Annotated in this window: 44 protein-coding genes, 4 tRNA genes, 3 rRNA genes and 1 pseudogene (2 of these 52 only partly in view); 24 read left to right on the top strand and 28 right to left on the bottom strand. The window is 51.5% G+C overall.

Annotated features, from left to right (window positions below):
* Window positions 1–376 (top strand): annotated as a pseudogene (locus tag UM181_04035) (arginine deiminase family protein) (it extends 143 nt beyond the left edge of the window).
* Window positions 377–801: 425 nt separating this feature from the next.
* Here the strand turns inward: UM181_04035 and UM181_04030 are convergent.
* Together UM181_04030 and secA are read right to left on the bottom strand one after the other, a co-directional pair.
* A tRNA-Arg gene (locus UM181_04030) sits at window positions 802–878 on the bottom strand.
* Window positions 879–976: 98 nt separating this feature from the next.
* The gene (gene secA, locus UM181_04025; protein WQC63786.1) at window positions 977–3,661 is read right to left on the bottom strand and encodes a preprotein translocase subunit SecA; all 2,685 of its coding nucleotides are present in this window, start codon (window positions 3,659–3,661) and stop codon (window positions 977–979) included.
* A gap of 171 nt (window positions 3,662–3,832) precedes the next feature.
* On the opposite strand from secA, the gene UM181_04020 reads away from it, so the two are divergent.
* The 3 genes from UM181_04020 to mutT are packed head-to-tail and all read left to right on the top strand — an operon-like array spanning window position 3,833 to window position 6,306.
* Window positions 3,833–4,681 carry a peptidylprolyl isomerase gene (locus UM181_04020; protein ID WQC63785.1) on the top strand — a complete coding sequence of 283 codons (849 nt, stop codon included), beginning with the start codon at window positions 3,833–3,835 and terminating at the stop codon, window positions 4,679–4,681.
* 12 nt (window positions 4,682–4,693) lie between these two features.
* Window positions 4,694–5,911 (top strand): bifunctional glutamate N-acetyltransferase/amino-acid acetyltransferase ArgJ, encoded by a 1,218-nt coding sequence (gene argJ, locus UM181_04015; GenBank protein ID WQC63784.1) that lies wholly within the window; start codon window positions 4,694–4,696, stop codon window positions 5,909–5,911.
* Window positions 5,908–6,306 (top strand): 8-oxo-dGTP diphosphatase MutT, encoded by a 399-nt coding sequence (gene mutT / locus UM181_04010; protein WQC63783.1) that lies wholly within the window; start codon window positions 5,908–5,910, stop codon window positions 6,304–6,306. The genes argJ and mutT overlap by 4 nt, the downstream gene beginning before the upstream one ends.
* Window positions 6,307–6,414: 108 nt before the next feature.
* Here the strand turns inward: mutT and infB are convergent, their stop codons facing one another.
* The 4 genes from infB to rimP are packed head-to-tail and all read right to left on the bottom strand — an operon-like array spanning window position 6,415 to window position 11,745.
* Entirely contained in the window at window positions 6,415–8,910 is a 2,496-nt protein-coding gene (gene infB / locus UM181_04005) for a translation initiation factor IF-2 (protein WQC63782.1), read from the bottom strand.
* The gene (locus tag UM181_04000) at window positions 8,907–9,542 is read right to left on the bottom strand and encodes an RNA-binding protein (protein WQC63781.1); all 636 of its coding nucleotides are present in this window, start codon (window positions 9,540–9,542) and stop codon (window positions 8,907–8,909) included. Before UM181_04000 ends, infB begins: the two co-directional genes overlap by 4 nt.
* An 11-nt stretch (window positions 9,543–9,553) precedes the next feature.
* The gene (gene nusA / locus UM181_03995; GenBank protein WQC63780.1) at window positions 9,554–11,170 is read right to left on the bottom strand and encodes a transcription termination factor NusA; all 1,617 of its coding nucleotides are present in this window, start codon (window positions 11,168–11,170) and stop codon (window positions 9,554–9,556) included.
* A 2-nt stretch (window positions 11,171–11,172) separates the two neighbouring features.
* Window positions 11,173–11,745 carry a ribosome maturation factor RimP gene (gene rimP, locus UM181_03990; GenBank protein WQC63779.1) on the bottom strand — a complete coding sequence of 191 codons (573 nt, stop codon included), beginning with the start codon at window positions 11,743–11,745 and terminating at the stop codon, window positions 11,173–11,175.
* Between the two features lie 361 nt (window positions 11,746–12,106).
* Here rimP and modB point away from each other — a divergent pair, with 361 nt between their 5' ends.
* Complete coding sequence (gene modB / locus UM181_03985; GenBank protein WQC63778.1) at window positions 12,107–12,805, top strand: molybdate ABC transporter permease subunit; 699 nt, start codon at window positions 12,107–12,109, stop codon at window positions 12,803–12,805.
* Entirely contained in the window at window positions 12,802–13,881 is a 1,080-nt protein-coding gene (gene modC / locus UM181_03980) for a molybdenum ABC transporter ATP-binding protein (GenBank protein WQC63777.1), read from the top strand. Before modB ends, modC begins: the two co-directional genes overlap by 4 nt.
* Before the next feature lie 13 nt (window positions 13,882–13,894).
* Here the strand turns inward: modC and UM181_03975 are convergent, their stop codons facing one another.
* The gene (locus UM181_03975; GenBank protein ID WQC63776.1) at window positions 13,895–14,134 is read right to left on the bottom strand and encodes a hypothetical protein; all 240 of its coding nucleotides are present in this window, start codon (window positions 14,132–14,134) and stop codon (window positions 13,895–13,897) included.
* Between the two features lie 78 nt (window positions 14,135–14,212).
* Here UM181_03975 and UM181_03970 point away from each other — a divergent pair, with 78 nt between their 5' ends.
* Window positions 14,213–14,944, top strand: a complete 732-nt coding sequence (locus tag UM181_03970; protein ID WQC63775.1) for a M48 family metallopeptidase — start codon at window positions 14,213–14,215, stop codon at window positions 14,942–14,944.
* 43 nt (window positions 14,945–14,987) lie between these two features.
* On the opposite strand, the gene UM181_03965 is transcribed toward UM181_03970, so the two are convergent.
* The 14 genes from UM181_03965 to xdhA form a co-directional block, all read right to left on the bottom strand.
* On the bottom strand, window positions 14,988–16,073 hold the full coding sequence (locus UM181_03965) for an FAD-binding oxidoreductase (protein ID WQC63774.1): 1,086 nt from the start codon (window positions 16,071–16,073) through the stop codon (window positions 14,988–14,990).
* Between the two features lie 344 nt (window positions 16,074–16,417).
* Entirely contained in the window at window positions 16,418–16,888 is a 471-nt protein-coding gene (locus UM181_03960) for a hypothetical protein (GenBank protein WQC63773.1), read from the bottom strand.
* Window positions 16,889–16,960: 72 nt separating this feature from the next.
* A complete protein-coding gene (locus UM181_03955; GenBank protein ID WQC63772.1) occupies window positions 16,961–17,386 on the bottom strand; it encodes a hypothetical protein in 426 nt (141 codons plus the stop codon).
* Window positions 17,387–17,934: 548 nt separating this feature from the next.
* On the bottom strand, window positions 17,935–18,204 hold the full coding sequence (locus UM181_03950; GenBank protein WQC63771.1) for a hypothetical protein: 270 nt from the start codon (window positions 18,202–18,204) through the stop codon (window positions 17,935–17,937).
* A gap of 138 nt (window positions 18,205–18,342) precedes the next feature.
* The gene (locus tag UM181_03945; GenBank protein ID WQC63770.1) at window positions 18,343–18,972 is read right to left on the bottom strand and encodes a glutathione S-transferase family protein; all 630 of its coding nucleotides are present in this window, start codon (window positions 18,970–18,972) and stop codon (window positions 18,343–18,345) included.
* Complete coding sequence (locus tag UM181_03940) at window positions 18,973–19,857, bottom strand: aromatic ring-hydroxylating dioxygenase subunit alpha (GenBank protein WQC63769.1); 885 nt, start codon at window positions 19,855–19,857, stop codon at window positions 18,973–18,975.
* A complete protein-coding gene (locus UM181_03935) occupies window positions 19,854–20,498 on the bottom strand; it encodes a Rieske (2Fe-2S) protein (GenBank protein WQC63768.1) in 645 nt (214 codons plus the stop codon). Before UM181_03935 ends, UM181_03940 begins: the two co-directional genes overlap by 4 nt.
* Before the next feature lie 290 nt (window positions 20,499–20,788).
* Window positions 20,789–21,853, bottom strand: coding sequence for a BMP family ABC transporter substrate-binding protein (locus UM181_03930; protein WQC63767.1), 1,065 nt, complete (start codon window positions 21,851–21,853; stop codon window positions 20,789–20,791).
* Between the two features lie 29 nt (window positions 21,854–21,882).
* Window positions 21,883–22,806: an ABC transporter permease gene (locus tag UM181_03925; GenBank protein WQC63766.1), complete on the bottom strand. Its 924-nt coding sequence runs from the start codon at window positions 22,804–22,806 to the stop codon at window positions 21,883–21,885.
* Complete coding sequence (locus UM181_03920) at window positions 22,806–23,885, bottom strand: ABC transporter permease (protein ID WQC63765.1); 1,080 nt, start codon at window positions 23,883–23,885, stop codon at window positions 22,806–22,808. The genes UM181_03925 and UM181_03920 overlap by 1 nt, the downstream gene beginning before the upstream one ends.
* Window positions 23,882–25,393: an ABC transporter ATP-binding protein gene (locus UM181_03915; GenBank protein ID WQC63764.1), complete on the bottom strand. Its 1,512-nt coding sequence runs from the start codon at window positions 25,391–25,393 to the stop codon at window positions 23,882–23,884. The genes UM181_03920 and UM181_03915 overlap by 4 nt, the downstream gene beginning before the upstream one ends.
* Entirely contained in the window at window positions 25,390–26,340 is a 951-nt protein-coding gene (xdhC, locus tag UM181_03910) for a xanthine dehydrogenase accessory protein XdhC (protein ID WQC63763.1), read from the bottom strand. Before xdhC ends, UM181_03915 begins: the two co-directional genes overlap by 4 nt.
* Window positions 26,330–28,648, bottom strand: coding sequence for a xanthine dehydrogenase molybdopterin binding subunit (gene xdhB / locus UM181_03905; GenBank protein WQC63762.1), 2,319 nt, complete (start codon window positions 28,646–28,648; stop codon window positions 26,330–26,332). The genes xdhC and xdhB overlap by 11 nt, the downstream gene beginning before the upstream one ends.
* A complete protein-coding gene (gene xdhA / locus UM181_03900; GenBank protein WQC63761.1) occupies window positions 28,645–30,018 on the bottom strand; it encodes a xanthine dehydrogenase small subunit in 1,374 nt (457 codons plus the stop codon). The genes xdhB and xdhA overlap by 4 nt, the downstream gene beginning before the upstream one ends.
* Window positions 30,019–30,246: 228 nt before the next feature.
* On the opposite strand from xdhA, the gene dnaE reads away from it, so the two are divergent.
* The 3 genes from dnaE to UM181_03885 all read left to right on the top strand — a co-directional run bounded on the left by dnaE (window position 30,247) and on the right by UM181_03885 (window position 36,912).
* On the top strand, window positions 30,247–33,759 hold the full coding sequence (gene dnaE / locus UM181_03895; protein ID WQC63760.1) for a DNA polymerase III subunit alpha: 3,513 nt from the start codon (window positions 30,247–30,249) through the stop codon (window positions 33,757–33,759).
* Between the two features lie 93 nt (window positions 33,760–33,852).
* Window positions 33,853–35,511 carry an NAD+ synthase gene (locus UM181_03890; GenBank protein ID WQC63759.1) on the top strand — a complete coding sequence of 553 codons (1,659 nt, stop codon included), beginning with the start codon at window positions 33,853–33,855 and terminating at the stop codon, window positions 35,509–35,511.
* Window positions 35,512–35,658: 147 nt separating this feature from the next.
* Entirely contained in the window at window positions 35,659–36,912 is a 1,254-nt protein-coding gene (locus UM181_03885; GenBank protein WQC63758.1) for a DNA polymerase IV, read from the top strand.
* A gap of 3 nt (window positions 36,913–36,915) precedes the next feature.
* On the opposite strand, the gene UM181_03880 is transcribed toward UM181_03885, so the two are convergent.
* Window positions 36,916–37,788, bottom strand: a complete 873-nt coding sequence (locus UM181_03880) for an N-formylglutamate amidohydrolase (GenBank protein ID WQC63757.1) — start codon at window positions 37,786–37,788, stop codon at window positions 36,916–36,918.
* A gap of 128 nt (window positions 37,789–37,916) precedes the next feature.
* Here UM181_03880 and UM181_03875 point away from each other — a divergent pair.
* A tRNA-Val gene (locus tag UM181_03875) sits at window positions 37,917–37,991 on the top strand.
* A 252-nt stretch (window positions 37,992–38,243) separates the two neighbouring features.
* Here the strand turns inward: UM181_03875 and pyrF are convergent.
* Window positions 38,244–38,942: an orotidine-5'-phosphate decarboxylase gene (gene pyrF / locus UM181_03870; GenBank protein ID WQC63756.1), complete on the bottom strand. Its 699-nt coding sequence runs from the start codon at window positions 38,940–38,942 to the stop codon at window positions 38,244–38,246.
* A 228-nt stretch (window positions 38,943–39,170) separates the two neighbouring features.
* Between pyrF and clpB the strand changes: the two genes are divergently transcribed.
* The 8 genes from clpB (at window position 39,171) to rrf (ending at window position 49,198) form a co-directional block, all read left to right on the top strand.
* Complete coding sequence (gene clpB, locus UM181_03865) at window positions 39,171–41,789, top strand: ATP-dependent chaperone ClpB (protein ID WQC63755.1); 2,619 nt, start codon at window positions 39,171–39,173, stop codon at window positions 41,787–41,789.
* A gap of 90 nt (window positions 41,790–41,879) precedes the next feature.
* Window positions 41,880–42,794 (top strand): protein-methionine-sulfoxide reductase catalytic subunit MsrP, encoded by a 915-nt coding sequence (gene msrP / locus UM181_03860; GenBank protein ID WQC63754.1) that lies wholly within the window; start codon window positions 41,880–41,882, stop codon window positions 42,792–42,794.
* A 30-nt stretch (window positions 42,795–42,824) separates the two neighbouring features.
* Window positions 42,825–43,454 carry a protein-methionine-sulfoxide reductase heme-binding subunit MsrQ gene (msrQ, locus tag UM181_03855; GenBank protein ID WQC64693.1) on the top strand — a complete coding sequence of 210 codons (630 nt, stop codon included), beginning with the start codon at window positions 42,825–42,827 and terminating at the stop codon, window positions 43,452–43,454.
* Window positions 43,455–44,002: 548 nt separating this feature from the next.
* Window positions 44,003–45,464, top strand: a 16S ribosomal RNA gene (locus UM181_03850).
* A 136-nt stretch (window positions 45,465–45,600) separates the two neighbouring features.
* A tRNA-Ile gene (locus tag UM181_03845) sits at window positions 45,601–45,677 on the top strand.
* Window positions 45,678–45,709: 32 nt separating this feature from the next.
* Window positions 45,710–45,785, top strand: a tRNA-Ala gene (locus UM181_03840).
* Between the two features lie 387 nt (window positions 45,786–46,172).
* Window positions 46,173–49,004, top strand: a 23S ribosomal RNA gene (locus tag UM181_03835).
* A 79-nt stretch (window positions 49,005–49,083) separates the two neighbouring features.
* Window positions 49,084–49,198 (top strand): 5S ribosomal RNA (gene rrf / locus UM181_03830).
* Together the 16S, 23S and 5S rRNA genes with 2 tRNA genes alongside form the textbook arrangement of a ribosomal RNA operon.
* A 520-nt stretch (window positions 49,199–49,718) precedes the next feature.
* Here rrf and UM181_03825 read toward each other — a convergent pair.
* On the bottom strand, window positions 49,719–51,008 hold the full coding sequence (locus tag UM181_03825; protein ID WQC63753.1) for an adenylate/guanylate cyclase domain-containing protein: 1,290 nt from the start codon (window positions 51,006–51,008) through the stop codon (window positions 49,719–49,721).
* A 227-nt stretch (window positions 51,009–51,235) separates the two neighbouring features.
* Here UM181_03825 and UM181_03820 point away from each other — a divergent pair, with 227 nt between their 5' ends.
* The 4 genes from UM181_03820 to UM181_03805 all read left to right on the top strand — a co-directional run bounded on the left by UM181_03820 (window position 51,236) and on the right by UM181_03805 (window position 53,504).
* Complete coding sequence (locus UM181_03820; GenBank protein ID WQC63752.1) at window positions 51,236–52,024, top strand: MBL fold metallo-hydrolase; 789 nt, start codon at window positions 51,236–51,238, stop codon at window positions 52,022–52,024.
* On the top strand, window positions 52,025–52,366 hold the full coding sequence (locus UM181_03815; GenBank protein WQC63751.1) for a cyclic nucleotide-binding domain-containing protein: 342 nt from the start codon (window positions 52,025–52,027) through the stop codon (window positions 52,364–52,366).
* Between the two features lie 263 nt (window positions 52,367–52,629).
* Complete coding sequence (locus UM181_03810) at window positions 52,630–52,905, top strand: hypothetical protein (GenBank protein ID WQC63750.1); 276 nt, start codon at window positions 52,630–52,632, stop codon at window positions 52,903–52,905.
* 176 nt (window positions 52,906–53,081) lie between these two features.
* Entirely contained in the window at window positions 53,082–53,504 is a 423-nt protein-coding gene (locus tag UM181_03805; GenBank protein ID WQC63749.1) for a recombinase family protein, read from the top strand.
* 9 nt (window positions 53,505–53,513) lie between these two features.
* On the opposite strand, the gene UM181_03800 is transcribed toward UM181_03805, so the two are convergent.
* Window positions 53,514–53,969, bottom strand: coding sequence for a hypothetical protein (locus UM181_03800; protein WQC63748.1), 456 nt, complete (start codon window positions 53,967–53,969; stop codon window positions 53,514–53,516).
* A 211-nt stretch (window positions 53,970–54,180) separates the two neighbouring features.
* Here UM181_03800 and nrtS point away from each other — a divergent pair, with 211 nt between their 5' ends.
* Window positions 54,181–54,450, top strand: a complete 270-nt coding sequence (gene nrtS / locus UM181_03795) for a nitrate/nitrite transporter NrtS (protein WQC63747.1) — start codon at window positions 54,181–54,183, stop codon at window positions 54,448–54,450.
* Between the two features lie 3 nt (window positions 54,451–54,453).
* On the opposite strand, the gene UM181_03790 is transcribed toward nrtS, so the two are convergent.
* The 3 genes from UM181_03790 to UM181_03780 form a co-directional block, all read right to left on the bottom strand.
* Window positions 54,454–54,624 carry a hypothetical protein gene (locus tag UM181_03790; protein WQC63746.1) on the bottom strand — a complete coding sequence of 57 codons (171 nt, stop codon included), beginning with the start codon at window positions 54,622–54,624 and terminating at the stop codon, window positions 54,454–54,456.
* Window positions 54,625–55,216: 592 nt separating this feature from the next.
* The gene (locus UM181_03785; GenBank protein WQC63745.1) at window positions 55,217–56,869 is read right to left on the bottom strand and encodes a hypothetical protein; all 1,653 of its coding nucleotides are present in this window, start codon (window positions 56,867–56,869) and stop codon (window positions 55,217–55,219) included.
* Window positions 56,870–56,905: 36 nt separating this feature from the next.
* Window positions 56,906–57,671, bottom strand: the 3' portion of a protein-coding gene (locus UM181_03780) for a mandelate racemase/muconate lactonizing enzyme family protein (GenBank protein WQC63744.1). Its footprint extends 335 nt past the window's final position; 766 of the gene's 1,101 nt are visible here — the last part of the coding sequence; its start codon lies beyond the right edge, outside the window — the gene reads right to left on this strand; the stop codon is at window positions 56,906–56,908.

The raw sequence follows: 57,671 nt of genomic DNA, 5'->3' as shown, positions 1-57,671 counted from the left end.
GCTGAAGCGGACAGGGGCCGAGGTGATCGAATTGCCGCCACTGGAGGAATACCCTGACGGCGTGTTTGTCGAGGACACAGCGCTTTGCCTGCCGCAGGGCGCGGTACTGATGCGCCCGAGCGCAGCTTCGCGCCTGGGCGAAGTGGATGAAATGGCGCCGACCCTGCATCAGGTCTATGATGATGTCCGCCGCATCGAAGGCCCCGGCCATATCGAGGGCGGCGATATCCTAGTGACCGGCCGCGAGATCCTGGTGGGCCGGTCGGCACGTACCGATGCGGAAGGGGTTTCGGAATTGGACGCCATCGTCTCGGAGTGGGGCCACAGCCTGCGCGAGGTTTTCACGCCTTCAGGGGTATTGCACTTCAAAACCGACTCCCACCCACCAATCTGATCAATCAGATCCATTGGGCATTCCACAGCTCTCAGACGGTCTCTGAAGGTATGCCTAAGGCAATGCGCAGTAAGACCATCAAAGTCCGTTGCAATTTCAGAAAGTTTAAAAGATCTTGGTTTGAAGCTGAATAAAATAGTTGGAATATCAACAGGCTGTATTGAGGTCGTATTACTCCAAGATCCCTCCAATACATTACCCAGACGTTTTACATAAGCCTCAGCCTCTTCCGGGCATTTGGATAAGGCTTGCCTGATGAACGCACCGTAAGCTTCCACTGCGTGTTTAGGTACATGGCGGTTATAATAATAGGTGCCTGAACGGCATATTGTGTACGGAATGTGCAACACCACGGTCTCCCTCGATGATCAAATTCGAAGGAATTCCAATAAGTTGCGCTGAAAATATGGCGATCCCTGCAGGACTCGAACCTGCAACCTACTGCTTAGAAGGCAGTTGCTCTATCCAGTTGAGCTAAGGGACCCGCGACGTGAGCATCGACTCTCACATCGTCTTATTTTGCCGCTGGCGTCATGTCAAACGCTCAACGGCTTTGAGCAGCTTCTAGTTGGTGAACTGCGCTTAGCTCAAACGGCCATGGCAATGTTTAAATTTCTTTTCAGAGCCGCAGGGGCAGGGATCATTGCGCCCTGGATTTCCCCAAGTTGAGGGATCGTCTTCAACAAATCCATTTTCTGCCGGGGCTGTTTGCGATGTTTGCATTTCTGCTTGGGATTGCTTTTGCTGCGCAACCATCTGCTGCATCATCGCTTGCTGTTCGGCCTCTGTCATTGGCCGCACCAATGATAATTGTTTGCTTACATCGGTGCGTAAGCTGGCCAACAGGCTTTCAAACAATTGAAAAGCCTCAGATTTATATTCATTCAATGGGTCGCGCTGGGCATATCCGCGAAAGCCAACCACGCTGCGTAAATGCTCAAGCGTTATCAGATGCTCGCGCCATTTGCTGTCAATCGTTTGCAAAAGTACCTGCTTTTCGACTTGCCGCATCGTTGTGGGCCCAAAAGCTATGGCTTTCTCCGCCATCATTTTATCTGAAGCATCCTCAAGGCGCTCACGAATGCTTTCGTCATCCACGCCTTCCTCATCTGCCCAATCTGTGATCGGCAAATCCATATTCAGCTGCTCTGCAACAGCCGTCTGTAAGGCTTCGCTTTCCCATTGTTCGGCATAGGATTTTGGTGGCATATAGGTGGTGACAAGATCGTCAATCACATCATGACGCATATCTTGCGTCACATCCGACAAGTCTTCTGATTGCAAAATATCCAAGCGTTGCTCAAAAATTGCGCGGCGTTGATCATTCATCACATCGTCGAATTTAAGCAATTGTTTTCGTATATCAAAATTGCGGCCCTCAACCTTTGACTGAGCGCGTTCTAAAGATTTGTTAACCCAAGAATGGGTAATGGCTTCGCCTTTTTCCATTCCGAATTTTGACAAGACTTTATCCAAGCGCTCAGAGCCGAAGATCCGCATCAAGTCATCATCAAGGCTGAGAAAAAACGAAGATCGACCCGGGTCGCCTTGGCGGCCCGAACGGCCACGCAATTGGTTGTCAATCCGCCGGCTTTCATGACGCTCGGTGGCCAAAACGAATAAACCGCCCGCCTCCAGAACCCGCTGCTTTTCTGCGCTGGTTTCTGCTTCAATCGTACGGCGCAAATCCTCTGGATTTGCTTCAGGGGTTTCGGCCAAGGCGGTGAACATTTTCATCTCAACATTGCCGCCCAGTTGAATGTCCGTTCCCCGACCAGCCATATTGGTGGCAATCGTCACCGCGCCAAATTTTCCGGCATCTCCGACGATTTGCGCCTCTTGCTCATGTTGACGCGCATTCAACACATTATGTTGGATTTTGGCTTTTTTCAGCATTTGAGACAGGGCTTCAGATTTCTCAATCGAAGTGGTGCCAACCAAAATTGGCTGACCTTTATCATGCGCTGTTTGGATTTCTTCGACGATCGCGGTATATTTTTCATCTGCCGTCCGATACACGCGGTCATCTTCATCAATGCGCGAGATCGGGCGGTTCGTTGGCACTTCTACGACGCCCAGCTTATAGATTTCCATGAATTCTTCAGCCTCGGTATTGGCGGTACCGGTCATGCCTGCCAATTTATCATAAAGCCGGAAATAATTTTGAAACGTCACGCTGGCCAAGGTAACGTTTTCTGCCTGAATCGTACAATTCTCTTTGGCTTCGATGGCTTGGTGTAGCCCGTCCGACAGGCGCCGCCCCGCCATCATACGCCCGGTGAACTCATCGATTAACACAACTTCACTGTTGCGCACGATATAATCCTTATCGCGGGTGAAAAGCTTGTGCGCGCGCAGGCCTTGATTGACGTGATGTACAAGCGTTGTGCTTTCCGGATCATACAGACTTTGGGTTTCGGGCAGGATCTCTTTTTGCCGCAATAGGTCTTCTAAGAAATCATTGCCTTCATCCGTAAAGTTCGCGTTTCTGGATTTTTCATCCAGCGTGTAATGCTCTTCGGTCAGCTCTGGGATCACAGCGTCGATCGCTTGATATAAGTCCGAGCGGTCCTGCGCTTGCCCTGAGATGATCAGGGGCGTGCGGGCTTCATCGATCAGGATGCTATCAACCTCATCCACAATCGCAAAATGATGTTGCTTTTGATACATTTGCGAGAGTTCTGTTTTCATATTATCGCGTAGATAATCGAATCCGAGTTCATTGTTGGTGGCATAAGTTATATCGCAGGCATAGGCTTTTTGTTTTTCACCTTCATCTTGATTGGGATAGACCACGCCCGTGGTAAGACCCAGCGCCCCATAAACGTTTGACATCCATTCGCTGTCACGTTTGGCAAGATAGTCATTTACGGTAACAACATGAACGCCCTTGCCCGTCAGCGCGTTCAAATAGGCGGGAAATGTCGCCACCAAGGTTTTGCCTTCACCGGTTTTCATTTCTGAAATATTACCTTGATGCAGAAAAATCCCCCCCAGCAATTGCACGTCAAACGCGCGCAAACCCAAAGTGCGCTTGGCGGCTTCTCGGCAATTGGCAAACGCTTCGGGCAACAACTCATCCAAAGTTGTGCCGCTGTTTAAGCGGGTTTTGAACTCTTGGGTTTTGGCAATGATAGCCTCATCAGAGAGGGCCTGATAATCAGCCTCTAAGGCATTGATTTTTTCAACCATCGGCATGGTTGATTTCATCACGCGGTCATTCGGGGAACCGAATACTTTTTTCGCCAGTTTTCCGAACCCTAACATGGTCTCTCCAATCAATAATCACGCAACTATCTGCATGTCGGCCTTGCTCTGATGGGCAAGTCTGAATAGGTGTAAAGCAGGCAGCCTTAACACCATAAGCGATGTAAGGGCCCCGATAGTGAGTGTCAACGCCAGCCAGAGGCGGCGGGTTATAAATAAAGGAAAAAGGCGATGGGTTTTCATAAATTGGTTCTGCTCGCAGCGACGTGCTGCGCATTTGGCAGTGGTGCTTGGGCGCAAGAGGCGGTTTCGGCTGAAACGGTTGTGGCCCGCGTGAATGGCGAAGCAATCACGCTTGGGCATATGCTCTTGGTGCGGGAAAGCTTGCCGAATGAATATAAATCTTTGCCCGATCGCCAATTGTTTGATGGGATCTTAGAGCAATTGGTGCAGCAGACTATTCTGTCGCAAAAAAGTTCGGCTCCCGATTCTTTGCAAATCAGGTTAACGCTTGAAAATGATCGTCGTTTGATGCGGGCTGCGCGGATGATTGAACAATGGTCAGAACAGCCGATCAGTGAAGGCGCTATACAAGACGCTTATGAAGCAGCCTATTCAGGCGTTGATCAAGGCTTGGAATATAAAGCCGCGCATATTTTGGTGGAAACGGAAGCGGCAGCGCTTGAGTTGATCGAGAAGGTGAACGCCGGAGAAGAGTTTGCGGCTTTGGCCCGTGACTTCTCGACTGGGCCATCTGGCCCGGGGGGCGGCGACCTTGGCTGGTTTGGTAAGGGTATGATGGTGCCACCATTTGAGCAGGCGGTTATAGAACTTGAAGTGGGCGAAGTGTCAAAGCCGGTGAAAACAGATTTTGGATGGCATGTTATTCTTTTGAATGAAACGCGCGCCGTGGAAAGCCCCGCCCTAGAGGATGTGCGCGAGATGCTCGTTGAGGATCTGCGCCGCGCCGCGGTTGAGGCTGAGATGGCTATTTTAAGAAGCCAAGCCGATATTAAACTGATTGAAGATCCACAAATCGATCCTGGCGCCGTGAAAAACTTTGAGCTGTTATCCCAGTAAAGGAGCCTGAATATGGCAAAGTCCCCCTTGGCTCCAGCGCAGTTTCCCACGCTGCCCAATGTGGCAGGGGTGCGCTTTGGCACCCTGGCGGCTGGCATTAAATACCAAAACCGCTCGGATGTGATGTTGGCAGAATTGGCGCCTGGCACCAGCATCGCGGGCGTGTTTACACAATCGGCCACCCGCTCTGCAGCGGTATTGGATTGCCAAAAAAAGCTGGGCCTGCCAGCGGCTGAGGGCGCTGCTATTTTGGTGAATTCTGGCAACGCGAATGCCTTTACCGGCCATCGTGGTATGGCCTCTGTTGAGGCTTTGACAAAGGCGCTTGCTGATCAGCTTAAGCTGTCTGAAACGCGGATTTTTACCGCCTCGACTGGCGTGATCGGTGAGCCTCTGAAGCATGAAAAAATTTCAACACGGATGCCAGAGTTGATTGCCGATCTTGACGCAGAAGGCATCGCCATGGCCGCGCAAGCGATTATGACCACGGATACCTATCCCAAGGGCGCAAGCGCGCAGGTGGAAACCCCGTCTGGACCGGTCAATATTGTTGGCATTGCAAAGGGGTCCGGCATGATCGCACCCGATATGGCCACAATGCTGGCCTATATTTTTACCGATGCGCAGATAGAACAGGCTGAGTTGCAGGGTCTTTTATCGTTGTTAAACGAGGTGACGTTTAACGCCATCACCGTCGATAGCGATACCTCAACCTCAGACACGTTGATTTTGGCAGCCACCGGAGCTTCGGGGCACTGCGTGTCTGCGCAGAATACGGCCTTTGCGGAAGGCTTACATCAGGTGATGCGCGATCTTGCGCATCAGGTGGTCCGCGATGGCGAAGGCGCGCGTAAATTTGTTGAAGTAAGGCTGACGGGCGCCGCCAGCGATCAGGATGCCAAACAACATGCTAAAGCGATCGCAAACTCGCCTTTAGTGAAAACCGCGCTGGCGGGTGAGGATCCCAATTGGGGGCGGATTGTTATGGCTCTTGGAAAATCCGGAGCTGCTGCTGAGCGGGATTTGATCAAGATTTGGTTGGGCGATATCTTGGTTGCCGAGCAGGGCTGGGTGGCTGCCAGCTATAGCGAGGAACGGGGCGCGGCCTATATGAAAAACGCGGAATTGGTAATCGCGGTTGATTTGGGTTTGGGCAATGGTGCGGCCACCGTTTGGACCTGTGATTTGACCCATGATTATATTTCAATTAACGCGGATTATCGCTCGTGAAAACGGTTTTGGTTTCAGCGGTTGCGCTGGTTGATGCCGATGGGCGCGTGCTGATTGCACAGCGCCCTGAGGGCAAAGCCATGGCTGGGTTGTGGGAATTTCCCGGTGGTAAGATTGAGCCAGGTGAAACGCCCGAAGTGGCGCTTGTGCGCGAATTGAAAGAAGAGTTGGGCATAGAAACCTGGGATAGTTGTTTGGCGCCCCTGACCTTTGCCAGCCACAGTTATGAAGATTTCCATTTGCTCATGCCCTTGTTTATTTGCCGGAAATGGCAGGGCATTGTGGCGCCCAAAGAGGGGCAGAAATTGCAATGGGTATACGCCAAAGAGCTGCGCGATTATCCAATGCCGGCTGCGGATATACCGCTGATTTCCATCTTGCGCGATTGGCTATAGCAGCCTGCGTATCACCTGGCCTGCGATACACACCAAGCTCAAGCAGTTCCGCATAAAAAAGCCGCCCCAGCGTGGGGCGGCTTTTTTTATTCGTCTAGATGTCGCGGTTTAGCTGAGAACCCGCTCAATCTCTTGACGCTCAAAGATTTCGATCACATCATTAGCGCGAATATCTTCATAATTTTCAAACGCCATGCCGCATTCTTGACCAGATTGAACCTCTGGTACTTCGTCTTTGAAGCGCTTAAGCGTTTTCAACGTGCCTTCATGGATCACCACGTTGTCACGCAGCAGGCGCACGCCAGCGCTGCGCCGCGCCACACCTTCGGTGATCAAACAGCCGGCAACCCGACCAACCCCAGAGACTTTAAACACTTCTTTGATCTGCGCATAGCCGATGAAGTTTTCTCGAATTTCGGCGCTGAGCAAGCCGCTGGCTGCGGCTTTTACATCATCAACAAGATCATAAATCACCGAGTAATAACGGATTTCAACGCCTTTTTGATTGGCTGAATTGCGCGCAGGCGCGTTGGCTCGCACGTTAAAGCCGATCACGGGCGCGCCGGATGCTTCGGCCAGCCCAATATCGCTTTCGGTGATCGCACCAACACCCGAATGCAGAACGCGCACGCGCACTTCCTCATTGCCAATTTTATCCATCGCCTGAACGATAGCTTCGGCAGAGCCTTGCACATCAGCTTTCACCAAAACGGGCAGTTCCGAGATATTTTCATCCTCTTTGGCTTTTGCCATCAATTGTTCAAGGGTTGTGGCTGCCCCCGCTGCCGCGCGCTTTTCTTTGGCTAAATTGGCGCGGTAATCCGCAATTTCGCGGGCTTGAGCTTCTGTTTCCACCACGTTTAGAACATCGCCTGCTTCGGGCGTTCCATTGATGCCGAGCACCTCAACCGGTACTGATGGGCCCGCGGTTTTGATGCGCTCGCCCTTATCATTTATCAAGGCGCGCACTTTTCCCCACTGCTCACCAACGACGAAAATATCGCCTTGGTTCAAGGTGCCTTTTTGCACCAAAACCGTCGCAACGGGCCCGCGGCCCACATCCAGCTGCGCTTCAATCACAGCGCCTTGCGCGGCGCGGTCAGGGTTGGCGGTCAATTCTAAAATCTCGGCTTGCAGCGCGATGGCTTCCAGCAAATCATCCAGCCCCATCCCGCTGATCGCGGAGACTTCAACATCTTGGACCTCGCCCGACATTTTTTCAACAATCACTTCATGCTGAAGCAAGTCAGTGCGCACCTTATCCGGGGTGGCATCAGGTTTGTCCATTTTGTTGATCGCAACGATCATGGGTACTTTGGCCGCTTGGGCATGGTTAATGGCTTCGATTGTTTGCGGCATGACCGCATCATCTGCCGCCACAACCAGAACCACAATATCGGTGACTTGCGCCCCGCGTGATCGCATTGAGGTAAAGGCCGCGTGACCGGGCGTGTCTAAGAAGCTTAGCACCGCGCCGCTATCGGTTGACACTTGATAGGCCCCGATATGCTGCGTGATTCCGCCCGCTTCCCCTGACACCACTTTGGTTTTGCGAATAGCATCCAGCAGCGACGTTTTACCATGATCGACATGGCCCATGATCGTAATCACTGGCGGCCGCGGTTTTAATGTTTCCGTATCATCTTCGATTTCGTTGATCACATCTTCAACATCCGAATCAGAAACCCGAACAACTTTATGCCCGAATTCTTCGATGATCAGTTCCGCCGTATCGGCATCAATCGTTTGGTTTTGCGTGACCATCATTCCCATTTTCATCAGGGATTTCACGACTTCGGCCGAGCGTTCGGCCATGCGGTTGGCCAATTCAGACACTGTGATCGCTTCGGGAAGTTGCACTTCGCGCACAATTTTTTCCCGCTCGGCGCTGGTGCCCATAGCTTTTTGCCGCGCCCGCTCTTGTTTGCGGCGCATTGCGGCCATTGATTTTTGCCGGCCGCCTTCGCCTTCCAAAGCTTGTGATAGGGTAAGCTTACCAGAGCGCCGGCCATCATCACGGCCTTTATTGTTGCGTCGGTCTTGTTCGGTTTCGCGTTCTTTCTTGCGCGAGGTCGGCGCGGCCGATTTCAACGTGGGGCGTTTGACCTCGCCTTCATTCTTGACCGCGGGCGCTGCCACGGCTGATTTTGCATCAGCGGCGGCTTTCTTCGCAGAGTCTTCGCGTTCTTTGCGCAGACGGGTCTCTTCTTCAGTTTTCTTACGCGCGATTTCTTCAGCTTCGCGTTGCTCGCGCTCTTTCTCTGCTTGCTCTGCGCGACGGCGCTCGCGTTCTTTTTGGCGGTTCTCTTCTTCCGCGGCGCGGGTTGCCGTATCTTCGGCTTCGCGGGCTTTGGCGGCTTGCACAGCTTTTAAGCGGCGCGCCATTTCTGTATCTGAGATGCCCGCGGGCCGATTGCTGGATTGTGTCTTCGCAGGGTTTGTGCCCGGCTGCACTGGTGTACCCGCCTTTGGCACAACCACGCGCTTGCGCTTGGTTTCAACCAAAACATTTTTGGTTCTGCCATGGCTAAAGCTTTGTTTCACGTTTCCCGAACGGGGCGTGCCGCGTAAGCCCAAAGTTTTTTTGCCGTCACTATCGCTCATCTAGCTGTCTTTTCCTTCTGGAGGGGTGATTTTGCACCCTCCGTTATGCGCAGGCCTTTCAGCCGATGCGCTTCCTCTACTACACGTTGCGTAATTCCGCTAGACGCAAGTGCGCAATGAATTACAGTCTGTCGCCCAAATGCCATCCCTAGCTCATCTGAGCGCAGCCAGCCTATGAAGCGCCCTCCATAGGGCGTACTCAGCTTTGATTTGCCACGTTCTGATCCATCGCTGGATTGCACCAACACTTTGGCCTGCTCTTTACTTAGCCAATCTTTCACTTTCTCATACCCGGCGATCGCACGCCCTGACTTGCGCGCTAAGCTTAACAAATCAATAACCCGCCGCAATAGCTGGGCCTCAAGATCCTGCAAAAGCGTTTCAGAAACCTGAACAGGCTGCTTTGCACTATGCGCAAACAAGCGTTTTTTCACCGCTTTTTGCAAGGCCTGCTGATTGCTAGACACCCAGATGCCGCGCCCCGGCAGTTTGCCCAAGACATCGGCAACCAGATGACCATCGGGGCTGACCACAAAGCGCATCATGTCATGCGTTGGGCATAGCGCGCCCGTTGCGATGCATTTTCGCTCTTGGGCCTGGCCGGCTATGTCATATGATCGGTTGCGCGACATAAATCAGATGCTTAGCTTTCTTCTTCTGTTTCGGTAGCGTCATCCTCATCATCACCTTCGGTGATAAGGTCGTTCGGATCCACCCAGCCTAGAACGATCCGCGCGGTCATTACGAGGTCTTGTGCCTCTTCCAGACTCACGTCAAAACTTTCCAGTAAGCCATCGTCTTTCACCCGCTCGCCATCAACGGTTGTCCAGCCGCCGGCCAATTCCCAATCCGCACAAGTGGCAAAATCTTCCAACGTTTTGATGCCATCTTCGGCCAATGCCTCGATCATTTTAGGCGTCAAACCCTCAAAAGAGACAAGGCTGTCTTCCACGCCCAATTCGCGGGCCCGCTCAAGCGCTTTGCGCGCCGTTTCTTCAAGATACTCCTGCGCGCGCACCTGCAGCTCTTTTGCGGTATCTTCGTCAACGCCGTCGATCACGAGCAATTCGTCAACTTCGACATAGGCCACTTCTTCAAGCGAGGTGAAGCCCTCAGATACCAAGAGCTGTGCGAAGAATTCATCCAGATCGAGCGTTTCCATGAACAGTTGCGTGCGTTCTTCAAACTCTTTTTGACGACGCGCGCTTTCTTCCTCTTCCGTCATGATATCAATATCAAGATTGGTCAGCTGGCTTGCCAAGCGTACGTTTTGGCCGCGGCGGCCAATCGCCAAGCTCAGCTGCTCTTCTGGCACAACCACTTCGATGCGTTCTGCTTCTTCATCAAGCACCACTTTGCTAACTTCGGCCGGTTGCAGGGCATTCACCAAGAAGGTGGGTTGGTCTTCGTTCCACGGGATTATATCGATTTTCTCGCCCTGAAGCTCATTCACGACGGCTTGAACGCGGCTGCCGCGCATCCCAACGCATGCGCCAACCGGATCAATAGATCCATCATTGCTGAGCACTGCTATTTTGGCGCGTGATCCGGGATCACGGGCGACAGCTTTGATTTCGATAATGCCTTCATAAATTTCCGGCACTTCCATTTTAAACAATTCGGCCATGAATTGTGGATCTGTGCGGCTTAAGAAAATCTGCGGACCGCGGCTTTCGCGGCGCACCTCCTTGATATAACAGCGTATGCGATCATTGGGGCGATAGCTTTCGCGGCCAATTTTTTCATTGCGCCGCAAAACAGCCTCTCCACGACCGACATCAACGATCACATTGCCGTATTCTTCGCGTTTAACTTGGCCGTTGATAATGGTTCCGGCACGATCTTGGAATTCTTCGAATTGTCTGTCGCGCTCGGCCTCGCGCACTTTTTGAAGAATCACTTGTTTGGCGGATTGCGCAGCGATTCGTCCCATATCCACCGGTGGGATTTCTTCGATAAATTGATCACCAACGCTTGGATTTTCAAGATATTGCTTGCCTTGTTCAACGGTCATTTCCGCCTGATAATTTTCAAGCTCGGCCTCTTCCACAACCGTACGCACACGGGTGAATTTTGCGCGGCCGGTTTTGCGATCGATAGCAACGCGAATATCCATTTCGCTGCCATAGCGGGATTTGGCAGCCCGCGCCAAACTTTCTTCCATAGCTTCAATCACCAGAGTGGGATCGATCATTTTTTCGCGTGCCACGGCTTCGGCGGTTTGCAACAGCTCAAGCTGATTTGCAGAGGTAATAGCCATTGTTAGTCCTCCTGCGACCCTTCGGTCTCGATATCGTCAAATTTATCTTCACTTAATGCGCCAGAGGCTTTGCGTTGGCGCAGCATTTCTTTAATCAACTCATCCGTTAGGACCAGTTTTGCGTCAGACATCCATTCAAAATTAAGCCCAATTGTGCCCTCTTCGATGTTAATCAGCACATCATCGCCCTCAATTCCGGCCAAAACGCCCTTGAAGCGCCGCCGACCATCGATCAAGTCATGGGTCTCAATTTTTGCTTCATAGCCTTCGAAGAGCTCGAAATCTTTTAGCCTGGTCAATGGGCGGTCAATGCCCGGGCTCGACACTTCCAGCGTATACATATCTAGAATCGGATCTTCCACGTCTAAAACCGCGCTAATCGCCGTTGAGATTTCGGCCAAATTATCCACATCAATGCCGCCATCTGCGTTGTCCGCCATCACCTGCAAAGTGGTCTCTTTGCCGCTCATCAAGCGCACGCGCACCAATTCAAAGCCCAGATCCTCAATCACCGGGGTGATGATTTCAGCCAAACGTTGGTCAATGGCAGCTTTTGCTATCAAATCGTTGATCATGGATCCAAACATAAAAAAACGGGCCCGCGGCCCGTATGAACTTCCGGTGGAACATTGAAACCAACGCGCCGCTGTTGATCAGGCTTTTAAGAGGTTTTTCGATTTGCTGCAAGCCCTCTTTTTATTTGGGGCTACCGCTGAATGGTGATAGCGGATTACGCGATTTGGTCCACCCGCAAACATCTTTTATTGGGGTGAATTTCTCTCGTTTATGCGCATAGCTGACAAGGGTAATGATCTGATAAAACGGTTCTCAGCTGAAAACAGGCGCGGCCGATGAGGGTTTGAACGGGCTTGCCTTTTGCCCTCAGTGTGAAAAAACAGAAAAGATGATACTTTTGATTATTTCAAAACAGATGGTATGCCTTTGTTTGGGTTAGCCCCTACAGAATGGCAGGCCGTGCAGCTGTCGCTTCTGGTTGCGTTTTGGGCCAGTTTGCTCAGCCTGCCCCTGGCTATTTTGGTGGCATATGCTTTGGCACGCTGGCAATTTTGGGGCCGTCAGCTGCTGAATATTTGCGTTCACTTGCCACTCATTCTGCCACCGGTTGTCACCGGGTATGTTTTGCTGCTTGTCTTCGGGCAGACGGCCCCTGTGGGACGTTTCCTAAGTGATACTTTTGGTATCGTTTTGGCGTTTCGTTGGACGGGCGCTGTGCTGGCGGCTGCGGTCATGGCGTTTCCGCTTATGGTGCGCGCGATCCGTTTGGCGATCGAGGCGGTGGATCCCAAATTAGAACAGGCGGCCACCACGCTTGGCGCCGGACCAATCCGGGTTTTCCTGACCATTACGGTGCCCATGATGGCGCCCGGCTTGGTGGCAGGGGTGGTTTTGGCCTTCGCCAAAGCGATGGGAGAATTTGGGGCAACAATCACCTTTGTGGCAAATATACCGGGCCAGACGCAAACGCTGCCATCGGCGATTTACGCTTTCTTACAGGTGCCAGGGGGGGATACTTCTGCGGTTCGGCTTTTGGTCCTGTCTGTTTTTATCTCTGTTCTTGCGCTGGCGCTGTCCGAATGGATGGCGCGGCGCGTTGTGCATGGCACAGGCCAATGACGCTTTTTTTAGATCTCAATCATTCCGTCGGCGATTTCAATCTTGCGCTCAAATTTCAGGTTCCCAACGGCGTTAGTGCTCTATTCGGCCGCTCGGGTGCGGGTAAAACCACGCTTGTGAATGCGGTTGCAGGTTTGATTACTCCGCAGAAAGGGCGCATTGAAATCGCGGGTCGCGCGGTTTTTGATGCTGGGCGGGGTCTAAACATTCCCCCGCATCAGCGTGGCATCGGCTATGTTTTTCAAGACCCCCGATTATTTCCTCATATGAGCGTGCAGCGCAATTTGAATTATGGGCGCCGCCCGGCGCGCTCTTTTGAGATAGATGCAAATTTAATTATAGATATTTTGGGCCTTGAAAAATTGTTAGACCGACGCCCGGATACATTATCTGGCGGAGAAAAACAGCGGGTCGCGATTGCCCGTGCTTTGTTATCAAACCCTGATTTGCTGCTGCTTGATGAACCATTGGCAGCCTTAGATAGGGCGCGTAAGTTAGAAATTTTAAGCTATCTTGAGCGGTTGCGCGATAAATTGCGCTTGCCGATGCTCTATGTCAGCCACTCGGTGCCCGAACTTGCCCGCTTGGCAACTGATATTGTGGTTATGGATGCGGGCAAACTGGTTGCCTGCGGGCCAGCCTCTGATCTTTTGTCTGATCCGAGTTTGGTGCCACAATTGGGGCTGGCGGCGGCGGGTGCAAGCGTACTTGCGCGTTTAACGGCGCAGTCAGAGGATGGGCTGAGCACCTTGAACACCACAGCCGGCCAGCTTTTTTTGCCCCGAATAGAAGCGCCATTGGGCAGCCGCGTGCGGGTACGGATCTTGGCACAAGACGTGATGATTTCGGTGCAAAAGCCAGAACAAATTTCGGCGTTGAATATCTTGCCCTGTCATATCATATCCTTGCGCCCTGGGGATGGGCCCGGAATGATTGTTGAACTAAACTCGGGCAATGATCGATTGCTCGCGCGCATCACAGCACGCTCTGCAAAGCGCTTGTGCTTGCAGCCCGATCTTGCCTGTTATGCAATCGTAAAAACCTTATCGATCAGACCTGCAGAAGTGGCCATTTAAATGCGCAATTGCGTTATTTCTGATGATGAACCCGGGAATAGGCCCCTTCTGGCAGCGAAATTGCCGCGGCAAGATCGCGCATTTGCGTGATCGAAAGCGTGATTTTTTGAAGTCGATCGGTTCTGGGATCATATTGCTCTACCGTAATACATTCCGCAAAGTTATTGACGATCACATCCTCTTGAAGGGGTGTTTGTCCTTCATCAACCAAAGTGACGACAGTTGCATCGAAATCGTGTTCAATAGTAAACATAGGCACAGTGTAAACGGCTTGCGCTGTAATGCAATTCGCTGCGGTCGGTTTATTTCTGATAAAAAGGGGGAGTTGGCTTTGAACGGGGGGAAACTGGTGGGTTTGCTATGCGTTCTGCTGCTTTCTGCCTGTGCAAGCGCCCCCGCAATTAAAGATTTTGACCGCGCATCAGCAGAAACCTCGAATGAGCCCCAGAAGATGGAGCCAAATTTTATTCCACCAAGCGGGGCCTTTGCCTCTGTTGTCGCTGAGGTCGAGCCGGTGGGAGAAGATTTATGCCGCCGTTTTAGACCCCAATTGAACTGCGATTTTGAAGTGGTTGTTTACAAGAAAAACCCAAATTTGGTGAATGCGTTTCAAACGATAAGATCTAATGGGCGCCCATTGGTTGTGTTTTCGCAGGGATTGATTGAGCATGCCCGCAATGAGGATGAATTGGCCTTTGTTTTAGGGCATGAGATGGCGCATCATCTTGAGGGGCATTTGTATCAGCAATATCATACCGCTCGCAGCGGCGCCGAGAGGTTTGGTGGGCTAATTTCGCTTATCGGTGCCTCGGATCGTTTGGTTCGGAATGCAGAGCGCCTTGGCGCGCGCTTGGGGGGGCGTAAATTTTCTAAAAAGTATGAGCTGGAAGCGGATCGGCTGGGCACTTGGATTGCTACGATCGCGGGGTATGATGCTTTGCGCGGCGCTGCCTTTTTTATGCGCATGTCGGATCCGGCTGACCAGCTTTTGGGCACCCATCCGCCCAATCAGGCGCGGGTTGAGACCGTGCGGAAAGCCATAGCGGATCTTCCCTCCTCGTGACGGCAATCTGCATTAAAAGTTTCTATGTTCTACAATCTTTGTTTTATGCCTTTTGGTGAAACCGGCTTGGACTAAGCTGATTTTGAATATCCTTTGGCAAATCTGACCTCTGATCAAGCACCAGATCCGCGATTAATTGGCTAGAGGCCGCAGCTGTTTGAAACCCATATCCCCCTTGACCGGCAAGCCAGAAAAAACTTGGAAGCTTTGGATCAGAGCCGATCACTAAGGCGCGATCTGGCGCGAAGGTGCGTAAACCTGCCCAGTTTGCGCTGGGCCGCGTTATGGGATGCTTGATCATGGTTTCGAAACGGGCCAAGCCCTGGGCCAGTATCATATCATCCGCCCAAGCATCTTGTGCAGGCAATGGATCTTCATCCGCAGGCGAAACGATCAACTGCCCTGCGTCTGGTTTTGCATACCATGCTTCGCCAATTTCATCGATAACGGGCCAATAGGTCGGATCGTAGCCCCCTGGCACGGGCAGTCTTGCTATTGAACGTCTATACCCAATCAGATCTAGGGGCGGCACTGATGCCATTTTTGCAATATGATCAGCCCAGGCCCCCGCTGCATTGATCAAAATATTGGCTTGAAAATCGCCTTTTTGGGTTTTGACTTGCCATTTCCCGCCACAGAAATTCAGCGCCTTAACAGGGTGAGAAACATGAATCTTTGTGCCCTGATTGCGTGCTTTACGCAGAAAATCTTGCAGCAATCTATCTGTATCAATGTCGTAAACATCTGAGCGGTATGCAGCATATCCCAGCATAGATTGGTTAATTAGGGGAACTTTTTCTATCGCTTCAGAAACAGAAATGGGTTGAAGCCCAAACTCAACCGCCTCATCGCTGAAGGCGGCCCGATCGTCAGGTTTTGCCAAGAGCATCATACCTCTTGGGCTTAAAAAACCTCCGTTTTCGGCCCTTAGGTACGGTAAGCTGGCGATGTTTAAGGCCCGGATTGTGGGGTTGCCGTAATCTTTGATAAAAACCGCTGCGGATCGCCCAGAGGCATGGTAGGCAAGCTGGTCTTCTGCCTCAAGCACCGTTACATCTGCTTGTTTTGACAGACGTGCGGCTGCGGAAATACCGGCAATACCGCCACCGATGATGATTATATCGCTCATGTTTGGAAGGCTGAAAAAGGCGGGCTTGTTGGAAAGGCGAGGTTTAAGAAAACAGCGCAAAATTGCCAATGCGACGCATAGGGTAATTCTCTGAATGCGGCACATGCATAGATAAAATCAGTAAAACGGCGGATGATTATGATGCGCGTTTTAATCTGCCAGATGGGTAGGGCAGGCGCTTTAGATTTGAGCGTTTGCTCGGGCCCAAAAAAGAAAATATGCCGGAAGTCTGTGACCCGCGGCGATAATTTTAAATCATACTCCATTGTGGAATACTGGCAAAATATACCGGGGCGGTACAGTTCTTTTCGATTTTTCCCGGCGGGTCTTTCCGTGTGGTGCGTTTAAGCCAGATGCTCGAGGGCGTCCCCCCGCGCCATAGCCGCCGCCTGGTCTGAGATAGGCAGGGGTTTGCGCCAACTGATATCGGGGTCGCGCTTTACCGTTGAATCTATAAATTGGTTATCAAAGGTAATGTTTACGTTTTGCCAAACATTCGAAAACTCTTCTGGGAGAAAACGCTTCACTACAAAAATTGTGGGGCGTCGATCCCCAAACGCGGACCTTTGGATAAGAATGTTCTTGGGCCGTTTAATACCGCGGGCAGCTAAGGCGTCATCACTTAGCAACACGTCAAAAACGAATTTGGGGCGATGGCTTGGATGCAAGGCCCCTAGGTCGTCCATCAGGGTTTTGAATGCGTCGGTGGTAATGAAATCAATCAAGCTGTTATAGGCATTTCGCATCGCCGCTTGTAGCGCTGGGCGTTCATAGCTTAAGCCTTGGTATCCGTGTGGTTTTTTGGCAGGCTGCATTTTCTTCTCCTGAATTTGCAAAGAAGTTTTCAGAGGTTTTTTAACGGGTGGTAGGCTGCAACTACCCACCTGTTAGGTTGAAAAGCCACCGCAGCCACAGATGGTAGCGGCTCCCCCGCCAGCGCAGGCGCCCCATCCTAATGGGTCATATGGCTGAAGCGGGCCATCGGGATCATTGATCGGAGAAATCTCAAAGCGTTCGCCCCTTACTTTATCTTCGAAGATACGGCTGGTCAGCCTGAAATCTTCTGGAATTTTTGCGCCTGCGGCGCGAAGCCCTTCCAGGCTCAGTATCTTCGCAACGGCTTCGTAACCTCCATCTTTTTCGGCTTCCTCCCGAGCTTGGCGCATTTTTTCTACAAACTCTGGAGAGGTAATGGTTTCAATCACAGTGTTTGTTGCGGCCATTAAGCGATCGCGATCAAGCTGACCCTTCAGTTCAGCCTTTTCTAAATCAAGCTTTTCTAAGCGGTCTTTAATTTTATCCGTTGAGGGCATTGGTCTCCCTTTCTCTATAATCTGTTGTTCAAATAAAATTGTTCATCCGCGCCTACTTGCGGCGCTGTGTAATAATGACCAGAATAATCTGCTATGCGCTTTAAGCCACAGTTAGCTTGTGTCAGGTTTGGTGCAAAATCGGTAAAAAATACAATTTCTGACACATTTTCTGCGTTTTAGTCAGGGCGAATTTTCAAGCGCGTTTGCATGCAGCGCAGTATACAGGGCGCAATTTAAACCAGTGATGTATTAGATATTAGGAAAGAGCCTAAATGGTTGAGGCGCTCGCACCAAAAGAGTTTAAGCCAAGAGGCGCAGGCATAAGCTTCATGCCGGCCCCTTTCTCGCAGCCAGTTATTCCTTCATTGCATTGAGAAAATAGGGAATAATATCAGGGCTGATACAGGCCGTTACCGGCCCGTTTTGGCTGGCTTTGGGATCCTAAAAAGCGTTTTAAGACAGTATGTGTACCGGTTTAATAGCTGTTTTTTTAATATTATTCAGTCTGGTGGGTTTTTCAGAAGGGCTTTTAAAAAAATTGCCTTTTTCTAGTCAAGTTCCCAGCTGTCCACCCGGCAATCATCCGGGGCAATGCAAGCAGCCATTTCCAGTGCTCCGATCAATGCGGAGCAGCCCTGCGCCTCCACCGTTGCCTGCGCCGCGTTTAGGGTCACGGTCACGCTGATTGAAAGCTGAGCAGCTTTATCTTCAATGAAGGCTATGAACGAACGCGAGAACTGCCCATGGAAGGTCATTTTGACATGCATAAAATCATTGCCGCCGCGGCCAAACCCACCGGATTGAACGGACCTATGCACCGTCTAAGTTCGATTTGCTGTGGTCAAACCGGCTGCCGCCTGCGCAGATCTTAAAAACGGCCTTTTGAACGCAGAGATTGGTGGATCGCTCGCGCCGAACCTGCGGGTAAGCCGCGCGTGATTTATGCCGCAAAGGCATCATGCAAACTCTGGAATGCCAGACATGGCATGAAACCTTGGCAGTTTGCGAAAGGCCCGCATCCAATTGCGCAAATATGGGTAGGGCTCATGCCCGATACCGCCATCACCCGAGAGCGCAATATAGGGAAAACAGGCGATATCTGCGATCGTTGGTGCATCTCCAACGATCCATGTTTTTCCAAGGATTGCCCGTTCTGCCAGATGATCATCAAGGATGGCAAAGGCGCTTTGCGCCTCCGCGCGAGCACTCGCAACATTCAACGCATAGCCCAACACATCATGCAACCGCGCAGCCGAGGCGGCCATCAACTCATTTCCGGCAAAGGCAAGCCACATCATGACTTGCCCAAATACGGCCGGATCATCCGGTAAATATTGCGCCGAGGGATCATATTTGCGCGCCAGATAACATAGGATGGCTTGCGCATCGCGCAGCTGCAGCGCGCCATCTTCAAGCACTGGTATTTGGCCCAGTGGATTAAGCGCTAGAAACTCGGGTGTTTTATGTTCTTTTCCCGGGAAGAAATCTACCGATATTGTGTGATAATCGATTTGCAGGAATTCAAGCAACAGCCGCACTTTATAGCAGCTTCCGGATAAGGTATAATTATGCAGCGTCAGGGCCATTTATGCGGCCTCTTCATGCAACAAACCAAATCTCATACCGCTGTCTTTGAGCCAGCGGCGGAAGGCAACCGAACTGAGATCCGCTCTTGTTGGCATTTCCGAGCGCGGGGTCAGAGGCAGCAATTTAGGGCGTTGATTTTCAAGAATTATTCGGTCTTGTAAAAAAATGGTTTGTTGAAAATCGATCATGCCAGTGTTGGATGACGTATCATCAAGCAGCGCCATCGGCATATATCCTATGCACTCTGTCTCTGTCTTAGGTTGGATGAAGAGGCAAATCGCATCCAAACGATCCGCATAGCCAAGGGCCGATTTATACAGCATCACCCCGAATGGCGATAAAACGCGATAGGTGTAATCGGTCATTTGACCTTCACCGGCCTCTGCCGCGGCGGGCGAGGCGGCGGGTTGAAAGAACTGGCACCCTGTTGCCCAGATTTCATCAACATCTTGGCGATGTTCGGTTTTATAACTGAGCACTTCAGTTTCGTTTTCCGCACCTAAGATATCGGTATGCACAAAGCAGAAATGGGCCATATCTAAAAAATTTTCAACAATTCGAAACGGGCTTGCATGCACACCCACTGACCCACAATTGACAATCCGGCGATCGGGTTCGTCGAAGGCCTGAATGATCGGCATTGGCCTTGGATTGTCTCCAAGGGTTGTGAAGATAACTGCGAATTGCTCGATAATTGGCAGATCACGCTCTGGCGCGCCGCTTGCGTTCAGGGCAACCGCAGTCACGGTTCCATCGCTTGCCGCTGTCAGGCGAATGAGCTGCCCCAAAAGCAATGTTTCATGGGGTTTTGTGGGGGTCACTTGCCCCGGATATGCAACTGGCAGCCATTGATTTAAGGCGACTATATCTGAAGTTACTGTCATGCGCGTAGTCCTTGATTGATCTTTCGGCGCAAGGCAACCATCCGTTTGGCCAAGGCAAGCCTTTCCGTTGGATCTGTCGATCTTGTGCTCAGATGAATGGCGCAGCTTTTGCGGCTGCAGGTTTGCACCGCAACGGCTACCGTGTTGCTTTTGTTCAAATAGACTTGGTTTTCTTGTGCCTCTGCAATCTCTACAAACTCGGCAATCTCCATAAGCGCCTGAGCTCCATCGCATTCTAAAAATATGCTGCGTACCGAAACCCATTCAGTATTTGGTTTGGCGGTATTTTTGCCAGCACTAACAAACACCATCCCATAACATTCGCTTACGTTCAAAATATCGGCGCATAATGTCTTTGGCGGGGTGACCTCTGGATGCGCTGGTATTTTTCGGCAGCCTCCATCAGAGCCATATTCCCAGCCATGATACAGACATGTCAGGCGGTTTTCTTTTACGAAACCAAAACTCAAACGCATGCCGCGATGGGGGCAGCGGTCATGCCAAACATGCGCCTGACCGGCATAGTCACGCCACAAAACCAGTTCGACATCTTGCAGCTGTATTGGATGAACGCCGCCGGGCTGGATACTATCACAAAGAGCGATGGCATGTGGTTCTGTAAGCTCTAAAATTGGTTCCATCGGGTCTCCGCATTGTCTTAAGAGCCGCATATCCGAAGAGATTGCGTATCGCTTTCTTATAACCAAAAGCCGCTTCGGTTTCAAAGCGTGTTTTGATCATGCGGCTTGGCGCAGGGAAGCGTTTTTGCCAAATGGGCTGGCTGTCACCCTGCTTCTTATAAGGTGCATTGTCCAGACTGTTAAACATGGGTATTTTAAGGGTCATAAAATAATGGGGCCTGCATATTTGCAGGCCCCATCAGCTTATCATAAAGCGCTAAGCGCCTTGTGAGATTATGCAGTCGTTTTTCTTAATTCGGAACGGTTGCGTCGATTCCTTCAACGTAATACATCATTGTATCAAGATGCTGACGGTCCGCGACTTCTCCGTCAGCTAAGACTTGGTTGCCTTCATTGTCATTCAGCGGGCCGGTGAACGCAAAGTATTTGCCATCACGGATCGCATCCTTGACCTCTTGGGCTTTGGCGGCAACATCGGCCGGCATGTTTGTGAAAGGCGCCATTTCCACGGATCCATCATCCATATGGCCAAAGTAATCGCCTGTGGTCCAGGTGCCATCCAGAACCTGACCGACTTTTTTGATGTAATATGGCCCCCAGTTATCGATCGTTGCAGTCAATTGCGCCTTAGGTGCAAATTTGATTTGATCTGAGGCTTGCCCAAACCCAAACCGGCCTTCTTTCTCAGCGGCTTGTAAAGGTGCAGGCGAATCTGTGTGCTGGGCGATTACGTCACAGCCTTGCTGCATCAGCGCCACAGCAGCGTCCTGTTCTTTTTGTGGATTATACCAAGTATACACCCATACGATATCGATTGTTACGTCTGGGTTTGTAGTTTTTGCACCCAGATAATAGGTGTTAATTTCACGAATAACTTCTGGGATCGGATAAGCTGCGACGTAACAAATTTTATTTGTTTTGGTCATCATGCCCGCGATCACGCCCTGCACGTGCCGAGCTTGGTACAAGCGGAGACCATAATTGGCAAAGTTGGGCCCTTGCTTAAAACCTGTTGCATGCTCGAATTTCACGTCTGGAAATTTCTTTGCAACGTTTTCCATTGGGTCCATATAGCCAAAGGATGTGCCGAAAATAATATCGTGGCCTTGCAGCGCCATCTGCGTAAACACGCGCTCTGCATCGGCGCCTTCGCCCACTGATTCTATAAACGTGGTTTCGACGCGATCGCCAAAGGCCTCTTCAACCTGCTGACGGCCAATATCATGGCGATAGGTCCAACCATGATCGCCGGTTGGCCCAACATAGACGAAGCCAACTTTTACATCGGCCGCGAAGGCGGCTGTGGATAGGCCAAGAGCCACCGCGGCCCCTGCTAAGATAGATTTTATCGTCATAAACTACTCCTTTTCAGATTATGAGTGCCTCAAGATGAGGCATGGAACGCCCGGCCCAAAGATCCAGGTGCCCCTTGGTTGCCTTTGGCCGAAATGAAAACCAATACAGCAATAGTTATCAGATATGGTGACATGGACAAGTACTCGACCGGAATCGCGGCCCCGGCAGCTTGCAAGTTAAGCTGCAAAACGGTTACGCCGCCAAATAAATAGGCACCAATCAACACCCGCCAGGGGCGCCAACTGCCAAAGACCACAATGGCCAAGGCGATCCATCCGGCGCCGGCTGTCATGCCCTCGGTCCATTGCGGCACCCGCACCAAGCTCAGATAAGCGCCGCCCAACCCGCTGCAGGCGCCACCAAACATGATGGCCAAAATTCGAATCCGGATCACCTTATAGCCAAGCGCGTGGGCGGCGTGGTGGTTTTCACCCACCGCCCGTAAAATCAAGCCAACCCGCGTGCGTTTTAATGTGTAGGCCACCAGGATCACGATAATCACTGAAACATATACCATCGCGTCATGTGAAAATAATAAGGGCCCCAAAACCGGTAAATCAGACAGCAAAGGGAAATCCAGTTTATCAAGGCTGGGGGATTTCATGCCTTCATACGGCTTGCCAATCAGCGCGGATAATCCAAGCCCAACCAAGGTTAAGCCCAAGCCCGTTGCCACCTGATTGGACAGGAAAATCTGGGTTAACACGGCAAAGCTTAGTGATAAGAGGGCCGCTGCGAGGGCGGCGCATATAAACCCTATTCCCGGGCTCGACGTGTTGATCGCAACTGCAAAGCCAATCACAGCCCCCGTGATCATAAGGCCTTCAACGCCCAAATTGAGCACGCCGGAGCGTTCCACCACAACTTCGCCAATGGCGGCCAATAAAATAGGCGTGGCCGATACCATAAGGGAGGCCAAAAGCAAAATTGGGTTAATGGATGAAAGGTCCATTACTTTCCCCTTCCAAAACGAATGCGGTAATTGATAAATAAATCAGTCGCGAGCAAAAAGAATAATAACATGCCTTGAAATAACTGGATCGAGGCCCCCGGAACCCCCAGCATCAACTGCGCCAACTCGCCACCGATATAGGTCAGCGCCATCAACAGCCCTGCTGCCAGAATTCCCCAAGGGTTCAGCCGCCCCAAAAAGGCGACAATAATCGCGGTAAACCCATAGCCCGAATTGAAATCAGTGGTGATCTGCCCAGCTGGACCACTGACTTCAAATAGTCCGGCCATACCTGCCAAAATACCTGAAAAACCAAGGCAAAATAACACCAGTCTTGAGGGTTTAATCCCCGCAAATTCTGCCGCCTTCGGCGCTTCGCCGGTCAAACGAATTTGAAATCCGCGTAGATGTTGGGTGAGTAGGATATAGGCGAAGATAACGCTGATAAACGCTACCACGACGCCCCAATGCATCCCCGAGCCGCTGATCAATTCTGCATTATGCGTGCTGTCATATTGGCGTAGGTTTCGCGAACCGGGAAACCCCATCCCTTCTGGATTTTTCAACAGGCCTTGCGACACAGAGGCCAGAAAGGATTCCGCGACATAGACCAGCATCAGCGAAACCAAAATTTCATTGGTGTTGAAACGGGTGCGCAACAACGCGGGTATCATGGCCCAGATCCAGCCGCCCAAAGCACCGGCAAGAACCATCAGCGGAAAAATTAGGCGGCTTTCCAGTGGATAAAGCGCCAAACCCACAGCGGCTCCGCAAATCGCCCCGATAATATATTGCCCTTCCGCGCCGATATTCCATATGCCCGCGCGAAAGCCGAATGAAAGCCCGATCGCAATTAAAATAAGCGGGCCGGCTTTTACCAAAAGCTGCGGGCGTGAATAAGACGCAAATGTTGGGTCGAACAAAGGATCCCAAAAAATAATCCGAATCGCTTCGAGCGGGGGCTTGCCCAAAATGGCAAACATTGCGCCCCCCATCACCATCGTCAAAAGTACCGCCAGCACGGGCGTGATGGTTGTGAGCAGCGCCGAGGGGTTAAGCCGTTTTTCCATATGGATCATGGGGTTGCCTCTGCGGTTGCGCTGCCCATCATCAAGCCAATATCCTCAATCGTTAACCCAGCTGTTTTTTTGATCTGCGATAGGCGGCCTTCATAAAGCGCACCAAAGCGATCTGAAATCTCGATAAGTTCATCCAAATCCTGCGAAATAATCAAAATTGCAGCGCCTTTGGCGGCCAGATCCAAAAGCGATTGGCGAATGGCGGCAGCGGCGGCGGCATCAACGCCCCATGTCGGCTGGTTGACCACCAAAACATCAGGATCTTGTAAAACCTCGCGCCCAATAACAAATTTTTGTAAATTTCCCCCCGATAAAGAGGCCGCAGTATTCGCGGTGCCGGGGGTTCTGACATCAAATTCATGGATGATGGTTTTGGCAAAGTTTTCTGCGCGACCCCAGTTCAAAAATCCGTTTTTAACCAGCTTTTTGCGCAGCGCACCGGTAAGCAGTGCATTTTCAATCAGGCTCATATTTGGCGCGGCTGCGTGGCCCAACCGTTCTTCGGGGGCGCAGAGCAAACCAAGCGTTCGCCGCGCATTCGGGCCCAGATGACCAATATTCTCTCCGTTAAGCTGGCACATTTGCGGCGCAGAAAGCGCCTCTCCCGAGAGAGCGGCCAATAATTCTTCTTGGCCATTTCCGGCGATGCCACCGATCCCAAGAATTTCCCCTGCTGCGATTTCAAAGCTGAGGTCGCTGATCGGTGATTTTCCGCTACCCTTGCCTGCAAGCGTAAGTGCTTTCAGTGAAAGCCGGGTTTTCCCCAGCTCGTGCTGTTTTTTCTGAGGGGCTTTAAAGCTTGCGCCAACCATCATTTCGGCCAAAGCTGCGGCCGAGGTGTCCGAGGGCGTGCAGCCCGCCACTTTCTTGCCACGTCGCAGGATGGTTGCCGTGTCACACAGACTGCGGATCTCTTCCAGCTTATGGCTGATATAAAGGATTGAAGTACCCTCTGATTTGAGCTTTCGCAGGGTCGCAAACAGGGTTTGCACTTCCTGCGGTGTCAGCACCGATGTGGGCTCATCCATGATCAGCAATTTCGGATTTTGCAACAGGCAACGGATGATTTCAACGCGCTGGCGCTCTCCTGCGGATAAGCTGCCAACGATGCGGTTTGGATCAAGCGGCAGCCCATAGGCCTGAGAAACTTCTCGAATGCGCTGCGCCAAATCGCGTTGAGGCAATACGTTTTCCATGCCTAAGGCGATGTTTTCCCCCACATTCAGCGCATCAAAAAGGGAAAAATGCTGAAACACCATTCCAACGCCTTGGCTTCGCGCAACCTTTGGCTCGCCAGGAGCAAAAGCTTGGCCGCTCAGCTTCATGGCGCCTTGATCCGGGCGGACCAACCCATAAATCATTTTTACAAGCGTTGATTTTCCCGCACCATTTTCCCCCAAAAGCGCATGGATTTCATGCTGCTTGATATCAAATGATACCTCGTCATTTGCAACCACGCCCGGGTAGCTTTTGCTGAGCCCGCGGATTTCCATCAGAACGTCTGTCACGCTTTCTTCCTTGTTAAGGCACGGTTCTCAACGCGCCTTGCCAAAAACGCTGCGCTAACCCCGATGGCGATTTCGGCTGGATGCTTGCCAAAATCGCGTGATCCGATGGGACAGGTGATCCGGTTGATGCTGGCCGGATTATGCCCAAGAGCTTGCAGACGTTTTTTAAAACGCGCCCATTTGGTGGCAGATCCTATCAGCCCTGTCCAGTCAAACCCGTGCCGCAGCAACCCATTGCACAATTCTAAATCCAAACTGTGCGAAAATGTCAGGATAAGATGCTGCGCCGTTTGGGGTGCATGCTTGATCAGCGCGGCTGGGGCTTTTGCAGGCAGCACGGTTACCCGTTCCGGAGCGCGATCTGGAAAGCGTGAAAGATCCGTATCGACCCAAGTGATCTCTAAATCGGGCAGCGTGGCAAACATATGCACCAAGGCGCGTCCGACATGACCGGCCCCCCAGATCCAAAGCTGCGCGCTGGGCGCAAAAACAGGTTCGATCATCCAGCCATCATAGAGACCGGGTTTTGGCACAACCCCTTGTCCGCGCTGATCTGCCAGAATGCGTTTGGCCGATAAGGGCAGCGTCGGCGCGCCGGTGATGCGCCTTATCAGCAAATTTCCATCGGCTTTGGGCATGGATTGCGTTGAAAAAAACTCGGTTACCAACGCGACTGAGCCGCCGCAGCATTGGCCCAAGTCAGGCCCCAGCGGATGGCGGCTAAACAGCGCGCTTGATTTCCCCTGCTCTATTGCTTTACGCGCGGCGCGGGCGGCTTGGTATTCAAGCGCACCGCCCCCGATCGTACCGCTTTGTCCGGTTTTCCAAACCAGCATTGAGGCGCCGGTATCGCGCGGGGTGGATCCTACAACATCCGCCACGACCACGCGGGCGATGGGCCCGTGTTGGCGGGCCGCTTGGGTCAGCGCGTCTAAATCAAACCCCATGCGCTTGCGCTCTCTGCACAGAGCGAAGCACTTGTTCGGGCGTTGCCGGTGCTTGCAAGTCGGGATAGGCACCGCCGCATGCTGAAATCGCATGATTCAGCGCCATAAAGACCGAGTTGCCCAGCATAAAGGGTGGCTCTCCTACGGCTTTTGAGCGGTAAATCGTGTTTTCCGTGTTTTGGCCGTTCCAAAGTGCAACGTTGAAAATATCCGGTTTGTCGCCAATGGTTGGGATTTTATAGGTTGAGGGCGCGTGGGTGCGCAAATGACCGCTTTGATCCCAAACCAATTCTTCGGTGGTTAACCAGCCCGCGCCTTGCACATATCCACCCTCGATTTGGCCAATATCCAGCGCCGGATTAAGGCTGGCCCCCACATCGTGCAGTATATCGCAGCGCAAAATGCGATTTTCACCCGTGAGACGATCGATCACAACCTCGCTGACAGCGGCGCCATACGCGAAATAGAAGAAGGGTCGCCCCTCGCCTTTGATGCGATCCCATTTAAGGCCGGGTGTTTTGTAAAACCCGTTTGCCGATAAATTAATCCTGTTTTCGTAACATAATTTAGCAATTTCTTGAAATGGCACGCGCAGCGAATCGACGCTTACATGATTGTTCTCAAAGCCCACTATGGCGTTGGGTTTTTGAAAATAGTGTTTCACAAAATCGCTGATGCGCGCGGTGATCTGTTCGCAAGCCCGTTTGATTGCCATGCCGTTCAAATCGCTTCCCGAACTGGCCGCAGTGGCAGAAGTATTGGGCACTTTTGCGGTATCTGTTGCCGTGATTTTGATCTGTTGCATATCAACGCCAAATTCAAAAGCCGCCACTTGGGCAAGTTTTTGAAACAGACCTTGGCCCATCTCGGTTCCGCCATGATTGATTCTGATGCTGCCATCTTGGTAGAGATGCACCAAAGCGCCCGCTTGATTAAGGTGACTTAAGGTAAAGGAAATACCAAATTTAACAGGGGTTAGCGCGATTCCGCGTTTTAAAATGGGATTTTGCGTATTCCAGGTTTTAATTGCGGCCTTGCGGTCTGTATATTGGCTTGTTTGTGCCAACTGATCGGTCAATTGATGCAGAATAAAATCGGTAACCGGCATACCATAGGGTGTGGTTTGAGCGTTTTCAGACCGAGCAGATGAGCGCGGCGCTGCCGCCATATCGGCGTAAAAATTACGACGCCGGATATCCAGCGCATCTTCCTTTAAATAATGCGCAATATGGTCGAGCACGCGCTCGATTCCCAACATGCCTTGCGGGCCACCAAACCCGCGAAAGGCCGTAGCGCTTTGCGTATTGGTTTTCAAACGATGGCTTTCGATGCGGCAATGATGCAGATGATAGGCGTTATCGGCATGTAACATCGCCCGATCCGCCACGGGCAGCGAAAGGTCTTGGGCCCAGCCGCAGCGCGCATATTGCACGAATGTGACCCCGGAAATACGCCCCTCTGCGTCAAAACCTGCTTGATAAGAAATGCGAAAATCATGGCGTTTGCCAGTGATCATCATATCGTCATCGCGATCATAACGCATTTTGCAGGGGCGTCCGGTATGTCGGGCAGCGATGGCGCAGGCAACGGCCAATGCGTTGCCTTGGCTTTCCTTGCCCCCAAACGCACCGCCCATCCGCCGCACTTCAACGCGGACATCTTGCATGTGAAGACCCAAAGCATCGGCAACCTTATGCTGTATTTCGCTGGGGTGTTGCGTCGAGCTGTGAACGACCATTTCCTGATCATCCTGCGGAAGGGCCAGCGCGGCTTGGCCTTCAAGGTAAAAATGTTCTTGCCCCCCAATCACAATCTCACCTTGGATTTTATGCGTGGCTTGCGCGATGGCCGCGCTAGGGTCACCTTTTTGGTAGATCCGGGGGCCATCCTCAAAACGGCTATTGGCGGCGAGGGCTTGGTCGATTGACAGGATCGCTTCGTGTTCAGCATAGGTAACCTGTGCCAAGCGCGCGGCTTTGCGCGCGCTCAAATGGCTGGTCGCAATCACCAAAAAAATGGGTTGACCAATATAATGAACGCGGCCCTCGCTTAAAAGCGGCTCATCGCCTGCTGCCGGCGAGACATCGTTTGAAAATGGCACATCGTCGGCCGTTAAGACGGCGATCACGCCTTCATGGGCGCGCACCCGATCTAAGCTGAGATCGGTAATCTGTCCCGAGGCAATGCTGGAAAGCCCAAACGCCAGGTGAAGGCAATTGGCAGGGCAAGGCAGATCATCAACGTAGCGCGCGGCGCCGGTCACGTGCAGATGCGCGGCATCATGGGGAAGCGGGTGGCCATGGCTCATGCGTTTACACCTCTCAGATTCACGGCACGCCCTTGGCTTTCAAGATAACAACGGAGCAATAGCCCATAGGCAGCGTCTTGGCGATAGGCGGCAGAGGCGCGCATATCGCTGAGGGGTTGAAAGTCAGCTGTTAAAGCTGCGCGACAGGTTTCAAGACTGCTTTCTTGCCATGGCTGGCCAAGCAGAGCAGCCTCTGTTTTATGCGCGCGCTGCGGCGTGCCAGCCATACCGCCAAAGCAAATCCGCGCGCTGTCTACATAACCTTCTTTGATCCCAATATTAAAACACCCGCATACCGCAGAAATATCTTGATCAAAGCGTTTTGAAAGCTTGTAGCAATATAGAGATGCGCCCAGCTTTGGCAGCAAAATAGCCTCAACAAATTCTGCCTTTTGCAGATCCTGTTTGCCATAGCTCAGGAAAAATGTTTCCAAATCAATTTCGCGGCGATTTGCACCGCGGCGCAGCACCAGTTTGGCACCAAGTACGATCAGGGCGGGCGCGTTGTCTCCAATGGGCGATCCATTGGCGATATTACCACCCAATGTGGCCGCCATGCGCACTTGCGTTGATCCATAACGTCGCAACATCTCGCTGTAATGCGGCAAAGGCGTTTGCGCCCATAGGCGCAGGGCTTCGATAGACACCATAGCGCCGATGCGGGTATGATCGTCATTTTCTTCAATTTGTGCTAGATCTTTTGCCTGATGTAAAAACGCCAATGGGGCGGGGTTGCGCAGATCTTTTGTGATCCATAATGCCAGATCGGTTGCGCCGGCGACCAAAACCGTTTCCGGCTCCGCAAGCAATAGGCTGGCCAGGGCATCGCTCGAGCTTGGCAGATAGGCTTGTTCGTGCTGCAGATCCATTGTGGCCAATTTTTGTCGGTCGCCGCGCAGCCAGTCGGGCTGTGGCAAACGCGCGCTGGCTTCAGCAGCGCGTAAAATAGGAGCATAGCCCGTGCAGCGGCATAAATTACCTGCCAGCGTGGTTGCATGATCTTCATCTTGATTGATCTGCGCGGCGGCCATTGAGGCGATAAACCCCGGTGTGCAGAAGCCACATTGGCTTCCATGCGCGTCGATCATCGCGCTTTGCACCGGGTGTAACGCGCCGCCTTGCCCCAACGCCTCCACGGTGCGCACGGCTTTTCCATGTAATTGCGGCAATAAGAGAATACAGGCATTCAGCGCCTGGACAGCATCTGGGGTTATCACCACCACCGTGCAGGCCCCGCAATCTCCTTCATTGCAGCCTTCTTTGGTTCCCGTCAGTCCACGCGTTTCGCGCAGCCAATCCAAAAAGGTTGTCGTAGCGCTGATCTCCGTCAGGGCCACGGTCTCTCCATTTAGAAGAAACGATATGTTCATCGGGTTAAACCTGCCGCCTTACCATATTTCCCTGTCTCAAAACCTTCGATGCGGCGTAGAAGATGTGAGGTGCGCTTGCGCTAAGGCTAGCCGCCGATTTACCATTCTGGCAAGATTTATTTTCATGCAAGCGTGCCAGAGGGCTCTTTATTTCAAATTTGGCGATTTTTAGGGCAAATTTTGAAATAAGGCATTGGGGTCGTGCCGCGGCTGGTCTATTCTAAAATTATGACAAAAAATGCCCAATTCATCCACCTGAGATTGCACAGCGAGTATTCCCTTCTTGAAGGGGCGATGCGGCTGAAAAAGCTTCCAGATTTATGCCAAAACATGGCGATGCCGGCCGTTGCAGTGACGGATAGTAATAATTTATTCGCGGCGCTTGAATTTTCGGTTTCTGCCAGCGCGGCCGGTGTGCAACCCATTCTGGGCTGTCAGATTGATCTGGCTTATGCGCCTGTGCCGCTGGGTGGGCGCAAACCACCACCAGCGCCGATCGTGCTGCTGGCGCAATCGGAAACGGGTTATGAAAACTTACTCAAATTGAACTCTTGCTTATATCTCAAGGCGGATGGCGAGCTGCCGCAAGTCAGCTTAGAGGATTTGAAGCGTTTTCATAAAGATCTGATTTGCTTGACGGGGGGCGCAGATGGTCCTGTGGGCTGCCTGCTCAGAGCGGGCCAAGCGCCAGCAGCAGAAGCGTTGATGCAGCAATTTTCCGAAATTTATGGGGATCGCCTTTATGTTGAGTTACAGCGCCATCCCGGGGAGACGGGGCTTCCCGAGGCCGAACGGCTGACAGAGGCCGGATTTATCGAGTTTGCGTATCGCATGGATTTGCCTTTGGTGGCCACCAATGACGTATATTTCCCCAAATCCGACATGTATGAGGCGCATGATGCGTTGATTTGCATCGCCGAAGGGGCTTATGTGGATCAGCAAGCACCGCGCCGCCGGCTCAGCGCGCAGCATTATTTCAAAACGCCCCAAGAAATGGTGACGCTCTTTGCCGATCTTCCCGAAGCCGTTGCCAATACGCTAGAAATCGCGCGCCGTTGCGCCTTCATGGCTTATCGGCGGGATCCGATTTTGCCAAAATTTGCAACCGATGAGGTTCAGGAATTACGCCGCCAGGCGCAAGAGGGATTGGCCGCGCGTTTGGCGATTATTCCGCATGCGGATACGGTGGAGGCCTATGAAAAGCGGCTTGAATTTGAGCTGAAGATTATCGAAGGCATGGGCTTTCCAGGATATTTTCTAATCGTGGCAGACTTTATCAAATGGGCGAAAGAAAAGAACATACCGGTTGGTCCCGGGCGTGGATCTGGAGCGGGCAGTTTGGTGGCGTATTCGCTGACCATTACCGATTTGGATCCGTTGCGCTATTCGCTTTTGTTTGAACGGTTTTTAAATCCAGAACGCGTGAGCATGCCGGATTTTGATATCGATTTCTGTATGGATCGCCGCGATGAAGTGATCCAATATGTGCAAGAAAAATATGGCCGTGACAAAGTGGGCCAGATCATCACCTTTGGGGCGCTGTTATCAAAAGCGGCTGTTCGAGATATCGGCCGGGTTTTGCAAATGCCCTATGGTCAGGTCGACCGCCTTTCTAAAATGATTCCGGTGGAAGGGGTGAAGCCCGTCAGCATTGAAAAAGCTTTGGCTGATGAGCCACGTTTGCGCGAAGAGGCGCAAAATGAAGAGGTTGTGGACCGTTTGCTGACTTACGGGCAACAGGTCGAGGGGTTGTTGCGCAATGCGTCGACCCATGCGGCCGGGGTGGTGATCGGCGATCGGCCGCTGGATGCGCTGGTGCCCCTATATCAGGATCCCAGATCGGATATGCCCGCCACGCAGTTCAATATGAAATGGGTAGAACAAGCCGGTCTGGTGAAATTCGACTTTCTGGGATTGAAAACCCTAACCGTGATTCAAAACGCGGTTGATTTGGTGATTAAATCCGGCCGGGCGCTGCATATCGCGGCGGATGGCAGCAGTTTATATGAGCCAGCGACGGGTACGCAGGATGATATTGCGGCGATCCCGCTTGATGATGAAAAATCATACGCGCTCTATGCGGCGGCAAAAACAATCGCGGTGTTTCAGGTGGAATCCAGCGGTATGATGGATGCGCTAAAGCGGATGAAGCCGACTTGTATTGAAGATATTGTGGCGCTTGTAGCTTTATACCGCCCGGGTCCGATGGAAAATATTCCAACCTATTGCGAAGTGAAAAACGGCTTGAAAGACCGGGCCTCTATCCACCCCCTTATCGATGATATCTTGGAAGAAACCCAAGGCATTATCGTCTATCAGGAACAAGTGATGCAGATCGCGCAGGTGATGGCGAATTATAGCCTTGGCGGGGCCGATCTTTTACGCCGCGCGATGGGAAAAAAGATCAAAGAGGCGATGGATGCCGAGCGCCCTAAATTTGAAACGGGTGCGGCGGAAAATGGAGTAGACGCAAAAAAAGCCTCTGAAGTTTTCGATTTGTTGGAGAAATTCGCCAATTACGGGTTTAACAAATCGCATGCCGCCGCTTATGCCGTGGTCAGCTATCAAACCGCGTGGCTCAAAGCCAACCATCCGGTCGAATTCATGGCCGGGGTGATGAATTGTGACCTGCACTTAACAGATAAGCTGGCGGTTTATTTTGAAGAGGTACGCAAAGGTCTGTCATTGCCGTTCGTGCCGCCCTGCATCAACCGCTCACAAGCGACGTTTGACGTGCATGAGGGCGCGCTGGTCTATGCGCTTGGGGCATTAAAGAATGTGGGCGTGGAGGCGATGCGGCTGTTTACGCAGGCGCGTCATGTAGAGGGCGTTGAGCGGCCTTTTGTAACCTTGTTTGATGTGGCGCGGCGGGTGGATCTGAAGCGCGTTGGCAAGCGGCCATTGGAGATGCTGGCCCGGGCGGGGGCGTTTGACCAACTGGACGGCAATCGGCGCAGAGTCTTTTCCAGCCTAGATGCTTTGGTCGGCTATTCAGCCGCAATTCATGAACAAAAAGCCTCTAACCAGGTCTCTTTATTCGGCGAGGCGGGTGAGGATCTGCCCGAACCGCGACTGATTTCAATGGAAGATTGGCTGCCCGCAGAACGTTTGTCTGAAGAGTTTTCTGCAATCGGCTTTTATCTATCGGGGCATCCGCTGGATGATTACATGGCGCCGTTGCGGCGCAAAGGCGTGATGACATTGGAAGAGCTTCAGAAAAAAGCCCAAAATGGTCCGCTGGTTGCAAAACTGGCAGGCGTTGTTGCGGGCCGGCAAGAGCGCAAATCAGCAAAAGGCAATCGCTTTGCCTTTGCGCAACTGAGCGATGTGAGCGGCGCCTATGAGGTGACGTTATTTTCTGATGCGCTGGAAAAAAGCAGAGAGTTTTTAGAAGCGGGCGCGCAGGTCCTTGTGGGGGTTGAAGCCAGTCTTGAATCGGACCAGTTGAAGCTTTTGGCGCGTTCGGTCGTACCGTTAGATGGGGCGATTGCGGATGCGGGGGCGACGGGTTTGCGTATTTTTATCGATAATTTGGACAGTGTGCCCTCTGTGGCTTCGGTGTTGCAGCAGGCGGCGGGCACCAGCAAACGCGGCGGCAAAGGGCCGATTTATTTTTGTTTGTTGAATGCGGATTTGCCCGGCGAAGTTGAAATTGACATTGGTCAGGAATTTCCCGTTACACCGCAAATCAAAGGTGCGATCAAAAGTTTGGGTGGTGTGTTGCAGGTAGAAGAGCTTTAGGCGGTTTTTTACGCTGAACCCTGTCTGGGTACTTTCCCTTTAGTCGTATTCTGCTAAATCACACAGGATAAAGGTTAAGAGCAAAGCGAAGCGATGAGCGATAGATTTCAAATAACGCTGGCCCAAATAAACCCTACGGTTGGGGATTTGCAGGGCAATGCCAGATTGGCCAAAGAGGCTTGGGGCCAGGCAAAAGCGGCGGGCAGTGATCTGGTCGCCTTTCCCGAAATGTTTATCACTGGCTATAACGCGCAGGATCTTGTGATGAAACCGGCCTTTCAGCGTGCGGCAATTGCTGAAATTGAAGGGTTGGCGCAGGCGTGCAAAGAAGGTCCAGCTTTGGCGATCGGCGGGCCTTGGGTGGAAGCGGGCGCTTTATTTAACGCGTATTTTATCTTGAATGATGGCCGTATTGTGTCTGTGGTTGAAAAGCATCATTTGCCCAATCAATCCGTATTTGATGAGGTGCGTATTTTCTCCTCTGGTGAAATTGCGGGGCCCTATTCGGTGGGGAATACGCGGATTGGCAGCCCGATTTGTGAAGATGCATGGCATCCGGATGTGGCCGAAACCTTGCAGGAAACCGGCGCCGAGTTTTTATTGGTGCCCAACGGGTCCCCCTATCACCGCCAGAAATCTGAAGAGCGGCAGAATGTTATGGTGGCGCGTGTGATCGAAACGGGCTTGCCGTTGATTTACCTAAATATGGTGGGTGGCCAAGATGATCAGGTGTTTGACGGGGGCAGCTTTGTGCTGAATCCCGGCGGGGCATTGGCCGTGCAGATGCCGATGTTTGAATCGGCGCTTGCGCATGTGGTTCTGATAAAGCAGGGCTCGGGTTGGAGCGCGATGCAAGGCGCTTTGGCGCCTTTGCCCAGCAGCCTAGAGGCGGATTATCATGCGATGGTGTCAGGCTTGCGTGATTATTGCGCAAAAAGCGGGTTTCCGCGGGTTCTGCTGGGCCTGTCCGGGGGTGTTGACAGCGCTTTGGTGGCGGCAATTGCCGCCGATGCGCTGGGCGCTGAGAATCTGCGCGCTGTTATGTTACCTTCAGATTATACGTCTGAAGGCTCTTTGCAGGATGCCAAAGATTTGGCTGAAAATCTGAAATGCCGGTATGATTTTCTGCCGATTTCGCAGGGCCAAGCGGCCATACATGATAGCCTTGCCCCGCTTTTTGAGGGCACACAGCCCGATTTAACGGAAGAAAACATACAATCGCGTTTGCGGGGCCTGTTCTTAATGGCGCTCTCAAATAAATTTGGGGAAATGCTGCTGACAACGGGAAATAAATCAGAAGTGGCCGTGGGATATGCCACAATTTATGGCGATATGGCCGGTGGCTATAACCCGATCAAAGATCTTTATAAAACCCGCGTTTTTGAAATTTGTCAGTGGCGCAATGCGCATCATCGCGAGTGGATGCAGGGCCCACCCGGTGCTATTATTCCCCAAACTATCCTTGATAAGCCCCCCAGTGCCGAATTGCGTCCCGATCAAAAAGACAGCGATAGCTTGCCCGATTATCCCGTTCTGGATGCGATTTTGACGCTATTGGTGGATGAGGATCAATCAATTGATGAATGTGTGGCGCAAGGGTTTTCACGACAGGAGGCGTTGCGCGTGCAAAACCTGTTATACGCAAGCGAATATAAACGCTTCCAAGCGGCGCCCGGAACGCGGCTATCGGCGCGGGGTTTTTGGCTGGATCGGCGCTACCCTATCGTGAATGCATGGCGCGAAAAGGGTTGATTTTGCATTTTGCCTGCGCGGCGTTTTTTGTTATCGTCGGCAAGATTTAAAATACGCCAATCGTTGGGCCGATGGACATGAGTGTGAGCTTCTTCCTGAAACAAGCGCCGCAATATCGGGCGCCATGGGCAGCTGCAAGGCAGGTTAATGCCTAGCCTGTGCCAAGAATGCTGCCAGCCGTTTGAAACGGGCCGGCGCTGCCCGCGTTGCCATGCGCCCAATATCGTAACGCATCCAGAGCTTTTTACGCTGAGTATCGCGCATATGGATTGCGATGCCTTTTACGCCAGCGTGGAAAAGCGCGATCATCCTGATTTGGCAGATAAGCCGGTGATTATTGGCGGTGGGCGGCGCGGTGTGGTGTCCACCGCCTGCTATGTGGCTCGGATTCGGGGCGTGAAATCCGCCATGCCGATGTTCCAAGCCTTAAAGCTTTGCCCCGACGCGGTGATTATAAAGCCTAGAATGGCGGTTTATGCAGAGGTCAGCCGCGCAATCCGGCAGATGATGGAAGATCTGACGCCGGCCATTGAGCCCCTTTCTTTAGATGAAGCTTTTCTCGATTTACGCGGGACAGAAAAATTGCATGGAGCGCCCCCCGCAGTGATGTTGGCGCGCCTGGTGTATCGGATGCGCCAAGAGTTGGGTCTGACCGGATCGATCGGGTTGTCGCATAATAAGTTTCTGGCAAAAGTGGCCTCTGATTTAAACAAACCCCGTGGGTTTTCTGTGATCGGAAAAGACGATACGGCGGCGTTTTTGCAGGATAAGCCTGTGCGGATGATCTGGGGGGTAGGCAGCGCCACGCAAGCCGCTTTGGCGCAGGCCGGCATTCGCAGTTTTACCGATTTGTTGCGGTGGCAACGCGATGACTTGACGCAAAAATTTGGGTCGATGGGCGACAGGCTTTGGCATCTTGCGCGGGGCCAAGATCATCGCCGGATTAGCCGGAACACACCGGTGAAATCGATTTCTAATGAAACCACATTTTTTGAAGATACCGCCGATCCTGATTTATTGGACGGTCATTTATGGCGGATGTGCGAAAAAGTATCGGATCGGGCAAAGGCAAAAGAGTTGGCGGGGCGTGTGGTAACGCTGAAGCTTAAAACCGCTGGCCATAAAATTATTACCAAACGTCAAACGTTGGAGGATGCGACGCAATTGGCCGATCGTGTCTACCGCGTATCGCGGGCCATGCTGTCGCAAATTCCAGCAGGGCAAGCCTACCGGCTGATCGGAGCGGGTCTGTCAGATTTATGCGAGGCCAGCCAGGCGGAGCGATCTGGGGATCTTTTGGACCCACAGGCCCATCAGCGCGGCGCTGCAGAGCGTGCCACGGATAAAATCCGCAAAAAATTTGGCGAGGATGCGATTCTTAAAGGCCGGGCGCTGCGCTAGTGGCTATTCGGCGGCGAGGCTTCTTTCTGCTGCGCCGGTTTTTGCGATCTCGGCCAGCACTTTGCGCAATCGTTGACGAAAAAACTCAAATTGTTCAGAGGGGGTGATATTGGCCTCATTCAGATAAAGCGCGCGGTCAATTTCGATTTGCAAAACATGTTGATTGAAATGGGGGCGGCCATAGCGCTGGGTGATATAAGCACCGGCAAAAGGCGCGTTGCGCGCCACGCGAAATCCGTGGCTGCTAAAAATATCAAGCACATTCTCCGCCAGTTGCGACTCGGCAGAGGCCCCAAAGCGATCCCCGATAACGATCTCGGTGGTTTGGTGTACGCGGCCGGTTGGCGCAACGGCTTCGTGGGGCATTGAATGCACATCGATCAAAATTGCGCGCCCAAATTTGGTCTGCGCGCGCGCCAGAAGCGCTTTTAAAGCCTTATGATAGGGCGTCCAATAGGTGTCTATGCGCGCTTGGGCGGTTTCTTTAGACATTTTCCCGCGGTAGATCGCGCGCCCATTTGCAACGACGCGTGGGATGATCCCCAGCCCTGAGGCAATCCGTGGATTTTGTTTGGCGCTCGGAACGCCGGTAATTAGGGCTGGATCCAGCTCATCCTCAGCGCGGTTAAGATCCAAAAAGGATCGGGGCGCTTTGGCGGTTAAAAGCGGCGCGCCAAAACCGGGGACGCAGGCGATCAGTTGATCGACATAAGCATCCTCCGAACTGCGAATCGTTAAGTCATCGAGAATAGAGCTTTTCAAAAAGCTGCCCTGATACGCGCGCCCGCTATGGGGGGAGGCAAACACCACAGAGGATGTTAAAGCCTCGGGTTCAACAATTTTATAGGCGCAATGGTCCAAGGGCAGGTTTTCCATGGGTTCAGGATAGCTTAAAAATAGAGAATTGCAAAAGCCCTTGATCCCGCGCAACCAACCTTTTATAGACCCTCCACCGGCGCGGCTTTCCGCGCTCCGTTTTTTGGTGCTGCGCGCATCGCCAAGACGGGCGGTTAGCTCAGCGGTAGAGCACTACGTTGACATCGTAGGGGTCACTGGTTCGATCCCAGTACCGCCCACCACGGGTTTCACGGCCCCTCATTATGGGGTCAACAGCAACTGGCGCAAAGACGCGCCGCGATTGAAGGAGAAGGCCATGAAGGTCAAAAACTCACTCCGCTCGCTGAAGCAGCGTCACCGCGACTGTCGTGTCGTGCGCCGCAAAGGCCGCGTATACGTCATTAACAAGACGCAACCTCGGTTCAAAGCCCGTCAGGGCTGAGCCCACAGGGTCAGTAAGCTTTCGAAACGCCCCGCCATCTTGGCGGGGTTTTTCATTTTATGCCTTCGATTTCAGCGAGAATTGCCGCTGCGGCCGCTGCGGGATCGTTGGCTGCGGTAATCGGCCGGCCAATCACCAGATGATCGGCGCCGCCGGCAATCGCCTCAGCGGGTGTCATGACGCGCTTTTGATCCCCCAGAGCAGCGCCAGTTGGGCGCACGCCTGGCGTGACGATTAATTTACCAGCGCTGATCGGAAGGCTGCGGATCAAAGCAGCTTCTTGCGGAGAGGCAATAACCCCATCGGCGCCAGCGTCGAATGCGCGGGTGGCCCGTTCGATGACAAGATCGGAAATGGCGCCGCCTTTTATCATACAAGCATCTAAATCTGCGCGATCAAGCGATGTAAGGATTGTCACGGCAAGAATCTTCAAATTCTTGCCCGCGGCCCCTGCTTTTGCCGCTCTGACCACATGCGGATCCCCATGAACGGTCAAAAAATCAATATCATATTGCGCCAATCCGCGCGTGGCATGTTCGATCGTTGCTGAAATATCGAACAGCTTCATATCAAGGAAGATCTGTTTGCCGTGCTCTTGTTTCAATTCATTGGCCAGCGCCAAACCGCCCCCTGTCAACGTGCCCAGCCCAATTTTATAAAATCCCACCTGATTGCCAAGTTTTTGCGCCAAGGCCAATCCGGCAAGCGCATCGGGAACATCAAGGGCAACAATTAATCTGGAATCTGGCATTATTTTGGTCCTTTTTGGGTTGTTGCGGGTCTAAGCTTGGCATGGGCTTGCCGTCAAGCCATTGACCCGTGATCGGCATCGCTTGCAACGCCTCATCAGTAAAATAAACTGAGTTTTCTTGAAACCAATTGGTCGATTGCCCATATCACATCTCAGAAAGGCCTGATGTGTAAATATGCCGAAAGCCGGGTGTTTGACGTAATAGGCGCTTTAGTAAAGGAGAGTGCGATGGACTTAAGCAAGTTCACGGAACGCGCACGCGGGGTTATTCAAAATGCGCAAACCCTAGCGACGGTGCAAGATCATCAACGGTTTATGCCGGTACATTTATTGAAAGCTTTGATGGATGACCCCGAAGGATTGACGCGCAATCTGATCGAGCGGGCGCAAGGGCGCCCTGCGGCTATCGCCAATGCTGTCGAGGCTGAACTCAGAAAATTACCAAAAGTTTCGGGCGAGTCGGGGCAGTTAAAACTGGATGGCAGCGTTGTAAAAGTGCTTTCAGAGGCGCAGAATCAGGCACAAAAAGCCCAGGATCGCTTTGTCACTGTTGAGCGCCTTCTTGTGGGTTTGGCTTTGGTGAAATCACCGGCGCAGGCCGTGTTGGTGGCAGGGGGCGTGACGGCTCCAAGCCTGACCCGTGCGGTTGCAGAGATGCGTCAAGGGCGCACTGCAGAAACCGCGCATGCCGAAGATGGTTTTGAAGCTTTGGATAAATATGCGTTGGATCTGACCGAGCGCGCCCGCTCTGGCGGCATCGATCCCATCATTGGGCGCGATGAAGAGATTCGGCGCGCGATGCAAGTGCTGTCGCGGCGCACCAAAAACAACCCGGTTTTGATCGGCGATCCCGGCGTTGGCAAAACTGCCATCGCCGAAGGCTTGGCCTTGCGCATTGTGAACGGTGATGTGCCCGAATCTTTGCAGAATAAACGTCTGATGGCGTTGGATTTGGGGGCTTTGATTGCAGGTGCCAAATATCGCGGCGAATTTGAAGAGCGCCTGACTGCAATTTTAAAGGAAATCACCGCCGCGGCGGGCGAGATCATTTTGTTCATCGATGAAATGCACACTTTAATCGGGGCTGGTAAGGCGGATGGCGCCATGGATGCGGCGAATATGATTAAGCCAGCGCTGGCGCGCGGTGAGTTGCATTGCATTGGCGCCACCACATTGAATGAATACCGGCAATATGTTGAAAAAGATGCCGCGCTGGCGCGGCGTTTTCAGCCGCTTATGGTCAGCGAACCAACCTTGGAAGACACCGTTAGCATTTTGCGCGGAATCAAGGAGAAATATGAGTTGCATCATGGCGTGCGTATTTCCGATTCGGCGCTGGTTGCAGCCGCCACTTTGTCTAGCCGGTATATCACAGATCGGTTTTTACCTGATAAAGCCATTGATTTGATGGATGAGGCGGCCAGCCGGTTGCGGATGCAAGTTGACAGCAAGCCGGAAAACTTAGACGCGCTTGATCGCGAAATTTTGCAAAAGCAAATCGAGGTGGAAGCGCTGCGCCGCGAAGATGATGCCGCATCCCTTGCGCGGCTTGCAGATATTGAGAAAGCTTTGGGGATGCTGCAGGATGAAAGCGCTGTTTTTACCGCGCAATGGCAGGCAGAGCGCGATAAAATGGCTGGCAGGCGTAGCATTAAAGAACAATTGGATCGGGCGCGGGCGGAATTGGATCAGGCAACGCGCCAAAGCGATTTGGCGCGGGCGGGTGAATTGTCATACGGGGTTATTCCGCAATTGGAAAAGCAACTTTCCGATGCCGAGCACGTTGATTCTGCAGGCGCGCTGATCACAGAGGCGGTACGCCCCGAACATATCGCCACGGTGGTCGAGCGTTGGACGGGCATCCCCACCAGCAAGATGCTTGAGGGAGAGCGTGATAAGTTGCTGCGCATGGAGGCAGCGCTGAGCCAGCGGGTGATCGGTCAGGATGTTGCTTTAGCCGCTGTCGCAAACGCGGTGCGGCGGGCGCGCGCCGGATTGAATGATGAAAACCGGCCCTTGGGGTCCTTTTTGTTTCTGGGCCCGACGGGGGTTGGCAAAACCGAATTGACGAAAGCCGTTGCACAATTCTTATTTGATGATGATGCCGCGATGGTGCGCATCGATATGTCGGAATATATGGAAAAGCATTCCGTTGCGCGCCTTATCGGGGCGCCTCCGGGCTATGTCGGTTATGAAGAGGGCGGTGTATTAACAGAAGCGGTGCGCCGACGGCCCTATCAAGTGGTGCTGTTTGATGAGGTGGAAAAAGCGCATCCGGATGTGTTTAATCTGTTATTGCAGGTTATGGATGAGGGGATGCTCACCGATAGTCAGGGCCATCACGTTGATTTTAAGCAAACGCTGATCATTCTAACGTCAAATCTGGGCTCGCAACCCTTGAATGCCGCGCCCGAGTCTCAGGATCGCTTTGCGACGAATGAAGATGTGATGGCGGCCGTGCGTGGTCATTTTCGGCCTGAATTCTTGAATCGCCTTGATGAAATGGTGGTCTTCAACCGCTTGCAGCCTGCGCATATGGGGGCAATCGTTGATATTCAGCTTGCGCGGCTACAGGCGCGACTTTCTGGCCGCAATATTTCGCTTGAGGTTGATGAGAAGGCCAAAAGTTGGTTGGCGCAGCATGGCTATGATGCCAGCTTTGGCGCGCGGCCGCTGAAACGGGTTCTTCAACGCCATGTTCAAGATGCTTTGGCAGAGCTGTTGCTCTCTGGTGAAATCGCTGAGGATCAGCAGGTGCCTATTTCCGCAGAGGATGCGGGGCTCGTGATTGCTGGACAGCTAGCGAAACCCATGGCGGTGACGCCGCAGGATGCGGTGCTTCACTAAAACAACACGTTTTTGTGAAAAAGGTTGTTTTTTGAAGATGCTGCGGAACGCGCTAAGTTCACGGTAGGATTTGTGTAAAAGGGATTTGTCATGGGGCATCGTTGGAAATCTGATCTGAAACAGTCGGAGGTGACCGATGAGCAGGTTTTTGTAAACAGAAGGCATTTGCTCGCCGGTCTAGCGGGGATTGGGTTGGCGGGTGGTTTGGCCTCTGCGTCAAGCGCAGCGCAACGCGCTGAAGAGCTGGTGCCGAATGAATGGGAAGATATTACCAACTATAACAATTACTATGAATTCGGTACGGGAAAAAGTGACCCCGCCAAATATGCAGGCGCTTTAAGCACCACTCCGTGGAGCGTGGAAATCAATGGGTTGGTGGATCGCCCTGCGGTATATCACCTTGAAGATATTCTCCAAAAGATGACGATTGAAGAACGCATTTACCGGTTTCGCTGCGTCGAGGCATGGTCAATGGTGGTGCCGTGGAACGGGTTCGAACTGGCGGATCTTTTGAATATGGCAGGGGTTCAATCGCAGGCGAAATATGTGGCCTTTCAAACCTTATACCGGCCCGAAGAGATGCGCGGACAAAATTATCCAGTGCTTGATTGGCCATATGTAGAGGGGCTGCGGCTTGATGAGGCAATGCATCCGCTGACGCTGATGGCAAATGGTATTTACGGGAAACAAATTCCCAATCAAAACGGCGCGCCGCTGCGTCTGGTGGTGCCATGGAAATATGGTTTTAAATCAATTAAATCGATCGTAAAGATTACCCTGACCGATACGATGCCCCCCACCAGTTGGTCTTTGGCGAATGCGCGGGAATACGGGTTTTACAGCAATGTGAACCCACAGGTTGATCACCCGCGTTGGTCGCAGGCAACAGAGCGGCGCATCGGAGGAGGCCTGTTTGCCAAACGCCAGCCCACATCGATGTTCAATGGCTATCAAGAGGATGTTGCAGAACTGTATAAGGACATGGATCTGACAAAGTTTATCTAATAAGCCTGAAAGTTGAGGGGTGATCTGCGCGTGGTGGAGCACATAAATCATTTAAGCCGCAAACTTCCTGTTTGGCTTATATACTTAATCGGGGCGGCGCCCGGTGTTTATTTTATCATGCTCGGTGTTCGCAACGAGCTGGGTCCAGAGCCGATTGCGAAATTAGAACATTTGCTGGGCGAATTTGCGCTGCAAATGTTGGTTTTTGGGTTGGCGATTACACCGCTGCGCCGTATCTTTGGGATCAACCTGTTTAAGTTTCGGCGGGCGATTGGATTGATTGCGTTTGGCTACGTGCTCCTGCATGTTCTGACCTGGGCCTTGCTCGATCTTGGGGATCTCAATCGGGTTTGGGCGGATATAATGAAACGCCCTTATATAACGATTGGGATGCTGGCGCTGTTGGGGCTGATTCCTTTGGCGCTCACGTCAAATAATGTTGCGCAACGCCGGCTGGGTTCAAGATGGCGTCAATTGCATCGGCTTACCTATGGGATCTGTATCTTGGGGGGGTTGCATTTTGTGATGCTGCGCAAAGGTCTCCAGATCGAACCGCTTCTTTACTTAGGATCGATTCTGTTTTTACTTTTGGCGCGGGTCGATATTGGAAAATGGCGTGTTTTCGCAGCGGATAGAAAGCCCAAAGCGCCAACGCTTTAAAAGTCGTTAAGGGGTCTGCAAAGCAGTGAACCCCCCAAAAACGCAGTGTTTTATGGGAAATTGTGCTTTGCGGGTTCGTCTTGGATCAAGAATTTTCCATGAAAGTAAAAAAAGATATAAATAGTTATCGAAAGGGGGTTGCGGATGTTATCTGTTGCTTCTAAAAGCGCCTTCACCGAGGGCGTTACGGCGTTTAAGGTGGTCTTGCTGGATTGAAGATTTGGTGGGAACTTAGAGAATTCTGAGGATATATTGGGCGGGTTGCGCGATTTGAGAGGATGGCGTGATCTGTTAATTTGTCTTCGACGTTATTTGACATTGATAGAAAACTGAAGAGATATGTGGGCAGTTTGGTTCATTTCGATGGATCTGCCTATCATATCGCGCCACTAGGGTTTTTAATCCGATGATGTGGTGTCAGCTTCACTGTTTGTCGGCTTTCGGTATCTTTTGGTACCTTGAGCACAGATAAACAGAAGATGAATAATTTGAACAATTATTCGATGTGCATAGGTTCGAACGTCAAGGACAAGCTGGTAACAGCTTTTCAACTTGAGAGTTTGATCCTGGCTCAGAACGAACGCTGGCGGCAGGCCTAACACATGCAAGTCGAGCGCACCTTCGGGTGAGCGGCGGACGGGTTAGTAACGCGTGGGAACGTACCCTTTTCTACGGAATAGCCTTTGGAAACGAAGAGTAATACCGTATACGCCCTTTGGGGGAAAGATTTATCGGAGAAGGATCGGCCCGCGTTAGATTAGATAGTTGGTGGGGTAACGGCCTACCAAGTCTACGATCTATAGCTGGTTTTAGAGGATGATCAGCAACACTGGGACTGAGACACGGCCCAGACTCCTACGGGAGGCAGCAGTGGGGAATCTTAGACAATGGGCGCAAGCCTGATCTAGCCATGCCGCGTGAGTGATGAAGGCCTTAGGGTCGTAAAGCTCTTTCGCCTGTGATGATAATGACAGTAGCAGGTAAAGAAACCCCGGCTAACTCCGTGCCAGCAGCCGCGGTAATACGGAGGGGGTTAGCGTTGTTCGGAATTACTGGGCGTAAAGCGCACGTAGGCGGATTGGAAAGTTGGGGGTGAAATCCCGGGGCTCAACCCCGGAACTGCCTCCAAAACTATCAGTCTAGAGTTCGAGAGAGGTGAGTGGAATTCCAAGTGTAGAGGTGAAATTCGTAGATATTTGGAGGAACACCAGTGGCGAAGGCGGCTCACTGGCTCGATACTGACGCTGAGGTGCGAAAGTGTGGGGAGCAAACAGGATTAGATACCCTGGTAGTCCACACCGTAAACGATGAATGCCAGTCGTCGGGCAGTATACTGTTCGGTGACACACCTAACGGATTAAGCATTCCGCCTGGGGAGTACGGTCGCAAGATTAAAACTCAAAGGAATTGACGGGGGCCCGCACAAGCGGTGGAGCATGTGGTTTAATTCGAAGCAACGCGCAGAACCTTACCAACCCTTGACATACTCGTCGTCGCTCCAGAGATGGAGCTTTCAGTTCGGCTGGACGAGATACAGGTGCTGCATGGCTGTCGTCAGCTCGTGTCGTGAGATGTTCGGTTAAGTCCGGCAACGAGCGCAACCCACATCCCTAGTTGCCAGCAGTTCGGCTGGGCACTCTATGGAAACTGCCCGTGATAAGCGGGAGGAAGGTGTGGATGACGTCAAGTCCTCATGGCCCTTACGGGTTGGGCTACACACGTGCTACAATGGCAGTGACAATGGGTTAATCCCAAAAAACTGTCTCAGTTCGGATTGGGGTCTGCAACTCGACCCCATGAAGTCGGAATCGCTAGTAATCGCGTAACAGCATGACGCGGTGAATACGTTCCCGGGCCTTGTACACACCGCCCGTCACACCATGGGAGTTGGTTCTACCCGACGACGCTGCGCTAACCTTCGGGGGGCAGGCGGCCACGGTAGGATCAGCGACTGGGGTGAAGTCGTAACAAGGTAGCCCTAGGGGAACCTGGGGCTGGATCACCTCCTTTCTAAGGATGTTTCTAGCAACTTAAGCTTGCTTTTGTTCGTGAAACACTTAGCAGATTGGCAAACAAAGCCGATCATATATCGAACCGGACTGTCCTCATATCTCTTCAGTATACATCAGACCTACCGGTCTGTACTGGGTCGGTAGCTCAGGTGGTTAGAGCGCACGCCTGATAAGCGTGAGGTCGGAGGTTCAAGTCCTCCTCGACCCACCATTAACGCGTCTATTTTAGGATATGGCGTGTAGGGGGCCTTAGCTCAGATGGGAGAGCGCCTGATTTGCATTCAGGAGGTCAGCGGTTCGATCCCGCTAGGCTCCACCATATAACAAGTTTTGATCAGATCGCGAAGCACAATGGTTTGTGTTTCGCCGTCCGATTGGACGCATTGACATCGTTTAGAGAGATACAAATATCAACATTGTTTGATCGCCCGAAGTAGCGGGATGATCTCAATTTGGTGAAGCAAGTTTAGGCTTGTGGAGAGCTTTTGGATCCACCCTTTTCCTCGGGTGCCCTTAAGTATGCTGGGTTGAAACGAACATGTTGTCCAAGTCAAGTACACTAACCCGAGCAGCAGTAATGTTGCTCAACAGTTCAAACACACCGACATGTGTTTGAGCGGGAAAGTATGACTTTTGACCGGAAGATGAGATGCCTGGTGAACCAGCTTGGCATCATTCAGACGCAAGTCTGACTTTTTCTGGATCAAATCAAGCGCGAAAAGGGCGTTTGGTGGATGCCTTGGCAGTAAGAGGCGATGAAAGACGTGATACTCTGCGATAAGCCATGGGGAGCTGAGAATAAGCTTTGATCCATGGATTTCTGAATGGGGCAACCCACCTGAATGTTTGTTATTGTTACCCTTTTGGGTGTCAATAATGAGCATAAACAGGTACTTATTACCTGAATACATAGGGTTTTAAGAGCAAACCCGGGGAACTGAAACATCTAAGTACCCGGAGGAAAGGAAATCAATTAGAGACTCTGTTAGTAGCGGCGAGCGAACGCGGACCAGCCAAGCCTGATAAGTGACCAGAATGACCTGGAAAGGTCAGCCATAGTGGGTGACAGCCCCGTATGGGAAGCTTTGAAGGATGTATTAAGTAGGGCGGGACACGTGAAATCCTGTTTGAAGATCGGGGGACCACCCCCGAAGGCTAAGTACTCCTTACTGACCGATAGCGAACCAGTACCGTGAGGGAAAGGTGAAAAGCACCCCGACGAGGGGAGTGAAACAGTACCTGAAACCGAACGCCTACAATCAGTTGGAGCATCCTTGCGATGTGACAGCGTACCTTTTGTATAATGGGTCATCGACTTGGTCTATCTAGCAAGCTTAAGCCGTTAGGTGTAGGCGCAGCGAAAGCGAGTCTTAATAGGGCGCATGAGTTAGATGGATCAGACCCGAAACCGAGTGATCTAGGCATGGCCAGGTTGAAGATACGGTAACACGTATTGGAGGACCGAACCCACATCCGTTGAAAAGGATCGGGATGAGCTGTGCCTAGGGGTGAAAGGCCAATCAAACTCGGAGATAGCTGGTTCTCCGCGAAATCTATTTAGGTAGAGCGTCATCCGAATACCCCGGGGGGTAGAGCACTGGATGGGTAATGGGGCCCCACAGGCTTACTGATCCTAACCAAACTCCGAATACCCGGGAGTACTAGATGGCAGACACACGGCGGATGCTAACGTCCGTCGTGGAGAGGGAAACAACCCTGACCGACAGTTAAGGCCCCCAATTCATGGCTAAGTGGGAAAGCAGGTGGGACGACCAAAACAACCAGGAGGTTGGCTTAGAAGCAGCCATCCTTTAAAGATAGCGTAACAGCTCACTGGTCTAAATAAGTTGTCCTGCGGCGAAGATGTAACGGGGCTCAAGCCATGAGCCGAAACTTCGGATGCATTTAATGCATGGTAGCGGAGCGTAGTGTGACATAGTTTCCTGTCTCTTTTGATCCCTTTGGGGTCATGGGAGACGCGAAGCTTTCTGTGAAGCCGGGCTGTAAGGCATCCGGTGGAGAGATCACTAGTGAGAATGATGACATGAGTAGCGACAAAGAGTGTGAGAGACACTCTCGCCGAAAGTCCAAGGGTTCCTGCTTAAAGCTAATCTGAGCAGGGTAAGCCGACCCCTAAGTCGAGGCCGAAGGGCGTAGACGATGGGAACCAGGTTAATATTCCTGGGCCAGGAGATGGTGACGGATTGTGAAGGTTGTTCCTCCTTATTGGATTGGAGGGGCCGCTGATCAGTCCCTGGAAATAGCCCTCCATAAGATCGTACCCTAAACCGACACAGGTGGACTGGTAGAGAATACCAAGGCGCTTGAGAGAACTACATTGAAGGAACTCGGCAAAATACCTCCGTAAGTTCGCGAGAAGGAGGCCCAGTTTCTACGCAAGTATTGGCTGGGGGCACAAACCAGGGGGTGGCGACTGTTTACTAAAAACACAGGGCTCTGCGAAGTCGCAAGACGACGTATAGGGTCTGACGCCTGCCCGGTGCCTGAAGGTTAAAAGGAGGGGTGAGAGCTCCGAATTGAAGCCCAGGTAAACGGCGGCCGTAACTATAACGGTCCTAAGGTAGCGAAATTCCTTGTCGGGTAAGTTCCGACCTGCACGAATGGCGTAACGACTTCCCCGCTGTCTCCAATGTAGACTCAGCGAAATTGAATTGCCTGTCAAGATGCAGGCTTCCCGCGGTTAGACGGAAAGACCCCGTGCACCTTTACTACAGCTTCGCACTGGCATCAGAATTGTGATGTGCAGGATAGGTGGTGGGCTTTGAAACCGGAACGCCAGTTTCGGTGGAGCCTCCCTTGAGATACCACCCTTCGCACTTTTGATGTCTAACCGCGGTCCGTTATCCGGATCCGGGACCCTGCGTGGCGGGTAGTTTGACTGGGGCGGTCGCCTCCTAAAGAGTAACGGAGGCGCGCGAAGGTTGGCTCAGAGCGGTCGGAAATCGCTCGTTGAGTGCAATGGCAGAAGCCAGCCTGACTGCGAGACTGACAAGTCGAGCAGAGTCGAAAGACGGCCATAGTGATCCGGTGGTCCCGAGTGGAAGGGCCATCGCTCAACGGATAAAAGGTACGCCGGGGATAACAGGCTGATACTGCCCAAGAGTCCATATCGACGGCAGTGTTTGGCACCTCGATGTCGGCTCATCTCATCCTGGGGCTGGAGCAGGTCCCAAGGGTACGGCTGTTCGCCGTTTAAAGAGGTACGTGAGCTGGGTTTAGAACGTCGTGAGACAGTTCGGTCCCTATCTGCCGTGGGTGTAGGATACTTGAGAGGAGTTGCCCCTAGTACGAGAGGACCGGGGTGAACGATCCACTGGTGGACCTGTTGTTGCGCCAGCAGCAGTGCAGGGTAGCTATGATCGGACAGGATAACCGCTGAAGGCATCTAAGCGGGAAGCCCCCCTCAAAACAAGGTATCCCTGAGAGCCGTGGAAGACCACCACGTCGATAGGCCGGAGATGTAAGCGCAGTAATGCGTTCAGTTGACCGGTACTAATGGCTCGATAGGCTTGATTTGATCCAGTAATAGTCAGATATTACTCACATCAAAAAGCATACACACATACATGCTTGACTTGGATTTGGTATTTCCTCGGTTTGGTGGCCATAGCACGAGCAAAACACCCGGCTCCATTCCGAACCCGGCCGTTAAGTGCCGTTGCGCTGATGGTACTGCGTCTTAAGGCGTGGGAGAGTAAGTCACCGCCAAACCTAGAAAATACCAAATCCGCGTATCTCTCAAAACGATCACAATACTTACCCCAAATTACACCCTGCCCAACGCGTAAGATAAATCTGCATGCGCGAGTGCTAGAACAGGCGTTTAAATCGTACTCATAAGAGCGATAAACATGCATGGCCTCGCACACAGAACCCCAACGCAAACCCACAAAAAGCACCCCTATAAAACAAATAAAACCCGCCCAGCCGCCAGCTGCTCTCGTGATCCCACGCCAAAACCCCTCACAGCGCTAAAAATAAACAACCACAACGCGTGGTGAGTGTTGCCAGAGCGACCCTCCACGGCGCAGACATAATGCAAAACAGCCTTCCAGAAACGCTCTTATATAGGAATAAAGACTTCGCATCCCAGAGGCGAAATAAATACCTTTTAGACAAACCGCGCTGACAATAATACAAAATACAAAGCTTTTGGAATTTTCTGCGCCGTCAGCCGCTATGATGAAGCAACCGCTGATTAATTGGGTAGCCGCGAAGCGCTTTTTCACATTCAATCAGAAGTACGTTTCAGCTGGGCCGAAAACTCAATTTCCAAGTGGCGCAGCTCTGCAATTATGGATTCAAGATCCTCTGGGTTTTTCACATAAAGCTCAATATTTGCGCTGTCATGCACCAATCCGGTCGGCGCTTGATCTGCCGCGTCGTTTAACGCCAGGGCCTTAAACGTTGAAACTGGTTTGGAAAAGCCTTTGACCTTTAAGTCGTCGAAGAACGCGGTTTTCACGCGGTCGTTTAACAATGAAGCTGTGTCTTTGGACAGCAAAACTTCTCCGGGTGGGCAAAGGCTTTCTAACCGTGCCGCCATGTTGACCGGACTGCCAAGCACCGTATAATCCAAGCGCTGGCTTGACCCAAAATTACCGACCGTACAATAGCCGGTGGCAATTCCCATTCGGACATTAAGCCCATGCGAGATACCTTTTTTGGACTTCCAGCTTCTGCTGATTTGCGCGATTTTTTGTTGCATCTCTAACGCCATCTTTACGCAGCGAAACGCGTCCATTTCTTCTCCGGCGCTGTCCGGGTCTCCAAAGAAAACCATAACAGCGTCGCCGATGAATTTATCGATTGTTCCCCCGTTCGCAATCGCGATCTCGGTCATGTCAGACAAATAACTGTTAATGATATGTGCAAGCTTTTCGGGCTCTAAAGTGTCAGAAATATCGGTGAAACTGACGATATCTGAAAAGAAAACCGTTAGGTTTTTTCTCGTATAGCTTTCATCTTCCCTCATTCGGTCAGAAAAAATGGTTTCATAAACTTGTGGTGATAAGTATTTAGCCAGCCGGTTGGCGATTGATTCTAATTTTTCACTTTTCTCTTTAAGACGTTGATTAGTCGTTTTGTTTTCGGCTAACAGCGTTTGATTTTGTTCGTGAAGCCGGTATTCTTCCGTCCGGTCAATCAGCTGGCCTTGCACGCCATTTAAATAACTGAATGTGCCATTTTCGGTGAAGGTGGCCAGAAAAGAGAATGTCTTAAACGCATCAGAGGTTTTAATCTTCAATTGTGGTATGAGAACTTTTTTGTCGCGCTGTAAACTGTTTGAAAACTCTTCAATTTGTTCATCGGAAACCCCAAGCCGGCCAAGAAGGGCAAGGATATTAAACCCTTCGATATTTTTAATGTTGGGAAATAAGGCTTTGAAATTTTTATTTGCCTTGACAATGTTCAGCTCTGCATCGGCGAAATAAGCGGCTGTTATCGCATTTTCAAAATTAAAAAAGCTGACATCTAAGATAGAGTCTTTATTGAACATCTCTTCAAGTGTGGCTGACATTCGTGCGGTCCTAAACAGTCAAAAACGATCTTTTCTGACGTTGAAACTGGCATAAACTTGACAGGAGGCAAGCGAAAATCCCAGAATGGAAATTATTATTTGTTTAAAAAGAATAGTAAAAACCCACATTTTATGAAAATCTGCCGCTATGAAGCCCATGTGGAAAAAAGTTGGACTTGGCGTAGATAAATTAATATTGATATAAAACAACGAATTGGAGCTGCATTGTGTTAATAAAACTTCACGGCACGCGGGGATCTATCCCCCAACCAGCTGATACGTCCAAATACGGCGGCAACACGTCATGTTGCGAAGTGTTGACGGATGATATGCAAATTATTCTTGATACGGGAACCGGTTTTCAAAACGTTCAATTGGATACAAATCGAACATCAATTATCTTGTATAGCCATTTTCACCATGATCATATTCAAGGTCTGCCATTTAATGGAAGCGTGTTTGCGCATCAGGAAGATATTTTTCTGGCCAGTGCTTTGGTCAATAGAAGTGTTCTTAGAAACCTCATTCAAACATATTTTTCAGGTGGATATTTTCCCGTTGATATCGTGACCATCCTCAAACAACTGAAATTTTCGAATATAAGCACCATACAAAAAATGCTCGCGCCAAATTTAAGCTTGGAGGTGTTTGAATTGAACCATCCCGGCGGCAGTATGGGGTATTCGCTGCAAAGCAGTCGAGGAAAATTTACTTATTTGCTGGATAATGAATATCTCGAGGAACAATTGCCGTTTTTATTAAAATTTGTTGAGGGATCTGATTTTGTGCTCTGGGATGGTATGTTCACGGATCACGAATTGGCAAACGGGCGCAAAGGATGGGGGCATTCCTCGATCGAACAGGCCTGTAGTTTTGCAGAGTTGGCAGAGATTAAAAAATTAGCCATCAGCCATCACAGTCCCGCTCGAACGGATCAAGAACTTGACATGCTTTCTGAAACTCTGACATCGGATAAAGTGTCTTTTGCAATTCAAAATACCGAGGTTACGATCTGAATGAAGCGTTTGAAAATGGAAATTGGAAAGCATGTCTTTCGTAAAGGTGATGCTGCCAATGGTGTGTATTTGGTTTTGTCGGGATCGGTTGGAATTTTCTTGCCCAGCAATGGCACCAAGGATCCTGATTTTCTGGTAAGAGATAATGAATTATTCGGTGAAATGGGTGTTGTCAGCGATCAATCACGCATGGCAACGGCCCTGACCGTGACCGAATGCGATTTGCTTTTCGTGTCACGAGATGAATTTGATAAAATGGTGGATGAATCGCATATCGTGGTGAAGGGCATATTACGTATCCTTGCGGAACGATTGCGGATGGCGCAGACCGCAAAAAAATAAGCCGCCTTGCCGTTTTAAATCGCATTAGTTTTCAGCGTTGCACCCTAATCGGTTTTATTACAGCGTTATCTTCGCGGGCATGTGAGCGATCGAAATCAGCGCAGTTTGGATAAAAATGGACAGTTGGCCTGCTTTATTGGCTGCGCAATGCGTATTCGTAAGTAGACTTTTAGTGTTTGCGACTTACATCCCTTAAAAGCGTAGCAAAATGATACTGGTTTTACAGGGTGACAGAGCCCACTGGTACATCATGAGGGGTGGCAATGAGCACGATCAACGGAATAGCGGCGGGCGCATATGCGCAACAACAAGCATCTCAAGAAAGCCAAGCGCGCATCCAAGACTCGCGCGTTGCAGACACGATTGTTGAAAAGTCTCAGAGTTTAAAACAAGATACCAGCGTGCTGGTTGAAATCAGCCGCGCCGCGCGTGTTTTGGCACAACAAAAACTTGCCGATGCGCGTCAAGGTGCTGCTCAGCAAGATGCCGCCCTGCAAGAGGCCGCTGTCGCGCGGAAGGCAGAGCGGTCACCGGTGTAGCCCTTTCAACCGAGGGTGACCCTTTAAGCTTGGCCGCCAGCGGCGCATGTTGCGCGCAAATTCGCGCCCACCGCAGTTTATCCCGCAGGATCGCCTTTGTCTGTTTCTCATAGAGAAACGCCTAAACAGCGCGGATCAAACGCCGTATAGGTTACGAGGCTTAAAAAGGCGCACTGATGATCGTTGGATATTCAAGAATTGCCCTATTTCAACCGCAATCGCAGGCGGAAGAACAGGTTGCGATGCTCTTAAATTACGGGTGTTTAGAAGAGCATATCTATCAAGAACAAACCGCAGCTCAGGACCTGCGCGGGCAATTGCGCCTTGCGCTGAATGCTTTGCGCAAGGGGGATAAGTTGGTGCTGTGCAAACTCTCTGCGCTTGGCTCCACACTAGGAGAGTTGAGCGCAGCATTTTTAGAGATTGATCGAAAATCAGCAGATTTGGTTATTTTGGATATTGGCGGGTTGCAGATGGACAGCGGCCAAAAAACCGGGCAAGCGATGTTGAAGTCACTTCGGGAACTTGCGGATTTGCCGCATGAAGTGCAGCGTGAGAAAAAATTTGAAGCGGTAAAAGCGCAACGTGATGTGCTTTAAACACCCAAGTCAATTTCCCGAATTTGTTATTTTATCGCCTTTACGCTTTTCAGAATAGCGGAACCCAATCACTTCACATTGGCGAATACTGTTGAGCTGATCGAGTTGGGTATTGACCACCGCCGTCCATGTTTCGGTGCCAAATTTTTCCATCATTTTTCCGTCAATTGTTTGCATCAACTTTGAGCATTCACCAGTACTCCCTGCGCCAAGAGGCCCATTTGAACCGATGCAAGACAATTCGGTATTGCCCAGCAATTGCCCGTCGCCATTGAAAAACAACGTGGAAACGGCGGATACATCCCGCCCGGTGCGGTTGGTTGTTTGCAAGGTTAAATTGTACAGCGCAACGGGGCCAAATTTATCATGGCCAAATTTCAACATAATGCTACAGGGACGCTGCTCACCGGCATGTAGCACAGGCGCCATCATTAAAATCAGACCTGTCAGGAATATGCGCATCATAGCCAGAGTTCCTTACTTAAATTGTTCGCCCTAGTTTATCCTTAAAATTTTATAAGAACAGTCTTCATTACGCGATTGGGACAAGATCGTTTTTGCAGGCCAGCGCCGCGCTCTGCTTGAGGGCTGAGGATCATCTATCCGTAGCCAAGCTAAGCTGCCTTTTATTGCGCACGCATTTATGCTAGGTTTATCTGAGAAAAGAGGCGGTAGAGTGGCCAAAGAACATAGCACACGGTTTCGCGATATTGCGTTTAGCAATGGAACGCCAAAGAAAGCCTTTTTGACTGCCTGCGTTGTGGGTACGATCTTAACCGCGATCAATCATGGCGATGTCATAGTTGCGGGTCAATTTCCACCAACCCTTAAGGTTTTCCTAACCTATTGCGTGCCGTTTTGTGTGACCACTTGGGGTTCATATTTGGGCAAAAAGAGCCAAATTATGAAGCAGAAAGAGGTTGCTTCGCTTTGCGGCGAGCTCTGAGCTTTATTGCAAGCTCATCTCTTTTTGTGGATCGAATGTCTGCCAAAATTTCTTGCGCATCTGCAGAATATTCAATTGCGATGCGCTTAAACTATAGGGGTTTTCATCAAACTGCTTTTCAAGGCGCGCACCGTCCCAAAGTATATTGATCAGTGTCTTATCGCTATCCGACATTTGCTTTGCTCCGCTTGGTTCAAAGTGAAATACGGCCAGCGCCCTTCAGTGTTTAGTAAAAATCTGCAGGCAGGCAGTGACAGCGCAGACGGAACGGTCATTGGCCGATATTTTAAGGGGCAGAGTAAAAAAAAAGCTGAGCCCAAAGGCTCAGCCAGTCTACAAATCTTGTTAGGGAGAACAAAGATTTAAATTAGGTACGCTGCAAGGTTGGGTTTGGATCAAAAACCTTCGAATATTTCCATATTTTTCAGGATTTTTTGACATAGCGGCGTTAAATAGGTTTCTAATTTGCGCAAAATGTAAGCGACAACGCGATTATAGCCATTTCAGTACCTGATGGTGGGTGCGCTTTTAGAAAAATCACTGGCTTTTCTAAACATCCCTTAGGATTTGGGTTAACAGAATGACGCCGTGGCCTTAAGCTAACTGGCGCATTGCGCAGGTGGCAGGGCCAGCGCCTATTGCCGCGTTAGAATTGGCAAACAAAGCCGCTCAAAGCGTTTTTCAAACGCGGGTAAAGTCTGTCTGTTTCAAAATTCTGGTGTGAGAAGTTTTGGCGGCCTCGTGCCTTATACGTATGGCGCATAAATCAAGCCTGTTTTGACAATGCGCAGGCGCAAGACGCTTTTACGATATGATCGGCGCGGGCCTGCGCCAGATCCAAATTGGCTTTCACATGCTTGATTTCAACAGTTTCATCACGCGCGTTCAGGCAATCATAAAGCCCTTTCAGGCTCCAAATATTGTTCGGGTGAATACTGGCGCGGCTTAGCCCAGTCGCCAATCCAAGATCTTCGCGATAAATCTGCTCTGCCTCGTGCAACTGGCCTTGCTCAACCAACAACGCCCCAAGCGCGTGCCGGGTGGGCTGCATCCATCCCCATGGCTCATCATAGGGCAGGTTATCTTCTAGGGTGATGGCGTTGCGCAGGAAGGAGAATGCATTTTCAAACTGCCCCTCGCGATAGCTTATTTCCCCTGCTAGCATAGATTTGGCGATGGCCAACAAATCGATAACCTTATTGTTATGCAAACGCCGGCTTTCTGGAACGCGCTGCGCGGCCTTCAGGAAAAGCTGTTCCTCCTGTTTCGCCGATGACACATCTTTCAATGCAGCATGCCCAAGCGCGCGGGCGTAATGCACCAATGCGGTGAGGCTGCAATACAGGCTTTGATCTTCGGGTAATGGAAGGTCGATGGCGTCTTTCCATTTTCCAAATCGAATTAAAATATGAGGCTCCATCGAAAGATAGCTTTCGAAATAATCCGCCATTGGCGGCGTTTGCACGCGCAGCATTGCCTCAGGTGTCGTATCCCACATCTCGCGCGCAGCTTTCAAAGCCGGGGCATATTGCCCTAAAAACATCGCGCCATAGATTATGAAATGGTAGTTATGCTGGCGATATCCCGTGTAAATATTATACGCACCTTCGCGTTCATAATATTTCAGATCGGCGGCAACAGCGGCGCTGTTCCATCGAACAACATTTTGATAATCCCCGCAAAGCACATCAATATGCGTCGGCATATGGATCAGGTGACCGGCATCGGGCACAAGGTCGCGCAAAGCCTCTGCCGCTTTGAGCGCGCGTTCAGGAAAGGGCGACATTTCCATCAGGTGAATATATAAATGCAGCAATCCGGGATGCTGCATGGCGTGGGGCTGGGTTGCAAAAGCGCGTTCAAGCTGCTCCATAGCGTCAATCGTATAAGCGCCCGCCGCGGGATTTCCTGTGCTAATCTCCCACATTTTCCAGGGCGTACAATTTAAAAGAGCCTCTACATAAATGCTAAGCATATCCAGCGAATTGCTATGCGCGTTAAAGGCCACGCGCATCACCTGTGCAAAGTTGCGATCCCATTCTGCCATATTCGCGTCTATAGTGCGCTTAGGGTAACGCGCCTTGAGCGCAGCGATTAAGGCTTGCTCAAGCGGCGTTGTCTGAATGCTGAGCTCTAGCGCGGTTTGGGTCGCGTCAAAAGCCATCTGCAAGGCTTTGGACTTGCTTGCGGCGTCGTAAAGCGCCCAGGGCATATTGTAGTTTGGCCCCGCCGCATAAGCGATACCCCAATAGGCCATGGCGCATTTTGCATCTGCATCAATTGCCCGTTGAAAACACGCTATGGCTTCTTGATGATTATAGCCGAACAGCCAGTTTAAGCCCCGGTTGAACCAAAGCTGCGCCTGATCTGACTGAGTGCTTATCGCGCATTCATAAGTTCCTAGATCATAATAGTGCATGGCGTTTTATCCGTAATCACGAGGCGGGAAGAGCGGTTATAGTTCCGATTTCTGATAAATTGAGCGGGCCAGCCATTCGGGGTTGATCGTACAGCCCCAACCGGGTGCTTGGCTAACACTGGCCTGTCCATTTTCGATTTCGAACAGGTTTTCCAAAAACAGGTTTTCTTGCCAAGGATAATAATCCGCCCCTTCGATCGAGAATTCGAGATATTTACCGGCATTTGGAATAGCGCGCAGCAAATGCATGGTGAATAAGGTGACCAAAGATAGGTTGGCGCAATGGGGGGTGATCGGCAAGGCTGCCTTTTTGGCCATTTCAACCACCCGTAAACTGCGGCACATCCCCCCCAGATAGAGAATATCTGGCTGTAGGATATCGACCGCTTTCATATCAATCATGCGCTGCCATGTTGGCAAATCGCAATCTTGTTCGCCGCCCGTTACGTCAAGCTCCAAGGCGCGGGTCACTTCTTGGGTTTGTTCAAGTTCCCAATAGGGACATGGTTCTTCGAAATGGCAAAACCCGTTCTCTTGCAGTAGATGGCCAATTTCAATCGCGCGCGCAGGCGAATAGCAGCTATTGGCATCGATCAGCAAATCAACATCAGGCCCCAAAGCGCGGCGCATGGTTGGGATGATCTCTTCGGTGCGCCCTGCCCATTCATCTTGATTGCGCCCAACTTCTGCGCCGGCACGCATTTTAAAAGCATCAAAGCCTTTTTCATCGCGCAGTTTTTTGAATCGGTCTGCTTCTTGCTGGGGGGTAATGTCGCGCTTCATTGACGAGGCATAGGCGCGC

It is taken from the genome of Alphaproteobacteria bacterium US3C007, from assembly GCA_034423775.1.
Lineage (GTDB): Bacteria > Pseudomonadota > Alphaproteobacteria > Rhodobacterales > Rhodobacteraceae > Thalassovivens > Thalassovivens spotae.
Note: the sequence above shows the minus strand (reverse complement) of the source record. Positions and strands in the feature narration are given on the sequence as shown.

Bases quoted from the DNA above. Each gene is read 5' to 3' on its own strand.
- secA (WQC63786.1), bottom strand. From the start codon at position 3,661: ATGTTAGGGTTCGGAAAACTGGCGAAAAAAGTATTCGGTTCCCCGAAT.
- UM181_04020 (WQC63785.1), top strand. From the start codon at position 3,833: ATGGGTTTTCATAAATTGGTTCTGCTCGCAGCGACGTGCTGCGCATTT.
- argJ (WQC63784.1), top strand. From the start codon at position 4,694: ATGGCAAAGTCCCCCTTGGCTCCAGCGCAGTTTCCCACGCTGCCCAAT.
- infB (WQC63782.1), bottom strand. From the start codon at position 8,910: ATGAGCGATAGTGACGGCAAAAAAACTTTGGGCTTACGCGGCACGCCC.
- UM181_04000 (WQC63781.1), bottom strand. From the start codon at position 9,542: ATGTCGCGCAACCGATCATATGACATAGCCGGCCAGGCCCAAGAGCGA.
- nusA (WQC63780.1), bottom strand. From the start codon at position 11,170: ATGGCTATTACCTCTGCAAATCAGCTTGAGCTGTTGCAAACCGCCGAA.
- rimP (WQC63779.1), bottom strand. From the start codon at position 11,745: ATGATCAACGATTTGATAGCAAAAGCTGCCATTGACCAACGTTTGGCT.
- modB (WQC63778.1), top strand. From the start codon at position 12,107: ATGCCTTTGTTTGGGTTAGCCCCTACAGAATGGCAGGCCGTGCAGCTG.
- modC (WQC63777.1), top strand. From the start codon at position 12,802: ATGACGCTTTTTTTAGATCTCAATCATTCCGTCGGCGATTTCAATCTT.
- UM181_03975 (WQC63776.1), bottom strand. From the start codon at position 14,134: ATGTTTACTATTGAACACGATTTCGATGCAACTGTCGTCACTTTGGTT.
- UM181_03965 (WQC63774.1), bottom strand. From the start codon at position 16,073: ATGAGCGATATAATCATCATCGGTGGCGGTATTGCCGGTATTTCCGCA.
- UM181_03960 (WQC63773.1), bottom strand. From the start codon at position 16,888: ATGCAGCCTGCCAAAAAACCACACGGATACCAAGGCTTAAGCTATGAA.
- UM181_03955 (WQC63772.1), bottom strand. From the start codon at position 17,386: ATGCCCTCAACGGATAAAATTAAAGACCGCTTAGAAAAGCTTGATTTA.
- UM181_03945 (WQC63770.1), bottom strand. From the start codon at position 18,972: ATGGCCCTGACGCTGCATAATTATACCTTATCCGGAAGCTGCTATAAA.
- UM181_03940 (WQC63769.1), bottom strand. From the start codon at position 19,857: ATGACAGTAACTTCAGATATAGTCGCCTTAAATCAATGGCTGCCAGTT.
- UM181_03935 (WQC63768.1), bottom strand. From the start codon at position 20,498: ATGGAACCAATTTTAGAGCTTACAGAACCACATGCCATCGCTCTTTGT.
- UM181_03930 (WQC63767.1), bottom strand. From the start codon at position 21,853: ATGACGATAAAATCTATCTTAGCAGGGGCCGCGGTGGCTCTTGGCCTA.
- UM181_03925 (WQC63766.1), bottom strand. From the start codon at position 22,806: ATGGACCTTTCATCCATTAACCCAATTTTGCTTTTGGCCTCCCTTATG.
- UM181_03920 (WQC63765.1), bottom strand. From the start codon at position 23,885: ATGATCCATATGGAAAAACGGCTTAACCCCTCGGCGCTGCTCACAACC.
- xdhC (WQC63763.1), bottom strand. From the start codon at position 26,340: ATGGGGTTTGATTTAGACGCGCTGACCCAAGCGGCCCGCCAACACGGG.
- xdhB (WQC63762.1), bottom strand. From the start codon at position 28,648: ATGAGCCATGGCCACCCGCTTCCCCATGATGCCGCGCATCTGCACGTG.
- xdhA (WQC63761.1), bottom strand. From the start codon at position 30,018: ATGAACATATCGTTTCTTCTAAATGGAGAGACCGTGGCCCTGACGGAG.
- dnaE (WQC63760.1), top strand. From the start codon at position 30,247: ATGACAAAAAATGCCCAATTCATCCACCTGAGATTGCACAGCGAGTAT.
- UM181_03890 (WQC63759.1), top strand. From the start codon at position 33,853: ATGAGCGATAGATTTCAAATAACGCTGGCCCAAATAAACCCTACGGTT.
- UM181_03885 (WQC63758.1), top strand. From the start codon at position 35,659: ATGCCTAGCCTGTGCCAAGAATGCTGCCAGCCGTTTGAAACGGGCCGG.
- UM181_03880 (WQC63757.1), bottom strand. From the start codon at position 37,788: ATGGAAAACCTGCCCTTGGACCATTGCGCCTATAAAATTGTTGAACCC.
- pyrF (WQC63756.1), bottom strand. From the start codon at position 38,942: ATGCCAGATTCCAGATTAATTGTTGCCCTTGATGTTCCCGATGCGCTT.
- clpB (WQC63755.1), top strand. From the start codon at position 39,171: ATGGACTTAAGCAAGTTCACGGAACGCGCACGCGGGGTTATTCAAAAT.
- msrP (WQC63754.1), top strand. From the start codon at position 41,880: ATGGGGCATCGTTGGAAATCTGATCTGAAACAGTCGGAGGTGACCGAT.
- UM181_03825 (WQC63753.1), bottom strand. From the start codon at position 51,008: ATGTCAGCCACACTTGAAGAGATGTTCAATAAAGACTCTATCTTAGAT.
- UM181_03815 (WQC63751.1), top strand. From the start codon at position 52,025: ATGAAGCGTTTGAAAATGGAAATTGGAAAGCATGTCTTTCGTAAAGGT.
- UM181_03810 (WQC63750.1), top strand. From the start codon at position 52,630: ATGAGCACGATCAACGGAATAGCGGCGGGCGCATATGCGCAACAACAA.
- UM181_03805 (WQC63749.1), top strand. From the start codon at position 53,082: ATGATCGTTGGATATTCAAGAATTGCCCTATTTCAACCGCAATCGCAG.
- UM181_03800 (WQC63748.1), bottom strand. From the start codon at position 53,969: ATGATGCGCATATTCCTGACAGGTCTGATTTTAATGATGGCGCCTGTG.
- UM181_03790 (WQC63746.1), bottom strand. From the start codon at position 54,624: ATGTCGGATAGCGATAAGACACTGATCAATATACTTTGGGACGGTGCG.
- UM181_03785 (WQC63745.1), bottom strand. From the start codon at position 56,869: ATGCACTATTATGATCTAGGAACTTATGAATGCGCGATAAGCACTCAG.